Annotated in this window: 43 protein-coding genes; 18 read left to right on the top strand and 25 right to left on the bottom strand. The window is 62.3% G+C overall.

Annotated features, from left to right (window positions below; translation table 11 throughout):
• Positions 1 to 589: 589 nt before the first annotated feature.
• The 5 genes from AC1D3C_RS28500 to AC1D3C_RS28480 are packed head-to-tail and all read left to right on the top strand — an operon-like array spanning position 590 to position 5641.
• The gene (locus AC1D3C_RS28500; RefSeq protein WP_247033268.1) at positions 590 to 1246 is read left to right on the top strand and encodes a phosphoribosylanthranilate isomerase; all 657 of its coding nucleotides are present in this window, start codon (positions 590 to 592) and stop codon (positions 1244 to 1246) included.
• An 11-nt stretch (positions 1247 to 1257) separates the two neighbouring features.
• A complete protein-coding gene (trpB, locus tag AC1D3C_RS28495; protein WP_038547397.1) occupies positions 1258 to 2478 on the top strand; it encodes a tryptophan synthase subunit beta in 1221 nt (406 codons plus the stop codon).
• A 1-nt stretch (position 2479) separates the two neighbouring features.
• The gene (gene trpA / locus AC1D3C_RS28490; RefSeq protein ID WP_038547400.1) at positions 2480 to 3319 is read left to right on the top strand and encodes a tryptophan synthase subunit alpha; all 840 of its coding nucleotides are present in this window, start codon (positions 2480 to 2482) and stop codon (positions 3317 to 3319) included.
• 39 nt (positions 3320 to 3358) lie between these two features.
• Entirely contained in the window at positions 3359 to 4255 is an 897-nt protein-coding gene (gene accD / locus AC1D3C_RS28485) for an acetyl-CoA carboxylase, carboxyltransferase subunit beta (RefSeq protein WP_151045376.1), read from the top strand.
• 33 nt (positions 4256 to 4288) lie between these two features.
• Positions 4289 to 5641, top strand: coding sequence for a bifunctional folylpolyglutamate synthase/dihydrofolate synthase (locus AC1D3C_RS28480; RefSeq protein WP_038547406.1), 1353 nt, complete (start codon positions 4289 to 4291; stop codon positions 5639 to 5641).
• 81 nt (positions 5642 to 5722) lie between these two features.
• Here the strand turns inward: AC1D3C_RS28480 and trxA are convergent, their stop codons facing one another.
• The 6 genes from trxA to AC1D3C_RS28450 all read right to left on the bottom strand — a co-directional run bounded on the left by trxA (position 5723) and on the right by AC1D3C_RS28450 (position 17718).
• Complete coding sequence (trxA, locus tag AC1D3C_RS28475; protein ID WP_038547409.1) at positions 5723 to 6043, bottom strand: thioredoxin; 321 nt, start codon at positions 6041 to 6043, stop codon at positions 5723 to 5725.
• A 72-nt stretch (positions 6044 to 6115) separates the two neighbouring features.
• Positions 6116 to 9664: a double-strand break repair helicase AddA gene (gene addA, locus AC1D3C_RS28470; protein WP_477485229.1), complete on the bottom strand. Its 3549-nt coding sequence runs from the start codon at positions 9662 to 9664 to the stop codon at positions 6116 to 6118.
• Positions 9657 to 12860, bottom strand: a complete 3204-nt coding sequence (addB, locus tag AC1D3C_RS28465; RefSeq protein WP_477485228.1) for a double-strand break repair protein AddB — start codon at positions 12858 to 12860, stop codon at positions 9657 to 9659. The genes addA and addB overlap by 8 nt, the downstream gene beginning before the upstream one ends.
• Entirely contained in the window at positions 12857 to 13603 is a 747-nt protein-coding gene (locus tag AC1D3C_RS28460; protein WP_477485227.1) for a nucleotidyltransferase family protein, read from the bottom strand. The genes addB and AC1D3C_RS28460 overlap by 4 nt, the downstream gene beginning before the upstream one ends.
• A 12-nt stretch (positions 13604 to 13615) precedes the next feature.
• Positions 13616 to 15127, bottom strand: coding sequence for a tRNA (adenosine(37)-N6)-threonylcarbamoyltransferase complex ATPase subunit type 1 TsaE (tsaE, locus tag AC1D3C_RS28455; protein WP_477485226.1), 1512 nt, complete (start codon positions 15125 to 15127; stop codon positions 13616 to 13618).
• Positions 15124 to 17718, bottom strand: a complete 2595-nt coding sequence (locus AC1D3C_RS28450; protein ID WP_477485225.1) for a PAS domain-containing sensor histidine kinase — start codon at positions 17716 to 17718, stop codon at positions 15124 to 15126. Before AC1D3C_RS28450 ends, tsaE begins: the two co-directional genes overlap by 4 nt.
• A 102-nt stretch (positions 17719 to 17820) precedes the next feature.
• Between AC1D3C_RS28450 and AC1D3C_RS28445 the strand changes: the two genes are divergently transcribed.
• Positions 17821 to 17991 (top strand): hypothetical protein, encoded by a 171-nt coding sequence (locus AC1D3C_RS28445; protein ID WP_157884632.1) that lies wholly within the window; start codon positions 17821 to 17823, stop codon positions 17989 to 17991.
• Here AC1D3C_RS28445 and ahcY read toward each other — a convergent pair whose 3' ends face one another.
• From ahcY to chvI, 6 genes are all read right to left on the bottom strand, one after another.
• The gene (gene ahcY / locus AC1D3C_RS28440; RefSeq protein ID WP_477485224.1) at positions 17992 to 19392 is read right to left on the bottom strand and encodes an adenosylhomocysteinase; all 1401 of its coding nucleotides are present in this window, start codon (positions 19390 to 19392) and stop codon (positions 17992 to 17994) included.
• Between the two features lie 174 nt (positions 19393 to 19566).
• The gene (locus AC1D3C_RS28435; RefSeq protein ID WP_477485223.1) at positions 19567 to 19845 is read right to left on the bottom strand and encodes an HPr family phosphocarrier protein; all 279 of its coding nucleotides are present in this window, start codon (positions 19843 to 19845) and stop codon (positions 19567 to 19569) included.
• Between the two features lie 13 nt (positions 19846 to 19858).
• Positions 19859 to 20260, bottom strand: a complete 402-nt coding sequence (locus tag AC1D3C_RS28430; RefSeq protein WP_038547428.1) for a PTS sugar transporter subunit IIA — start codon at positions 20258 to 20260, stop codon at positions 19859 to 19861.
• Between the two features lie 102 nt (positions 20261 to 20362).
• Positions 20363 to 20851: an HPr kinase/phosphorylase gene (locus AC1D3C_RS28425; protein WP_477485222.1), complete on the bottom strand. Its 489-nt coding sequence runs from the start codon at positions 20849 to 20851 to the stop codon at positions 20363 to 20365.
• Positions 20848 to 22611 (bottom strand): stimulus-sensing domain-containing protein, encoded by a 1764-nt coding sequence (locus AC1D3C_RS28420; protein ID WP_477485221.1) that lies wholly within the window; start codon positions 22609 to 22611, stop codon positions 20848 to 20850. Before AC1D3C_RS28420 ends, AC1D3C_RS28425 begins: the two co-directional genes overlap by 4 nt.
• A 95-nt stretch (positions 22612 to 22706) precedes the next feature.
• Complete coding sequence (chvI, locus tag AC1D3C_RS28415; RefSeq protein ID WP_038547438.1) at positions 22707 to 23435, bottom strand: two-component system response regulator ChvI; 729 nt, start codon at positions 23433 to 23435, stop codon at positions 22707 to 22709.
• Between the two features lie 325 nt (positions 23436 to 23760).
• Between chvI and AC1D3C_RS28410 the strand changes: the two genes are divergently transcribed.
• From AC1D3C_RS28410 to AC1D3C_RS28400, 3 genes are all read left to right on the top strand, one after another.
• Positions 23761 to 25374 (top strand): phosphoenolpyruvate carboxykinase, encoded by a 1614-nt coding sequence (locus tag AC1D3C_RS28410; protein WP_477485220.1) that lies wholly within the window; start codon positions 23761 to 23763, stop codon positions 25372 to 25374.
• Positions 25375 to 25539: 165 nt separating this feature from the next.
• On the top strand, positions 25540 to 25974 hold the full coding sequence (arfB, locus tag AC1D3C_RS28405; protein WP_038547443.1) for an alternative ribosome rescue aminoacyl-tRNA hydrolase ArfB: 435 nt from the start codon (positions 25540 to 25542) through the stop codon (positions 25972 to 25974).
• A gap of 16 nt (positions 25975 to 25990) precedes the next feature.
• On the top strand, positions 25991 to 26602 hold the full coding sequence (locus AC1D3C_RS28400; RefSeq protein WP_477485219.1) for an alpha-ketoglutarate-dependent dioxygenase AlkB: 612 nt from the start codon (positions 25991 to 25993) through the stop codon (positions 26600 to 26602).
• Between the two features lie 31 nt (positions 26603 to 26633).
• On the opposite strand, the gene coaA is transcribed toward AC1D3C_RS28400, so the two are convergent.
• Genes coaA through hisB form a run of 7 tightly spaced genes read right to left on the bottom strand, consistent with a single transcriptional unit; the run spans position 26634 to position 31284 of the window.
• The gene (coaA, locus tag AC1D3C_RS28395; protein ID WP_038547449.1) at positions 26634 to 27629 is read right to left on the bottom strand and encodes a type I pantothenate kinase; all 996 of its coding nucleotides are present in this window, start codon (positions 27627 to 27629) and stop codon (positions 26634 to 26636) included.
• The gene (locus AC1D3C_RS28390; protein WP_038547452.1) at positions 27626 to 27949 is read right to left on the bottom strand and encodes a phosphoribosyl-ATP diphosphatase; all 324 of its coding nucleotides are present in this window, start codon (positions 27947 to 27949) and stop codon (positions 27626 to 27628) included. Before AC1D3C_RS28390 ends, coaA begins: the two co-directional genes overlap by 4 nt.
• Positions 27950 to 27966: 17 nt before the next feature.
• On the bottom strand, positions 27967 to 28743 hold the full coding sequence (hisF, locus tag AC1D3C_RS28385) for an imidazole glycerol phosphate synthase subunit HisF (RefSeq protein ID WP_477485218.1): 777 nt from the start codon (positions 28741 to 28743) through the stop codon (positions 27967 to 27969).
• Positions 28740 to 29483 carry a 1-(5-phosphoribosyl)-5-[(5-phosphoribosylamino)methylideneamino]imidazole-4-carboxamide isomerase gene (hisA, locus tag AC1D3C_RS28380; RefSeq protein ID WP_477485217.1) on the bottom strand — a complete coding sequence of 248 codons (744 nt, stop codon included), beginning with the start codon at positions 29481 to 29483 and terminating at the stop codon, positions 28740 to 28742. The genes hisF and hisA overlap by 4 nt, the downstream gene beginning before the upstream one ends.
• Positions 29484 to 29514: 31 nt before the next feature.
• Positions 29515 to 30165, bottom strand: coding sequence for an imidazole glycerol phosphate synthase subunit HisH (gene hisH / locus AC1D3C_RS28375; protein WP_477485216.1), 651 nt, complete (start codon positions 30163 to 30165; stop codon positions 29515 to 29517).
• Entirely contained in the window at positions 30165 to 30656 is a 492-nt protein-coding gene (locus AC1D3C_RS28370) for a DUF2628 domain-containing protein (RefSeq protein ID WP_477485215.1), read from the bottom strand. The genes hisH and AC1D3C_RS28370 overlap by 1 nt, the downstream gene beginning before the upstream one ends.
• A 19-nt stretch (positions 30657 to 30675) precedes the next feature.
• Entirely contained in the window at positions 30676 to 31284 is a 609-nt protein-coding gene (gene hisB / locus AC1D3C_RS28365) for an imidazoleglycerol-phosphate dehydratase HisB (protein ID WP_477485231.1), read from the bottom strand.
• Positions 31285 to 31475: 191 nt separating this feature from the next.
• Between hisB and hslV the strand changes: the two genes are divergently transcribed.
• The 8 genes from hslV (at position 31476) to AC1D3C_RS28325 (ending at position 41820) form a co-directional block, all read left to right on the top strand.
• On the top strand, positions 31476 to 32003 hold the full coding sequence (gene hslV, locus AC1D3C_RS28360) for an ATP-dependent protease subunit HslV (protein ID WP_247037038.1): 528 nt from the start codon (positions 31476 to 31478) through the stop codon (positions 32001 to 32003).
• Positions 31996 to 32514: a GNAT family N-acetyltransferase gene (locus AC1D3C_RS28355; protein ID WP_477485214.1), complete on the top strand. Its 519-nt coding sequence runs from the start codon at positions 31996 to 31998 to the stop codon at positions 32512 to 32514. The genes hslV and AC1D3C_RS28355 overlap by 8 nt, the downstream gene beginning before the upstream one ends.
• Entirely contained in the window at positions 32511 to 33818 is a 1308-nt protein-coding gene (gene hslU / locus AC1D3C_RS28350; protein ID WP_038547472.1) for an ATP-dependent protease ATPase subunit HslU, read from the top strand. Before AC1D3C_RS28355 ends, hslU begins: the two co-directional genes overlap by 4 nt.
• Positions 33819 to 34031: 213 nt before the next feature.
• A complete protein-coding gene (locus AC1D3C_RS28345) occupies positions 34032 to 34967 on the top strand; it encodes a DUF1402 family protein (protein WP_046601211.1) in 936 nt (311 codons plus the stop codon).
• Positions 34968 to 35012: 45 nt separating this feature from the next.
• Complete coding sequence (locus AC1D3C_RS28340) at positions 35013 to 36431, top strand: cytochrome P450 (protein ID WP_477485213.1); 1419 nt, start codon at positions 35013 to 35015, stop codon at positions 36429 to 36431.
• Positions 36432 to 36484: 53 nt separating this feature from the next.
• The gene (locus AC1D3C_RS28335; protein ID WP_477485212.1) at positions 36485 to 38512 is read left to right on the top strand and encodes a hydantoinase/oxoprolinase N-terminal domain-containing protein; all 2028 of its coding nucleotides are present in this window, start codon (positions 36485 to 36487) and stop codon (positions 38510 to 38512) included.
• Between the two features lie 102 nt (positions 38513 to 38614).
• The gene (locus AC1D3C_RS28330) at positions 38615 to 39535 is read left to right on the top strand and encodes a LysR family transcriptional regulator (RefSeq protein ID WP_477485230.1); all 921 of its coding nucleotides are present in this window, start codon (positions 38615 to 38617) and stop codon (positions 39533 to 39535) included.
• Between the two features lie 113 nt (positions 39536 to 39648).
• Complete coding sequence (locus tag AC1D3C_RS28325; RefSeq protein ID WP_477485211.1) at positions 39649 to 41820, top strand: malate synthase G; 2172 nt, start codon at positions 39649 to 39651, stop codon at positions 41818 to 41820.
• A gap of 83 nt (positions 41821 to 41903) precedes the next feature.
• Here AC1D3C_RS28325 and AC1D3C_RS28320 read toward each other — a convergent pair whose 3' ends face one another.
• Positions 41904 to 42575, bottom strand: a complete 672-nt coding sequence (locus tag AC1D3C_RS28320) for a L,D-transpeptidase (RefSeq protein ID WP_038591700.1) — start codon at positions 42573 to 42575, stop codon at positions 41904 to 41906.
• A gap of 179 nt (positions 42576 to 42754) precedes the next feature.
• Between AC1D3C_RS28320 and AC1D3C_RS28315 the strand changes: the two genes are divergently transcribed.
• Positions 42755 to 43243: an MmcB family DNA repair protein gene (locus tag AC1D3C_RS28315; RefSeq protein WP_477485210.1), complete on the top strand. Its 489-nt coding sequence runs from the start codon at positions 42755 to 42757 to the stop codon at positions 43241 to 43243.
• 1 nt (position 43244) lies between these two features.
• Here AC1D3C_RS28315 and AC1D3C_RS28310 read toward each other — a convergent pair whose 3' ends face one another.
• The 5 genes from AC1D3C_RS28310 to AC1D3C_RS28290 all read right to left on the bottom strand — a co-directional run.
• The gene (locus AC1D3C_RS28310; RefSeq protein ID WP_038591703.1) at positions 43245 to 43820 is read right to left on the bottom strand and encodes an ActR/PrrA/RegA family redox response regulator transcription factor; all 576 of its coding nucleotides are present in this window, start codon (positions 43818 to 43820) and stop codon (positions 43245 to 43247) included.
• 66 nt (positions 43821 to 43886) lie between these two features.
• Positions 43887 to 45203 carry an ActS/PrrB/RegB family redox-sensitive histidine kinase gene (locus AC1D3C_RS28305; RefSeq protein ID WP_477485209.1) on the bottom strand — a complete coding sequence of 439 codons (1317 nt, stop codon included), beginning with the start codon at positions 45201 to 45203 and terminating at the stop codon, positions 43887 to 43889.
• A gap of 85 nt (positions 45204 to 45288) precedes the next feature.
• The gene (hrpB, locus tag AC1D3C_RS28300) at positions 45289 to 47775 is read right to left on the bottom strand and encodes an ATP-dependent helicase HrpB (protein WP_477485208.1); all 2487 of its coding nucleotides are present in this window, start codon (positions 47773 to 47775) and stop codon (positions 45289 to 45291) included.
• Complete coding sequence (lhpI, locus tag AC1D3C_RS28295) at positions 47775 to 48728, bottom strand: bifunctional Delta(1)-pyrroline-2-carboxylate/Delta(1)-piperideine-2-carboxylate reductase (protein ID WP_477485207.1); 954 nt, start codon at positions 48726 to 48728, stop codon at positions 47775 to 47777. The genes hrpB and lhpI overlap by 1 nt, the downstream gene beginning before the upstream one ends.
• 209 nt (positions 48729 to 48937) lie before the next feature.
• Positions 48938 to 49149, bottom strand: a 212-nt coding sequence (locus tag AC1D3C_RS28290) for a hypothetical protein (protein WP_477485206.1), incomplete at its 5' end; no start/stop codon positions are given.

The raw sequence follows: 49149 nt of genomic DNA, 5'->3' as shown, positions 1-49149 counted from the left end.
CCATTTAGCGTCATATTTTTCGCGGCGGCGTTTTGGAGGCGGGGAGCGTGCCGCTTGTGATCTCCCCACCTGAGGGGGAGATGCCCGGCAGGGCAGAGGGGGGCTTGCTTAGGCAAATCAGTCACTTGAGAAACAAAATCACAAAAATCGGCACTCTTTCATCCCCGCCCGCCAAACCCATGCCTACAATCTGCGCGTCCCGTTTCGGCTACACCGGCCCGCATGACCGGCGAGGCGGGACCGGTGCCTTGATGATCTGCCGTCATGCAGGTGGGTCGCCAGGGGCTGCGCAGAAAATGGTCTCCCTCTCGCCCTGAGGCGGGGCGTGCGTGTGTCGCACACAACCCGGTATGGCATTCCGCAAGGACGCAAGACCATACCGCCGCAGAGGGACCGGAGTTGCGCGGAAAAATACACCGAACGGGGCACGTCGCGTGTCATTATTAAATTTCAATTCGAGGCACACGACGTGTCCCGGCCGATCCTCGGGGAGAACCCGAAGACGAAAATAACCAGGATCACCAAGGCCGCATTCCGTCTGCTATGATTTGCCTCGACTCCGGCGGAATTTCATGCCACTCCGCACGTCATGAAACCTGATATCAAGATTTGCGGGTTGAAGACCCCCGAGGCTGTCGATCGCGCCGTGGCGCGGGGCGCCTCGCATATCGGCTTCATCTTTTTCGCCAAGAGCCCGCGTTATGTGGAACCGGACCTGGCCGGAGACCTCGCCGATCGAGTCCGCGGGCGGGTGAAGCTCGTCGCGGTGACCGTTAATGCCGACGACGAGGAGCTCGACGACATCGTCTCGATGGTGCGGCCGGACATCCTGCAACTGCATGGCAATGAGAGCCCGGAACGGGTTCTGCAGGTAAAAGCGCTTTTCGGTCTGCCGGTCATGAAGGCATTTTCCGTGAAGGAAGCTGGCGATCTCGACCGGATCGATCCTTATATCGGCGTTGCCGATCGCTTTCTTTTCGATGCCAAAGCGCCCGCCGGATCCGAATTGCCCGGTGGCAACGGCATTTCCTTCGACTGGAGCCTGATGGCTTCCCTTGACGAGGGCGTGGATTACATGCTTTCGGGAGGATTGAACAAGGATAATGCCGTTATTGCCCTCAAATCGACGCGGGCAAGCGGTATCGACTTATCGTCCGGCGTGGAAAGCGCGCCGGGCATCAAGGACCTTGGAATGATCGATGCCTTTTTCGATGCCGTCGCAGAGGCGGGTCGAAAGGGCGCGTGAGGGAGTAGAGAGTGAACGAGACGCCACAACCCAATTCGTTCCGTGCCGGCCCCGACGAGGATGGCCGTTTCGGTATTTTCGGCGGGCGCTTTGTCGCCGAAACGCTGATGCCGCTGATCCTGGATCTCCAGGGCGAATGGGAAAAAGCGAAGAACGATCCCTCCTTCCAGAAGGAACTGGCTGATCTCGGCGCCCATTACATCGGCCGTCCGAGCCCGCTTTATTTCGCCGAGCGTCTGACCGAACATCTCGGCGGCGCCAAGATCTATTTCAAGCGCGAAGAGCTGAACCACACCGGTTCGCACAAGATCAACAACTGCATTGGCCAAATCCTGCTCGCCAAGCGCATGGGCAAGACCCGAATCATCGCCGAGACCGGCGCCGGCCAGCATGGCGTCGCGTCGGCGACCGTTGCCGCCCGCTTCGGTTTCCCTTGCGTCGTCTACATGGGTGCGACCGACGTTCAGCGCCAGGCGCCGAACGTTTTCCGCATGAAGCTCCTCGGTGCTGAAGTCCGTCCGGTGACCGCCGGTCACGGCACGTTGAAGGACGCCATGAACGAGGCGTTGCGTGACTGGGTCACCAATGTCGACGACACCTATTACCTGATCGGCACCGCCGCCGGTCCGCATCCCTATCCGGAAATGGTCCGCGACTTCCAGTCGGTGATCGGCACCGAAGCCCGCGCCCAGTTGCTGGAAGCCGAAGGCAGGCTGCCGGATGTCGTCATCGCCGCCGTTGGCGGCGGTTCGAACGCGATCGGCATCTTCCATCCGTTCCTGGACGACAAAAGTGTCCGGATCGTCGGCGTCGAAGCTGGCGGCCGTGGCCTCCAGGGCGTCGATCATTGCGCCTCGATCACTGCCGGATCGCCGGGCGTCCTGCATGGCAACCGTACCTATCTGCTGCAGGATGGCGACGGCCAGATCCTCGAAGGCCATTCGATTTCGGCCGGCCTCGATTACCCGGGCATCGGTCCGGAGCATAGCTGGCTGCATTCCATCGGCCGCGCCGAATACGTGCCGATCATGGACGACGAAGCGCTCGACGCTTTCCAGATGCTGACCCGTCTCGAAGGCATCATCCCGGCGCTGGAGCCGAGCCATGCGCTCGCCGAAGTGATCAAGCGCGCCCCGAAGATGGGCAAGGACGAAATCATCCTGATGAATCTGTCGGGCCGTGGAGACAAGGACATCTTCACCGTCGGCAAGATTCTCGGCATGGAGCTTTGATATGACCGCTCGTATGGACAAACGTTTCGCGGCCCTGAAGGCCGAGGGTCGCCCCGCGCTGATCACCTATATCATGGGCGGCGATCCGGATTTCGAGACCTCGCTCGGCATCATGAAGGCATTGCCTGATGCCGGTGCCGATCTCATCGAGCTCGGCATGCCGTTTTCCGACCCGATGGCCGATGGCCCGGCGGTCCAGATGGCCGGTCAGCGCGCCCTGAAGGGCGGCCAGACGCTTGCAAAGACGCTCAAGCTTGCGGCCAGTTTCCGCGAAACCGATACCGAGACGCCGATCGTGATGATGGGTTACTACAACCCGATATACGTTTACGGCGTCGAGAGATTCCTCGATGACGTGATTGCATCCGGCATCGACGGCCTGATCGTCGTCGACCTGCCGCCGGAAATGGATGACGAGCTTTGCATCCCGGCACTGGCCAAGGGAGTCAACTTCATCCGCCTCGCCACCCCGACTACCGACGACAAGCGTCTCCCGGCCGTTCTCAAGAACACGTCGGGTTTCGTTTATTACGTCTCGATGAACGGCATTACCGGATCGGCACTTCCGGATCCGTCGCTGATCGGCGGAGCCGTCAAGCGCATCAAGGGCCATACGGCTCTGCCGGTCTGCGTCGGTTTCGGCGTCAAGACCGCGGATCACGCCAAGGCAATCGGTGCTGCGGCGGATGGCGTCGTTGTCGGCTCGGCAATCGTCAGCCAGATCGCCGGCAGCCTCACCAAGGATGGCAAGGCTGGTCCGGATACCGTCGCTGCGGTCGCAACCCTGGTTCGCGGCCTTGCAACCGGCGTGCGCGCTGCCCGCCTTGTTGCCGCCGAATAGTTTCCCACATTAGGCTTCAGTTAATCGGGAGTACGCCAAGTGAACTGGATCACCAATTACGTCCGGCCGCGCATCAACTCCATGCTCGGTCGTCCCAACCGGGACGTTCCGGAAAATCTCTGGATCAAGTGCCCGGAAACCGGCGAGATGGTTTTTCATAAGGACCTGGAAGAGAACAAGTGGGTCATCCCCGCTTCCGGCTTCCACATGAAGATGCCGGCCAAGGCCCGTCTCGTCGATCTCTTCGACGGCGGTGTCTTCGAGGCGTTGCCGCAGCCGAAGGTCGCCCAGGATCCGCTGAAATTCCGCGATTCCAAGCGTTATGCCGATCGCCTGAAGGATAGTCGCGTCAAGACCGAGCAGGAAGACACGATTCTTTCCGGCTTGGGCGAGGTCCAGGGCCTGAAGCTGGTCGCCATCGTGCATGAATTCAACTTCATCGGCGGTTCGCTCGGCATGGCGGCTGGTGAGGCGATCGTCCGGGCCTGCGAACGGGCACTCACCGAAAAATGCCCGCTGGTGATCTTCCCGGCCTCCGGCGGCGCTCGCATGCAGGAAGGCATCCTGTCGCTGATGCAGCTTCCGCGCACCACGGTTGCGGTCGACATGCTGAAGGAAGCAGGCCTGCCTTATATCGTCGTGCTCACCAACCCGACGACCGGCGGCGTCACCGCCTCCTACGCCATGCTGGGTGATGTCCATATTGCCGAGCCCGGCGCCGAAATCGGCTTTGCCGGCAAGCGCGTCATCGAACAGACGCTGCGCGAAAAGCTGCCTGAAGGCTTCCAGACGTCGGAATACCTGCTGGAGCATGGCATGGTCGATATGGTGGTAAAGCGCCACGAGATTCCATCGACACTGGCCAAGATCCTGAAGATGCTGACGAAACAGCCTGTTCAGGAAGTGCTTCCGGCGCCCATCGCGCTCAGCGCCTGACCGAGAGAGAGCATCGAGAGCCGGAGCGGCGGGATGACCACCATGAACGAGCCCGTTGTGAGCGAGGCCGAGCGGGAAATTGAGCGACTGATGACCCTTCATCCGAAGGGTTTCGATCTTTCGCTCGACAGGATCACCCGCCTGCTCGAGATACTCGGCAATCCGCACAGGAAGCTGCCGCGCGTCATCCATGTGGCCGGCACCAATGGCAAGGGCTCCGTGACCGCCTTCTGCCGTGCCCTGCTCGAGGCAGGCGGTTACGCCACGCATGTCCACACGTCCCCGCATCTCGTCAACTGGCATGAACGTTATCGAATCGGCGTCAAGGGCGGCCGCAGCCAGATCGTCGGCGACGAGATGCTGGCGGATGCGTTACGACGCATCGCGGCGGCCAATAACGGCCAGATGATCACCGTCTTCGAGATCCTCACAGCGGCGACTTTCCTCCTGTTCTCCGAACAGCCCGGCGATGCGGTGATCCTCGAAGTCGGCCTCGGGGGTCGTTTCGATGCCACCAATGTCATTTCAGATCCTGCGGTTTCGGTCATCATGCCGATCTCGCTCGACCACCAGGCCTATCTCGGCGACCGAGTCGAACTGATTGCCGCCGAGAAGGCGGGGATCATGAAGCGCGGCCGTCCCGTCGTCATCGGCCATCAGGAATTTGAAGCGGCCCGTGATGTACTGGTTTCGACTGCAGAACGGCTCGGCTGTCCGACCGCCGTTTATGGCCAGGAATTTTCGGCCCATGAGGAATTCGGCCGGCTGATCTATCAGGATGAGTTCGGTCTTGCCGACCTGCCTTTGCCACGCCTGCCGGGGCGTCACCAATACGCCAATGCCGCCGCCGCCATCCGCGCCGTCAAGGCGGCCGGTTTTACCGTCACCGAAGCGATGATGGAAAAGGCGATGGCGACCGTCGAATGGCCGGCCCGCCTCCAGAAGCTGACCGAAGGCAAACTGCTGCAATATGCGCCCGAAGGCTCCGAAATCTGGCTGGATGGCGGGCACAATCCCGGCGCCGGCGAGGTGATCGCCGAGGCGATGGCATCCTTCGAGGAACGCCAGGCCCGGCCGCTTTATATCATTGCCGGCATGATCAACACCAAGGATCCGATCGGCTATTTCCGTGCCTTTGCCGATATCGCAGAACACGTCTTCACCGTGCGCATCCGCGGCAGCGAATCGGGTCTCGACCCGGTGGTTCTTGCCCATGCCGCCTTCGATGCCGGTCTGGTGGCCGAGCCCGCCGGCTCCACGGCCGAGGCGTTGCAGGAAATCGCCCGCCGCCAGGTGCCGGGCGCTCCGCCACCGCGTATCCTGATCGGCGGCTCGCTGTATTTCGCCGGCAATGTACTTGCCGACAACGGCACGCCACCGACCTGACCGGGAAGGGCGCGACCGACATAGAAAAAGCCCGGCTGCAGGGATCAGCCGGACTTTTTTATGCGGGCATGCGACTGGAAGTTAGGCGGCGCTGGAAATCCAGGCCGAAAGGGCGGTCTTCGGAGCGGCGCCAACCTTGATGTCGGCCACTTCGCCACCCTTGAACATGGCAAGCGTCGGGATCGAACGCACGCCGAACTGGGCAGCCAGTTCAGGATTTTCGTCGATATTCAGCTTTACGACCTTCACCTTGCCGGCGAGCTCGTTCGAAATTTCTTCGAGGCTCGGGCCGATCATTTTGCAGGGGCCGCACCATTCAGCCCAGAAATCCACGATCACCGGTTCGGCTGCATCGAGGACTTCGGCTTGAAAGTTGCTGTTATCGACTTTAACGGTAGCCATAGGGCTCTCCTTCACGATTCTCTGTTGGTGTAAATGTGAGCTTCCCGCTCAAAGTTTTCAATGGCCGCTATCTCACTTTGTTTTGAGTTCCGCAAGCGAGCGTGACAGCAGTTCCGCGGGCAGCGTAACCACTTGCGCCGACTCGGTATAGACCAGCACGCATTCGAAACTTTTCGCCGGATAAAGCGGCCGCAGGATTTCGCAATAGATGGCGAGCTGCGCCCGATGCGAAAGCGGCACGTCCTCCAACGTTTTCGGCGGCACGCGATTGGTCTTGTAGTCGAGGATGATCACCCGGTCCTCGGTTACCACGAGCCGGTCGATGCGGCCGGAAATCGCGTAATCGCGGCCTTCCAGCGCCAGCGTGCCCATGATCGAGACTTCCGACTGGCTGCGCTGCGAAAAGACCGGCCCGAGTTCGGCATGCGACAGCACCGACATGACGCTGGCGACGAGCTTTTCGCGCTCCGCTGCCGGCCAGAAACGGGCCGCACGGTCCGCATAACGACGGGCGGCAGAGGCACGTTCGGCCTCAGGGAAATCCGTCAGCATCTGCAGCATGCGGTGGACCAGCTTGCCCTTCTGCAGCGCCAGCCCGGCACTGTCCTTCTGGTCAGTGGCGAACAGCGGCGATGTGACGATCAGGTCATCCGCGTCGTCATCGATCATCGTGCCGGCGCCGGAAGGGCTGAGCGGCCGCGGCAGGATCTTTTGCGCCGGCAGGGGACGAGAGAGGGCCGTGGGAAGCGGCCTTCTGTCCGCTGCCGCGGCCTCCTTGTGCGCAGTCTTCGGTGCCCGGCCGGGAGCGGCCGGGAGGCGCCACCTGAAACCGCCCCATTGGTCGTCGGAACCCTGAAACTCCGCCGCGCTGCAATGATGTTCGTCTGCGGCAAGCGCCTTGGAGATCATCGACTGCCAGGTATCCGGATTGTCGATCTTGCCGCGATAACCGCAGACGATCAGCCGGTCCGCCGCCCGTGTCATCCCCACGTAGAGCAGCCGGCGATATTCTTCCTCGGTCGAAGTCCTGATCCGGTCGTCGTCGGCTGATGTCATCGCATTGGTCAGCATCTTGCCGGGCACCCAGGCGGGTACATTCTCGCCGGCGATCCGAAGCAGCCGGAATTTCGGCACATGCGAGGAAATGAAAGCCTTCGAGCCGCTGTCGACGAGGAACACCACCGGCGCCTCCAGGCCTTTGGAGGCGTGCACGGTCATGATCCGCACCTCGTTGCGACCGCCGTCCTGTTCGCGCTTCACCTCCGGCGATTCGATCTCGAGCGTCGAGATGAAGGCCTGAAGGCCCGGTAGTCCATTTGTCTCGTGGTCGAGCGCAAAGGTCAGGAACTCGTCGAGAATATCGCCGGCCTCGGTACCAAGCCGGCCAAGGAATTTCCGCCGCCCGCCCTGCGCGCCGAGAATCCGGGCAAACAGGTCATGCGGGCTGAGCTGCCGCGAGAGGCTGAGAAGATGCTGAAGCCGGTCGGCCGCATCGCGGAAGCGTAGTGGTTGTTCTTCGCTCAACCGGTTGAGCTGTGCCCAGGCGCTGGTGTTCTCCGCCCGCCGCGCCGCGATTTCGAAGACGTCCTCTTCCGAGAGATTGAAGAGCGGGCTTTTGAGCAGCGCCGCCAGCGAAAGGTCGTCCTGCGGCAGCAGCAGGAAACGGCCGAGCGCCAGGAGATCCTGCACGGCGATATGGCTCGTCAGCCGCAACCGATCGGCGCCGGCGACGGGAATATTGTCGCGGCGTTTCAGCGCGCGGGTCAGCGCGTTGACGAAGGCGTCGCGCTTTCGAACCAGAACGAGGATGTCACCGGCCTCGATCGCTCGCTCGACGCCTTTTTCGATGATCGTTTCCTTGCCGATCATCTCCTCGATCCGGTTGGCGATCCGGCCGGCGAGAACGGCGGAGGGCGCCTTGTCGGGCGTCGAATCGAATGGCGCCGTCCAGTCCTCCTCCTGCTCGGCGACTTCCGGCACAACGACGTCCCAGAGATCGACAGCGCCCGGGTGGCCGATCCGGTTGGAGCGGTGCTGCACCGGTTCGCCGAGCGCGCTGAGGCCCCGAAAATTCTCCTCCAGGGAAAACACCTGGTCGACGGCAGCGAGCACATCGGCCGTGGAGCGGAAGGAGAGGGGCAGCCGCACCGAGTGGAAGGCCTGGTCGCTGGCCCGCACCCGTTTTTCCGTCTCGCTGCGTTCTTCCGCAAACCGTTCCGGCCGGGCGCCTTGGAAGGAATAGATCGACTGTTTTTCGTCGCCGACGGCAAAGATGGTGCGGCGGGTCTCGCGGGCGCTGGCACCGGAATAGAAATCCTCGGCGAGCGACTTGATCACCGTCCACTGGATCGGGCTGGTATCCTGCGCCTCGTCGACGAGAATGTGGTCAATGCCCTGGTCGAGCTTGTAATGCACCCAGGCTCCGACCCCGTCGCGGGTCAGAAGATCGGCGGTGCGGGCGATCAGGTCCTCGAAATCGAGCAGGCTGCGTTGTTTCTTCAGGTCCTCGTAATCGTCGTTGAGGCGCTGCGCCAGCGTCAGCGCCGCCTTGGTGGCGAGGAACATCCGGACCAGCCGTAGCCGGTCGCGACAAGCGACGACATGGGCACGGGCAGCGGCGATCGCATCGGCAAGTTCCGGCGCCGTCGTCGTCATCGCCTTGGCGATCAGCGAACTGTCGGCCTTCGGCTTACCCTCGCGGGTCAGGAAAATCTGGTCGAGATGCTGGGCCCGCTTCAGGACATCTGGCTCCTTGGCGACCAGCCGAAGGCCGTAAGCGACCTCCGTGACCTTCTGCCCGCCCTTCTGGTCGGCAAGCGCCAGATAAAGATCGAGCGTCAGGCCGGAAAGTCCGGGCAGGGGCCAGTAACCGGCAGCGATACTGTCTTCCGTGTCGGCTGGCCCAAGCCCCAGGGCGCGCTTCAGTTCGACGCCGATGCCGCCATGGCGCTCCGCATGGGCGATGAAACGGCGGATCGCGGTGCGGTTGGCGATGATATCGCCGAGCAGCGTTTCCAGCCCGAATTCGTCGCCGAGATCCAGCACGTGCGCAAAGGCTTCGGCCAGCACCGGGTCTTCTTCCGCAGAGGTCGCCGTCAGCAGCGAGCGCCGCGCATCGGCGAGCAGGGCGGAGGCGGCGCGGTCGTCGAGCACCGAAAAATGCCCGGCGACATTGGCTTCGAGCGGAAACTGGTGCAGCAGCGCCTCGCAAAAGGCGTGGATAGTCTGGATCTTCAACCCGCCCGGCGTTTCCAGAGCCTTGGCGAACAGCCGCCGCGCTTCGGCAAGTTTCAGCGAATCCGGCTCAGCACCTTCGATGCTGGCGATCCGCTTGCGCAGCTCGTCGTCCGAAAGCACCGTCCATTCCGAAAGCCGCTGGAAGACGCGGTTCGACATTTCCGATGCGGCCGCCTTGGTATAGGTGAGGCAGAGGATCGACGAGGGCCGGCAACCGGCGAGCAGAAGCCGGATCACCCGCTGGGTCAGCACATGTGTCTTGCCGGAACCGGCATTGGCCGAAACCCAGGCGGAACTTATGGGATCGGAGGCAAGCGATTGCTGCACCGTCGTCCAGTCGATCCACTTGAGCGGATCGTCGCCCTCCGGAGCTAGGTCACTCATCGGCTTCCGCCTCCTCGTCGTCGGCCGTCGACCATTCGGCGACGCGGGCGAGATGGTCGTATTCGCCGCCGAAATCATTCTGGGCCATCGGCACGAGCCGCGATGCGAAGCCGGCTTCGCCGTTGCGCAGCGTGATCACGAAGCGGGTGAGCTGCTCGATCGATTCGTCGGCCAGATCGATCGCCGATTTCGGTTGCCGCTTGGCCGTCGCGCTCGAACCCTCGTTGTTGACTTTGTCTTCCCGGAACCGGTCGCCGGGACGCAGCCGGACATAGAGCAGCTGGTCGGGCGTCAATGGCCCCGCATCCTTGAACGCCCCGGCCCTGAGCGCCGCCGCCTCAAGCCCGAGTTGCGGATCGAGCAGCGCCCGAGCCTGGGATACCGAGGGGTTGAGACCGGTCTTGTAGTCGATGAGATCGGCGAGACCCGATCCCTTGATATCGATCCGGTCCGCGATACCAGTGACGCGGATACCGGCTGGCTCCAGCTCCCAGCCGGCCCCGACTTCCGTCATCGTTCTGCGGATATCCGGCGCGCGCTCGACTTCCCAATCCAGGAACGCGCGGGCGACTTCGACAAAACGGGGCCGCCAGACGCGGTCGATATGGGTTGGCAGCTGTTCGGCGTCGAACAATTCCTCGGTAATCCGGCGCATCGCTTCCCTTGCGGCAGGCGTACCGGGTTTATGGCCTTCACGGGTGTAGCGGTCGATGATTGCATGATAGAGCGTGCCGCGTTCGGAGGCGCCGGGATCGCGGTTGAACGGAGCGAGCGGATCGAGCTTCAGGATACGGCGGGCATAGATCGAATACGGGTCGCGGCGCAGGCGGCCAACCTCGCTGAAGGAATATTTCACCGGCTGCAGATCCGCCGGCGGCTTCGGGGCCGGGCGTTTGGAGACCGGCTGGTTTTCGCCGGCATCGATCATCGAAGCCCAGTCGCGGTATTGGTGGCCGCGTGTCCGGAGCTCGTCCGCAAACTGCCGTCCACCCAGCGCAAGCAGCCTCTGCAGCCAGCGTGAAGCGACAGTTGGCGTGGATCCTTGGCGCATCGAGCGCGAAAGGATCAGATGCCGCGTCCCACAGGCCATCTCGAAATCGTGGGCAAGCTGGCCGATCCGGCGTTCCGGCGGTTCCAGTCCCATATCGGTCTTCATGGTGCGGGACAGGAACGGGTTGTTGACCGTCTGCCCCGGCCAGGACCCTTCGTTGAGGCCGCCGAGGATCATCGTATCGACGCTCTGCAGCCGGGCTTCGAGAGTACCGAAGATGAAGATGCGCGGATGGCTCAGCGAACGGGGCTTTACCGCCACGCCTGTTGTCAGCGCCATGACGATATCGATCCATTGCGGACCGTCCGCCTCCATCTGCCCGTCGGTATCGATGACTTCGGAGAGCAATCCCGCCAGTCTTTCGCCGGCTTCTCCGGACCAGAGCGCCGCGAGGTCTCGCCGTTCATCGATGCAGATCGCCTCAAGTGCGCGGCCGGTGCGATCGGCCCATTCGGATAGCGTGAGTTTTGCCGTAAGGCCACGCCCATCCGGCCGGCGGCGGACGAGGGCGGAAGCGAGCGGCTCGACCGCTTTCGCCAGCCGCTGCGCAAGATCGCGCGCCTTGCCGGCGGCATCGGTCGGCAGCGATAGCCGCCAGTGTGGCGCGTGCCTGTCTTCGAGCTGGCTGGCCAACTGGGTTTCGAGCAGCGGCTCCAGCGCGGAAATGTCCATGTCGCCGAGACCGCCGCGCAGAGCCAGGATTTCCAGCGCTTCGACGGCCGATCGCAGCTCCGCTGCCGGCAGGCCGAGGCGCATCAGCGGATGCTTGATCAGCGCCACGATCGCCACCGGGTCGCCCGGCCGGAGCGTTGCTTCGAGCAGAAGCTGGGTCAGCGTGCCCTGTGGCGTACCGGACAGCGGCGAACCGGCGGAATCGTCGGCGAGTAGGCCGAAACGGGAAAGCTCGGCGGTCACCCGGCGGGCAAGCGCTCGATCAGGCGTGATCAGCGCGGCCTGGCTCTCGCCACCGTTTTTGCCCGGCTGTTCGAGCGCAAGCCGGAGCGCGATGGCGATCGCCACGGCCTCCTCGCGTTCGTTCGAGGCTTCGATCAGCGAGACATCGGCAAAGGCTTGGGTAAGGAGAGCGGGATCCGCGTCGTCCCGCCAGGTGCTCCAGCGGTCCGTCGCCTTGGCGGGCACCAGCGCCTGGGAGAGCGCTTCGGCGCGGAAGGCGAGATCGCCCGGAACTTCGCCGAGCATCGCCACGTCTTCCCGCGTCACGCCGAGCTTCTTGAGCAGCCGCGACAGGCCGAACTGCGAATGGCTGCGGCTGGCGGGTTCGGGTTTGCCGTCAAAGGCCTCTTCGCCGATCATCGCCCATTGATCCGGCGGCATCGAGAGGTCGAGTCCCGGCAGCACGACGGTGCCGTTCGGAAGGCGGGAGATCGCCGCGATCAGGTCGGCAGCGGCCGGCACGGAGCCGGTCGAACCAGCGACGATCACCGGTCCCTTGTGATCCCTGGACGAAATCCGCCGCGCCTCGCCGCGCAGGATCGACGCCTGATGTTTTGCCGGCGAAGACCGACGCAGTTCTTCGAGACGAAGCGGCCAGAAGGCGCTCGCGATCGACAGGAACTCCGCGGTCAGCTGCCACCAGAGCGCATGTTCGCCGGTGTCGAGTTTTTTGAGATCCGTCCAGTCGCGCTCCTCGGTTTCGACCGCGTCGATGAGTTCGGCGAGCGCCCGGGCGAGCCATATGGCATCGGCTGGGCTGGCCGGTGCGACGAGCGGCGATTCCGAATGTACGTCGAGCACGATTTTCGGAAGCTGGTTGCGCCACGCAAGAATCAGTCGGCCGAGTTCGAGGAGACGCGCGGTGCCGCCGATCGGCAGCGCCAGGTCCATCTCCTCGGGCGCCACGAGGTCGAAATAACCGCTGTCGTCGTCGGTTTCGCCGAGCGGCCGGATGACCGGCAGGATCGCCGATCGGCCGCCGAGCAGATCGACGAATTCCGAGCGTAGCACGCGGGCCGAACGGCGCGTCGGCACATAGATGGTCACGTCGGCGAGCGAAAGTGGATCGGCCGGATCATAGCGGAAGATCTCGTTGAGCCGGCCGTCACAGAGTGCCGCTGCTACGGTCTTGAGGAACGGTGCTCCGGCGGGGATCGAAAACACCCGCTTCTTGCCGGATAACGTGGTCATGCCTCCACCGGATAACAGGCGATCACCGCTTCGGCTTCCGGCAGCGCTTCCGGCGTGCCGACGGTGATCCAGTGGCCGTCGAGCATAGTTCCATAGAGCCGGCCGCGGGCGATCGCCTTGTCGAAATAGATATTGATGTTGAAAGCATCGGACGGTGCGTCATCCAGAAAGGACGGGCTCATCGCAAAAGCGCCGGCGTAAACGACCGGGTTGGCCGGGTCGTCCCGGTAGCGCCTCAACCGGCCATCCGCATCCATGCCGAAATCGTTGATGCCGTTGTGCCCGGTCGTGTTGTCGATATCGACGCAGAGCATCGCCATGTCCATGCGCTCCGGATCGAAGAACTCCGCCAGGTGCCGCAGGTTGGTCGGCTTGCCTGGTGTCTCGCCGATCCAGAAGAGGTCGGCATTCATGACGAAAACCGTGCTGCGATCGAGAAGCTTCAGTCCCTTCACGATGCCGCCGCCATTGTTCATCAGCGCGTCGCGCTCGTCGGAGATCAGGATTTCGAGGCCCTGATAAGCTTCGAGATGCGCCGCCATCTGGTCGGCGAAGTGGTGCACATTGACGACGGCGCGCTCGACGCCAGCCTCTCTCAACGAATCCAGTACATAGTCGATCATCGGCTTGCCAGCGACCGGCACCAGCGGCTTCGGCATCGCATTAGTGATCGGCCGCATACGGGTGCCGAGCCCTGCGGCAAGCACCATCGCCTGTTTGATCGGGGCTCGTTGAATGGTCATCGGCAACCGTAATTATGATTCGGGCAGTTCTATTCCAGCCCGACGGCACCAATCGCGCAAGGGGGCGAGCACATCGTGGCTCAGCGCCGTCGCGAGATGGCGGAGCGTCCGCGGCATGTGCTTCAGATAGCCCGGCTTGCCGTCCCGCTGCAAGAGCCGCACCCAAAGGCCGGCGAGTTTGCAGTTGCGCTGCGCAGCCATGATCGCCCAGGCTTTCAGGAACGTCGGCTCGTCGAAGGCTCCGAGTGCGCGGCGAAGCGTCACGTAATCCAGCATCAACTGGTCGGCAAGCGCCTTCGGGATGTCGACGCGGGCGTCCTGGACGATCGAGGCCAGGTCATAAGCGGTCGGGCCGATCATCGCATCCTGGAAGTCGATCAGGCCGACGCGCCGCACACCCGATTCACTCGGCCGCCAGATAATGTTGGGCGAATGGAAATCGCGCAGCAGCAGGTTTTTCTCGACGCCGTCAAGCTCGCGGATCAGGTTGTCCCAGATCGCGAGATATTCCTGGCGTTCCTCGTCAGTCGCCGGCGTGCCGCGTTTCCACGGCAGGTGCCAGTCAACGAGAAGCCGCGCCTCCATCTTCATCGCCGTCGGGTCGAAATCGGGAATATGGTGGATATGGCCGTCCCCGACCGGCAGGTCCTGGCGCATCTCATGGCTGTGCAGGAAGGCGAGGCACACGATGCTTTCGCGGTAGCGTTCCTCGATGGGATTGCCGTCTTCGTCGACGGCCCCCTCTTCGCCAAGATTTTCGATCAGCAGGATGCCCTGGTCGTAATCGACATGCAGCACTTCCGGCGCCGCCAGGCCCAGTTCGCGCAGATATTCGTCGATCGCCACGAAGGGATAGGGGTCTTCGGCCAGATGCGCGACCTTGGGATAGGGCTTGCCGTCAAGAACCGGCGGGCCTTGCGCCGGGCGCGGCCAGTCCATCAGGATCAGCGTTTCGCCGTTTGCGATTGTCACGCTCTCATAGGCGCGGGTCGAGGCGTCGCCGGTGAGGAAACGCCGTCGGGCGCCGGGGTAACCATGGCTGTCGAGAAATTCCCGGATCGCCAGCACGCGGCGGATGCGTTGCATCTGCGCCTCCGGTGCCGTGATCGTCGCGGTCCGGCCGCTGCCGCTCTGTTCGAGCTTGAGCTGAATGCGGGCCTGCGGCAGCAGGTCGTCGGCAACTTCCGGCCATTCCACCAAGCAGATGCCGTTTGAGAGCGCCTCGTCGAAACCAAGCTCATCCAGTTCGGAGGAATCGCCCAGCCGATAAAGATCGAAATGCGAGACCGGAATGCGCAGCTCGTAGCTCTGCACCAGCGTGAATGTCGGGCTCGGCACTTCGAGCTCGCTATCATCCGCAAGCGCGCGCAAAAAAGCCCGGGCGAAGGTCGATTTGCCGGCGCCGAGATCGCCGGAAAGGGCGATCCAGTCGCCCTTCTTCAGCGCCAGCGCCAAGTCTTCGCCGAGGCGGATCGTTTCAGCCTCGTCGGCAAGCGTCAGGGTAAGAGCTGCCTCACCACTCATTCGGCGGCGACGGACCGCGCCGTCGTGCCGCTCGGAATGCGGCACGTAACCGTGGTTCCCTGGCCAGGCTTGCTGTCGATCGCGACATCGCCGTGATGCAGCGTCACGAAGCTCTCGACGATCGAAAGGCCGAGACCCGCTCCACTGCGCTTGCCGCCCTTGGCATTGGCCGAGAACCGGTCGAACACGGTCTTCAGGATATCTTCGGGGATGCCCGGACCCTTGTCGGTCACCGAGAAGAACACGTCGCTATGGGTGCGCCAGCAGTTGAGCGTGATGGCTGAGCCGTCCGGCGCAAAGTTGGTGGCATTGGTCAGCAGCTTGATGAGGATCTGCTTCAGCCGCTGCTGGTCGGCGACGATGGTGCCGAGACCGGCCGGCGCGGTGATCGCCAAGGTTACGCCGTTTTCGTGCAGCCGGTCGGCGATCTGCATGGCCACGTCGTCGAGCAGGTCATCGATCGCCATTTCCGAATAGTTGAGCTGCATGATGCCGGCATCGACGGTCGCCAGATCGAGGATGTCGTTGACGATCGTCAGAAGAACCGACGAGGATGTCGAGATATGGTCGATATATTCCGACTGGCGCTCGTTCAGCGTACCGATGCCCGGTGTCTTCAGGAGGTCGGTGAAGCCGATGATATTGGTCAGCGGCGAGCGCAGCTCGTAGGAGACGTGCTGGACGAAATCGTTCTTGAGCTCGTCGGCCTTCTGCAGCGCCTCGTTCTTCTCCTTGAGCGCCCGTTCCGCCCTGGCACTCGCCGTCATGTCGACGAATGTCAGCATTGTCTGGGCGTTCGGCAGCGGCGTCACGGCATAATCGAGGATCAGGCCGGAATAGAGCTCGAACGTGCCCTGCAACGAGGGGCGCTCGTCATCGAAATTGGTCAGCATCTGGCCGAAGCGGCGCCAGCCGTCCGGCTTGTCGTAGGATGGCGCGCAGGCGGTCTCGATCGCCTTGATATGCGTGCCCGGCTTGGATTCTTCGGCGGTGATGCCCCAGAGCGCCCGGAAGGCCGGGTTTGACAGGCGGATGCGTCCGTCCGGCCCGAAGACGGCGACACCTTCGGACAAATGGTCGATCGTTTCGCCCTGGACCTGGACCAGCGTGTTGTAACGGGTCTCGAGATCCACCTGTTCGGTCAGGTTCTCGAACACCCAGGTGGCACCGCCCTGCGGATGCGCGGTTGCGATGACGCGAAGCGTCTGGCCGTTCGGCAGGTGCCACAGGTCGGTCTGCGTATCCGGCGACTGGTAGACGGAAAGCGCCGTTTCCTTCCAGCTCCGCCAGCTCAGCTGTTCCGGCAGCTTGCCGTCGCTTCTGAGCTTGTCGAGCAGCTCGCTATTGTCCGGCCTCTGGTCGAGGAAGGGAAGCGTGAAACCCCAAAGCTGCACGAAGGCCTGATTGTAGAACTGCAGCCGGCGGTCGCCGTCGAAGATAGCGACGGGCGTTGCCAGGTGGTCGAGCGTTTCCGCGTGGCTCTTCAGGGTGCGCTTGAGTTCCTCGCGCACCGCTTCCACTTCGGAAACGTCGATCGCAATGCCTGTGGAACCGCCCGGCACGACGACGTCGACGACGTCGAACATGGTGCGATTGCCGTGCACCACGGTGGAAATCCGGTCGTGGAAAGGCGAGGTGGAGGTCGCTGCCGCCTTGATCTTTTCGCGGGCGATCGAGCCCAGAAACTCGCGGCCGTCCTCGATCGCCTGGGCCGGGGTCGAAGCTTCCACGGCATCGCCATAGGCATGGTTGACCCAGGTCAGCTTGCCCTGTGAATCGCGACGCCAGACCGGCTGCTCGATGGCGTCGAGCAGCGAATGGAACAGCATGATCGAGTTGGTCAGCCGCTCGCGCTCGATCTTGAGCTCGGCGAGTTCGGCGCGCAGATTATTGAGTGCGATGAAACGGACGAAGGCCTTGCCACCCGAAACGCGCCCCTGCACTTCCAGGATTTCGTCGCGGTTGGTTTCCACCACCATGTCGAAGGAGCGGGCTTCGACCCGCAGGAGTTCGATCGATTTCTCAAGCTCGCTGGCGGAACTGCCGCGCATCCAGCGGCCGAAGGCGAGAAACTCGCGGTCCTGCTGCGGCGCTCCGGTTTCCACCGGCAGCTGGCCGAGGAATTCAGGCTTGGAGGAGCCGCTTTCCCACACGACGATCCGGCGGTTCTTGTCGGCAATCAGGGCCTCGAACTTGGAAATCCGCTGCTGTGCGTCGGAAAGGGCGCTGCGCATTTCCTGCGTTTCGGCTTCCATATTGCCGCGCTGGCGCACCAGCCAGATGGCCGAAAACAGGGCGGCTCCGAGGGCGCCCATCACCAGCGACGAAACGATGACCTCCGTCGAGGAAAACAGGCGGACGGCGGCGTCACCCGATTGCTGCGCAAGCGCCGCAGTCGCGAGCCCGGAAAGGGCGGTGCCCGAGAGAAAGGCGCTGCCGAACAGCGCCAGGCGGCGAAGCCTGCCGACGATTGCATTGCCGTCTGGAGATCCGAAACCGGAACGCCCCGCAAAGGGACGCAAGGCTGGAGCTTCCGCTCCGCCGCAAAGGGGATCGGCCCGTTCTGACGAGCTCATTTTTCTTACCGACATATCCGGTCTGTCTCCGTCCAATTGCCGCTCATCGACAAGACATACCACTCCGCGCCTTGCCCGTAGCCGGACGGCTCCCAATCAGATGGTGGGAGCGCGACGATGTCCGAAAACCGCTGGCGGCTTTCGGCATCACGCTCCAGGGAAGGCGCGAATCAAGTTCTAAAACAATACTTGCTTAGGGAATCGCCGGGAAGGGATGCGCCCAAAAAAGAAGCCGCAGCCTTTGTCAAGGCTGCAGCTACCATATCTTGTGGATTAACCGGCTATTGATTAATAGCGGTAGTGTTCAGCCTTGAACGGGCCGGTCTGCGGGACGCCGATATAGGCAGCCTGCTCGTCGGAGAGTTCCGTCAGCTTCACGCCGAGCTTGGCGAGATGCAGGCGGGCGACCTTCTCGTCGAGGTGCTTCGGCAGGATGTAGACGTCGTTCTTGTATTCGCCCTGCTTGGTGAAAAGCTCGATCTGGGCCAGCGTCTGGTTGGTGAACGAAGCCGACATCACGAAGGACGGATGGCCGGTAGCGTTGCCGAGGTTGAGCAGGCGGCCTTCCGACAGAAGGATGATGCGGTTGCCCTTGGGGAACTCGATCATGTCGACCTGCGGTTTGACGTTGGTCCACTTGAGGTTCTTCAGCGCCGCGACCTGGATTTCGTTGTCGAAGTGGCCGATATTGCCGACGATCGCCATGTCCTTCATCGCACGCATGTGGTCGATGCGGATGACGTCCTTGTTGCCGGTCGTGGTGATGAAGATGTCGGCGCTGTCGACGACGTCTTCGAGGACGACGACTTCGAAACCGTCCATGGCGGCCTGCAGGGCGCAGATCGGATCGACTTCGGTGACCTTGACGCGGGCGCCGGCACCGGCGAGCGAAGCGGCAGAACCCTTGCCGACGTCGCCGTAACCGCAGACCACGGCGACCTTGCCGGCCATCATCACGTCGGTGCCGCGGCGGATGCCGTCGACCAGCGATTCCTTGCAGCCGTACTTGTTGTCGAATTTCGACTTAGTGACCGAGTCGTTGACGTTGATCGCCGGGAAGGGCAGCAGCCCCTTCTTGGACAGTTCGTAAAGGCGATGCACGCCCGTCGTGGTTTCCTCGGTAACGCCCTTGATCGCGTCGCGCTGCTTGGTGAACCAGCCAGGCGAAGCCTTGAGGCGCTTCTTGATCTGCGCGATGAGGATTTCTTCTTCTTCCGAAGTCGGATTCGAAAGAACGTCTTCGCCGGCTTCGGCGCGGGCGCCGGTGAGGATGTACATGGTGGCGTCGCCGCCGTCATCGAGGATCATGTTGGAGAGGCCGCCGTCGGCCCACTGGAAGATCTTGTCGGTGTAATCCCAGTATTCCGTCAGAGATTCGCCCTTGACGGCGAAGACCGGAATGCCGGCGGCAGCGATTGCCGCAGCAGCATGGTCCTGGGTCGAGAAAATGTTGCAGGACGCCCAGCGGATTTCCGCACCGAGGTGCTGAAGGGTCTCGATCAGAACGGCCGTCTGGATGGTCATGTGGAGCGAGCCCGAGATGCGGGCACCCTTCAGCGGCTTCGTTGTGCCGAATTCTTCGCGGCACGACATCAGGCCCGGCATTTCGGTTTCTGCGATGTCGAGCTCCTTGCGGCCGTAGGCGGCAAGATTGATATCCGCGACGACGTAATCCTTCTCAGTGCTCATAAAGCTCTCCATGTTCGGTGGTGCCTTCTCCGGCGGGATACCGACGGACGTGGCAAGACCCGCCTTGGCAGACGGAAACTGGCCAGCGGTTTAGCAGGCTTCCTACAAACTGGCAACGGGATATAAAGAGGTCTTTATATGTTTATGTCATCGGAGGGTTAAATCGCGGGTGCGTCAGGCTTCTTCGCCGAACTTGTTGGCGACGAGTTGCTCGAGCGCATCCAGCGCTTCTTTGGCCTGGTTTCCTTCCGCTGAGACTTCGATCGTGCAGCCGGTGCTGGCGGCGAGCATCATCAGGCCCATGATCGACGTGCCGCCGACGGTTGTTCCGTCCTTGGAGACGGTGATCCGCGCATCGAAACTTTCCACCATCTGCACGAACTTGGCAGAGGCACGAGCATGCAGACCACGCTTGTTGACGATCAGGAATTCACGGGGAGAGGGGGATGACATCCGGTATGGGTTCTCATTTGCCGCTGAGGACGCGGCTTGCGACATTGATATATTTACGACCGGCTTCGGAGGCTTCGACGAGCGCCTTATCCATGTTGTTGTCGCTGCGCACACCGGCGAGCTTGATCAGCATCGGCAGGTTCATGCCGGCAATGACTTCGATCCGGCCGCTTTCCATGACGGAAATGGAAAGGTTGGAGGGGGTGCCGCCGAACATGTCCGTCAGGATGATGACGCCATGACCTTCATCGGCATTGGTAACGGCATCGACGATATCCTGCCGCCGCTGATCCATGTCGTCCTCGGGACCGATCGATACGGTTTCGATGAATTTCTGAGGTCCGACGACATGCTCGACCGCATGACGAAATTCCTCAGCCAGCTTGCCATGGGTGACAAGCACTAGTCCGATCATGAAAACTGCCCCCTGCTATGGAAACTCGGCGCCATTATCGCATTGCAATAAAGCGGTCCAGCGGTGGGATGCCATCTTGTCCAAGTAGATTCGAAGTTCAAGTCAAAAAATCAGGCTGYCGGATGATGAAAACGGCATCTCGCCGTGAAAATCCGGTGTAAAGGCCGCCAGAACGGCCAGCGGATCAGGTGCACCGCGCCATATCCGGACAAGCGGAAGGATACCCACACCGGGGATCTGGAAACGTTCGTTCTCCGGTGGAAGCCTTTCGCTTTCCGGCAGGGATATGACGTCCACCGCCAGATCCAGAGCCGCCACGGAGACGCTTTCCACATGGGCGATGCCGCTGCCGCGCAGTTCGATGAGACCGGCGATCGCTTCCGGCCGAGTGGCCAGCAGATGATTGTCGTGGCGCGAGACGCGCACCTGATCGTCGGCGACAAGAGCCGCGAAAGCGCCTTGGCGCCGGGCAGCTGCGATGCAGGAGAAGGCGAGCATGGACTTGCCGCTGCCGGACGGACCGGTAAAGAGCACGCCCCTGGTGCCGATGACGATCGCGGTCGCATGGATGTTGACCGGCGCCGGGCTCATTGAATTTCGCCGCCCGGCAGCGACAGCGTGAAGCGGGCGCCGGTGGTGGCACCCGTCTTGGCGTCGTACAGGTTTTCCGCCTTCAGCGAGCCGCCATGGGCCTCGGCGATCTGCCGGCTGATCGACAGGCCAAGGCCGGAATTCTGGCCGAAACTCTCGCCGTCCGGCCGGTCCGTGTAGAACCGTTCGAAGATGCGGTCGATATCCTCCGCTTGGATGCCGGGCCCGTTGTCTTCCACGGTCACGACGACACGATCCTTGGAGTGAGACAGCCGGATGGCGACACGGCCGCCCTTTTCGGGCACGAAGGATCGCGCGTTCTCGATGAGGTTGGTGATGATCTGCCCTAGGCGCAGATCATGGCCGTTGACCAGGAAGGCGGACCTGTTGCCGGCCTTGTTGTCGGTCGTCAGGCTGATTTCCACCGGCTTGCGGCCGGTGCGAATCTGCCGGGAAATATCGACGAGATTACCGAGCAGGTTTTCCATGTCGACGGGCGTCGAATCTGACCGTGCGAGTTCGGCGTCCAGCCGCGAGGCGTCGGAAATGTCGCTGATCAGGCGATCCAGACGGCGCACGTCGTGGAAAATGACTTCCGTCAGCCGCTGTTTAGACTCCTCGGTTTTGGCGAGCGGCAGGGTCTCGACGGCGCTGCGAAGCGAAGTCAGCGGGTTCTTGAGCTCGTGGCTTACATCCGCCGCGAAACTCTCGATCGCATCGATGCGGTCATAGAGCGCGTTGGTCATCTCGCGAAGCGCGATGGAAAGATTGCCGATTTCGTCCTGGCGATAGGAGAAGTCCGGGATCTCCTCGCGCTGCTTGGCGCCGCGCCGCACCCGGATCGCAGCCGCCGCCAGCCGCCGCAGCGGATTGGCGATGGTCGAGGAGAGCAGCAGCGACAGGAGGATGTTGACGAGCGTCGCGACGCCGAAGACGCGCATGATCGCCAACCGTTCCGCATGCACGATCTTGTCGATGTCGCCTGCCTGGGTCGATAGCAGAAGCACGCCGAGCACGGCACGGAAACGCTGCACAGGTACGGCGACGGAGACGATCAACTCGCCGCGCTCTGTGACCCGCACTAGCGCGCCGCGCACGCCGGTCAGCGCGTTCATGACTTCCGGATAGATCGAGCCGTCGCCACCCGGCGCTTCCTTGTAGACCGGCAGGTTGCCCGGCTGCAGCAGGCGGTTGATCAGCCCTGCGAACCAGTCGCTCCAGGTCTGCGATTCGTTTTCCACCGGCGGCAGGTCGAAACGCAGCACCTGGCCGCGTGAATAGAGGTGGCGGGAATCGAGCAGCAGGTTGGCGTCGRCATCGAAGATCCGGGCGCGGGTGCGGGTCGGCGAAATGAGGCGTCTGAGGACCGGCGCCACGCGCTCCGGGTCGATCGGGAAATCGAGGTCCTCGTCGTTCGGCACCGGCGTAATGCTCTGGCCGGCCTGCAGTTCGAGGAGTTTCTGGGGATCGATGGTGATCGAGTTGGTATCGACCGAGGCGGAGGCGGAAATCGCGCCGGCGATGATCTCACCCTGCGTCAGCAGGCTCTCGACGCGAGCATCGATCAGGCCTTCACGGAACTGGTTGAGGTAGAGAATGCCCGCCACCAGCACGACCGTCGCGGCGATGTTGAAGAACAGGATGCGGCGGGTGAGGCTCGAAAACACCGCATGGCCGAACACTCGCCGAATGAGCGTGAAAGGGCGCGACCAGAACCGCCGCGGCGCACGTCGTGTCCCAGCCTTCTCCATTCGGATCATATTGCTATCAAATGTTTGATCTGCCACTGCAGTCCTTCCACCGGGCCAGCTTAGCGCTGGTCCGGCCGTGGCCTCAAGTTAACCTTTCGCAAGGGTCAAGCGGCCTCACGGAACCGATAACCCACGCCATAAAGGGTTTCGATCATATCGAAGTCGTTGTCGACCATCTTGAACTTCTTGCGCAGCCGCTTGATGTGGCTGTCGATGGTACGGTCGTCCACATAGACCTGCTCGTCATAGGCGGCATCCATCAGCGCATCGCGGCTTTTGACGACGCCGGGCCGCTGGGCCAGAGAATGCAGGATCAGGAACTCGGTCACCGTCAGCGTCACCGGTTCACCCTTCCAGGTGCAGGTATGGCGCTCCTGGTCCATGACAAGCTGGCCGCGTTCGAGCGTGCGGGCGGCCTGCTGATCGGCTGCCGTCTTGGCCCCGGCACCGCCGGCGGCTTGCGCCTCGCGGCTGCCGGCACGTCGCAGGATCGCCTTTACCCGCTCCACCAGCAGACGCTGCGAGAACGGCTTGGTGATGAAGTCGTCGGCGCCCATCTTCAGCCCGAACAACTCGTCGATCTCTTCATCCTTGGAGGTGAGGAAGATCACCGGCAGGTCGGATTTCTGCCGCAGGCGGCGCAGCAGTTCCATGCCGTCCATGCGCGGCATCTTGATATCGAAGATCGCCAGCTGCGGAGGGCGGGCGATCAGCCCGTCGAGCGCGGAAGCGCCATCCGTATAGGTTTCGACCTTGTATCCTTCTGCCTCGAGTGCAATCGAAACCGACGTCAGGATATTGCGGTCGTCATCTACGAGCGCGATTGTTTGCATGCTCTCCATCTCCGTCATCTATGCGCATCTCCTGGAATTCACCCCAGCCAGGCGGCATCAGCCGACGCGCTTCTTGAGTATAAAGGTGGAACAAATTGTGGCAAAGATAAAGAGGCCGCTGACGATCGTGCGTTTTGGCAATGAGACTTAAGATAGCGCGGATGCGGATTGAAACGGTTATTAAACCGATTTAAAGAGGAATAAAATTTTTTAAATCGATTAAATAATTGATATTATTAAAGAATTTTCAAGCGGCCTCTTGCCCTTTTAGAAATCTGTCATTAATTTCGCGTCAGTCCCCACGGCAAGCTGAAGGAGTGCGCGCATGGAGGAGTTTGGACTTCACAACCCGTCCAAGGGTTTAGCGGCGATCGGTCTCGGCGGTGTATCGCGTGTTTATTACAATTCGTCCGAGGTTGAACTCTACGAAGAAGCAATCCGCCGCGGTGAAGCCGATCTGACGATCGACGGCGCACTCCGCGCCGTCACCGGCCAGCACACTGGTCGCTCCCCGAAGGACAAGTTCATTGTCCGCGATGCCGGCACCGAGAGCCGCGTCTGGTGGGGGGCCGACAACAAGCCCATGAAACCGGAACACTTCGAAGTCCTGAAGAAGGACATGCTCGCCCATGCCGCCGGCAAGACGCTGTTCGTCCAGGATCTGGTCGGCGGCGCCGATGCCGAATATGCCCTTCCGACCCGCGTCGTCAGCGAATTCGCCTGGCACGCTCTCTTCATCCGCAATCTTCTGATCCGCCCGGATCGCGCCACGCTCGAAAGCTTCGAAGAGAAGCTGACGATCATCAACCTGCCAAGCTTCAAGGCGGATCCCGCCCGCCACGGCTGCCGCACGGAGACGGTGATCGCCTGCGATTTCACCAATGGCCTCATCCTTGTCGGCGGCACCTCCTATGCCGGCGAAAACAAGAAGTCGGTCTTCTCCATCCTCAACTACTTCCTGCCGGAAGAAGGCGTCATGCCGATGCACTGCTCGGCCAATGTCGGCCCGAATGGCGATACCGCGCTGTTCTTCGGTCTGTCCGGCACCGGCAAGACCACGCTCTCGGCCGATCCGAAGCGGACGCTGATCGGTGACGACGAGCATGGCTGGGGCAAAAACGGCGTCTTCAATTTCGAAGGCGGCTGCTATGCCAAGGCCATCAATCTTTCGGCCGAAGCCGAGCCGGAAATCTATGCCGCGACCCGCCGTTTCGGCACGGTGATCGAAAACGTCGTGCTCGACGAGAACCGGGTTCCGGATTTCAACGACGATTCGCTGACCGAGAACACCCGTAGCGCCTATCCGCTGCATTTCATTCCGAATGCATCGAAGACCGGCGTGGCGCCGCAGCCGAAGTCGATCATCATGCTGACCGCCGATGCTTTCGGCGTCATGCCGCCGATCGCCAAGCTGACGCCCGAACAGGCGATGTACCACTTCCTCTCCGGCTACACCGCCAAGGTCGCCGGCACGGAAAAGGGTGTCACCGAGCCGGAAGCGACGTTCTCGACCTGCTTCGGTGGGCCGTTCATGCCCCGTCATCCGGCCGAATACGGCAACCTGCTCAAGGAATTGATTGCCCGTCACGGGGTCGATTGCTGGCTCGTCAACACCGGCTGGACCGGCGGCGCTTACGGCGTCGGCCGCCGTATGCCGATCAAGGCGACCCGCGCTCTCTTAAGTGCTGCGCTCGACGGCAGCCTCAAGAATGTAGAGTTCCGTACCGATCCCAACTTCGGTTTCGCGGTGCCGGTCGCCGTTGAAGGCGTCGACAATGCGATCCTCGATCCCCGCTCGACCTGGGCGGACGGCGCCGCGTTCGACGCCTATGCCAAGAAGCTCGTCTCGATGTTCATCCAAAACTTCGGGCAGTACGAAGACCACGTCGACAGCAAGGTGAGAAGCGCCGCTCCTGTCATGCTTGCCGCCGCCGAGTAATCTTTGAAGGATTCACGTGAAACCGCCGGCCCGGGATAACACCCTGGACCGGCGGTTTTCTTTTTGCCGGCTTTGTGGGAAAGATGCGGGCCTGCCGTATGTCACCCGAACATGGGTGCCGGTTCCGGACAACGGCATGCGCCCGAGAACAAAGACCAGAGACCCATGGCCAGCAATCCCCTTGTCATCAACAACCGCATCACCATCGCCGGATGGGAACTGACGGAACAATTCGTGCTGGCGGGCGGGCCGGGCGGCCAGAACGTCAACAAGGTCTCGACGGCGGTCCAACTTTTCTACGACATCGTCAACACGCCGTCCCTGCCGGAGCGGGTGAAGGAAAACGCCATCAAGCTCGCCGGAAAACGGGTGTCGAAGGATGGCGTGCTGATGATAGAAGCGAACCGGTTCCGCAGCCAGGAGCGCAACCGCGAAGACGCGCGCGAGCGGCTGAAGGAACTGATCCTCAAGGCCGCCGAACCGCCGCCGCCGCCACGCAAGAAAACCAAGCCTACCAAGGGTTCGGTGGAGCGCCGGCTGAAGGAAAAATCCGGCCGCTCGGACGTCAAGAAGATGCGCGGCCGGCCAAGCGGCGACTGAGAGCGGAGACTGATCTTTGGCGACGCTTGCGAATGGCATCAGGCATCTTCCCGGCTATCTCGATCGATTAGCGCAGGAGCATCTGGTCGAACTGATACGAGACATCGTAGCCGAGGCGCCGCTCTATACGCCCGAAATGCCCGGCACCGGCAAACCCATGTCGGTGCGCATGACCAATTGCGGCCCGCTCGGCTGGGTGACGGACAAACAGCAGGGGTATCGCTACCAGTCCTTTCATCCGGTGACGAAGAAGCCGTGGCCCGCGATGCCGCAGGAACTGCTCGATCTCTGGGAAACGTTCGGCGGCTATTCGAAGCCGCCGGAAGCTTGCCTCATCAACTTCTATTCCGACGACGCCAAGATGGGCCTGCATCAGGACCGGGACGAGAACGATTTGGCCGCCCCCGTTCTCTCCGTCTCGCTGGGCAACAGCTGCCTGTTCCGGGTCGGTGGCCGGAACCGCAAGGACCCGACCGGCTCTTTCCGGCTGGCGAGTGGAGATGTCGTCGTGCTGGGCGGAGAGGGGCGTCTCGCCTTCCACGGCGTCGATCGCATTTATCCCGGCACGTCGACGCTGTTGAAGAACGGCGGGCGCATCAACCTGACGCTCCGCCGTGTGAATAGTTGACGATTTAATTCAATAGCCGGCGATCGATCGCCTACAGTTTCCGCAGTTCGACCGTTTCGACCAGATGATTGCGGCCCTTGCGCAGGATGAGATCCGCCCGTGGCCTGGTCGGCAGAATGTTCTGCCGCAGGTTCTTCAAGTTGATGTTTTCCCACAATCCTTCGGCAACGGCGCGGGCCGCATCCGCATCGATCGCCGCGTATTTCTTGAAGAACGAGGTCGGATCGCGGAAGGCGGTCTGGCGCAGCTTCATGAAGCGCTGGACGTACCAGTTGTGGATCTGCTCTTCGTCGGCATCGATATAGATCGAGAAGTCGAAGAAGTCCGAAACGATCGGCACGATCTTGCCGTCGGCCGGCAGCGCCCGCGACTGGAGGACGTTGATGCCTTCGAAGATCAGGATGTCCGGCCGATCGACCAGCGAGTATTCGTCCGGCAAAACGTCGTAGGTGAGATGCGAGTAACGCGGCGCCTTGACGTTCGGTTCACCGGCCTTGATCGCCGACAGGAAGCGCAGGATGGAGCCGATATCGTAGCTTTCCGGAAACCCCTTGCGCTCCATCAGGTTTTCCCGGCTCAGCACGGCGTTCGGGTAGAGGAAACCGTCGGTGGTGATGAGATCCACTTTCGGGCTCGACGGCCAGCGGGCGAGCAGTTCTTTCAGGATACGTGCGGTGGTCGATTTGCCGACCGCCACCGACCCGGCAATGCCGATGATGAAGGGCGTCTTGGTGATGTCGGAAAGGCTCAGGAAACGGTTTCGCTGCTGGAAGAGGCGTTGCGTCGCCTCCACATGCGTCGACAGCAGGCGCGACAGAGAGAGATAGATGCGCCGGACTTCATCGAGATCGATCGGGTCGTCCAGCGAACGCAACCTCTGCACCTCGTCGGCGGTGAGCGTCAGAGGCGTGTCTGCGCGGAACTTCGCCCATTCCTCCGCACTGAAGCGGTGATAGGGCGAATAATATTCCGCATTCGAGCCGGTTTCGAGCTCAGGCGTCTCGGCGGGCTGGGAAACGATGTTCATGATGTCGGCCGGCTTGCCTTTTCTTGGAGGCCGGACTGGCCGGTCCTTCGCTGGAGTTCGTCGAGCACATCCTGCAACGGCACCGCCGCAATATTCAAGACGACCAAAAGATGATAGAGGAGATCTGCGCTCTCCGCAGTCAGATTTTTGGCGTCCTCTTTGATCGCGGCGATCACCGTTTCGACGGCTTCTTCCCCGAGCTTCTTTGCGGCCTTCTCCTGGCCGGCGGCGACCAGTTTTGCCGTCCAGGATTCTTCCGGCGAGGCCTTGGCCCGCTCGGCGACGATCCGCTCGAGGTCGATCAGGGAAAATTCACTCATAACGTCTCTCCGACCGCTCAATCGAGCCGCATGGCGATGCCGTGCTCTGCCATATAGTGTTTTGCCTGGCCGACCGTATAGGTCCCAAAGTGGAAAATCGATGCAGCCAGGACCGCCGTCGCGTGGCCCTGTTTGATGCCGGCGACCATGTCGTCCAGGTTCCCGACCCCGCCCGACGCGATGACCGGTGCCCGGACGCTGTCGGCGATCGCCTGCGTCAGGCCGAGGTCGTAACCGGACTTGGTGCCGTCACGGTCCATGGAGGTGACGAGCAGCTCACCGGCGCCGCGTTCCACCATGCCGATTGCAAACTCTACCGCGTCGATGCCGGTCGGGTTGCGGCCGCCATGGGTGAAAATCTCCCAGCGGTCTGGCTCGCCGGCGCCGGAGACCTTCTTGGCGTCGATCGACACAACGATGCACTGGTTGCCGAACTTGTCGGCGGCCTCAGCCACGAAGTCCGGATTGTTGACCGCCGCCGAGTTGATCGCGACCTTGTCGGCGCCGGCCAGCAGCAGCTTGCGGATATCGCCGACGGCACGCACGCCGCCGCCGACGGTGAGCGGCATGAAGCAATGGTCGGCGGTACGGGCGACGACGTCGAAGATCGTCTCGCGATTGTCGGAGGAGGCGGTGATGTCGAGGAAGCAGAGTTCGTCGGCACCGGCGGCGTCATAGGCTTTTGCAGCCTCGACGGGATCGCCGGCATCGATCAGGTCGACGAAGTTGACGCCTTTCACGACGCGGCCGTCCTTGACGTCCAGGCAGGGGATGACGCGGGCTTTGAGGGTCATGCGGCACGTCCTTGTCTGGAGCGGATCAGGGCCAGCGCTTCGTGGGGATCGATGCGGCCGTCATACAGCGCCCGGCCGGAAATTGCGCCTTCGAGCCGGGCCGCATCCGGCTCCAGCATGCGGCTGATATCGTCGAGCGAGGCAAGCCCGCCCGATGCGATTACCGGAATGGAGATGGCATCGGCGAGTTCCAGCGTCGACGCCCAATTGATGCCGGCCAGAATGCCGTCGCGGTCGATGTCGGTATAGATGATCGCCGAAACGCCGGCGCCTTCGAATTTCTTTGCCAGCTCGATGACGCCGAGTTCGGACGCTTCCGCCCAGCCCTCGACCGCGACCTTGCCGCCCTTGGCGTCGATGCCGACGGCGACCTTGCCCGGAAACTGCCTGCAGGCCTCGATGACCAGCGCCGGATCGCGCACCGCGACGGTGCCGAGGATGACGCGGGTTAGCCCGCGTGCCAGCCAGTTTTCGATATGATCGAGTGTGCGAATGCCGCCGCCGAGCTGCACGGGATTCTTCGTGGCTTTCAGGATAGCGTCAACGGCAGCGCCGTTGACGCTTGTCCCCGCGAAGGCGCCATTCAGGTCAACCACATGCAGCCACTCGAACCCCTGGTCCTCGAAAGCCCTGGCCTGGGCTGCGGGATCGGGGTTGTAGACGGTGGCCTGGTCCATGTCGCCGAGCTTGAGGCGCACGCACTGGCCGTCCTTCAGGTCGATTGCAGGAAAGAGRATCATTTCTTTTTGGTCCTTGGTGGTTCGCGCGAGCTCAGGGCTTCCAGCGCAGGAAATTGGAGATGAGGGCAAGCCCCAATGTCTGGCTTTTCTCAGGGTGAAACTGGGAACCCGCCACATTGTCGCGGCCGACGAAAGCGGTCATCGAACCGCCGTACTCGGTGGTCGCGATCACGTCGCTGCGGTGCTTGGCCGCCAGATGGTAGGAATGCACGAAATAGGCGTGCAAGCCGTCCGGTCCGGTCGGGATGCCGTCAAACAGAGGATGCGGGTGATGGATATCGAGCGTGTTCCAGCCGATCTGCGGGATCTTGAGGTTCGGATCGGAAGGCGTCATTTCGACGACGTCGCCCTCGATCCAGCCGAATCCGTTGGTGGTCGTCTTTTCAAGCCCCCGCGACGACATCAGCTGCATGCCGACGCAGATGCCGAGGAAAGGTCGGCCCTTGTGGTCAACGACGTCCAGGATCGCCTCGCGCATGCCCGGCACGGCATCGAGGCCGGCGCTGCAATCTGCATAGGCGCCGACGCCCGGCAGCACGATCCGGTCAGCGGTGGCCACCGCATCGGCCTTGTCGGTGAGGTCGATCACGGCGTTGATGCCGGCTTCCCGGGCGGCCCTTTCAAAGGCCTTGGTCGCGGAACGGAGGTTGCCGGACCCGTAGTCGATGATTGCGACGCGCATCAGCGTCCTCCATGTTCGAAAAGGCCCATGTGTGGGGCCTGCCATCCGGCGGCGGGCGGCTTTGCCTGCTTTGCCCACTCGGCCGAGACCGGCATTGGTTGTTGTTCCGGCTGCGGCAGGCCGGAGAAATAGATCTCCTCGGCCGTACGCAGATCGTGAGCGGAAATCACCGTTTCCAGTGTCCAGCCGCGACGGATCAGCGCTTCGGAACGATAATGTCGGCCCTCGAGCGCCGTGAGCAGGCTGGTGGCGAAACCAAGCAGCAAGCCGGCGGTCCAGAAGCCAGGAACCTGCATCAGGATGCCGCTGCCGATCTGGATCAGCAGAACCACGATCCCGGCAATCCACAGTCTATGCCAGAATAGCCAGATCCACGGAAACAACAACGCGAGCCACGAGAACCCGTCCCGTAATACGAGGGTCGAGTGGAAATCCCTGTCGGGTCCGCTTCGCGGGTCATTGGGCGGTGTCAGAACGAGATAGCTTCTCAAGGATCGTCTCCTCAAGCAGTCAGACCAGCATTCCCTTGGTCGAAGGAACGCGATTGGCCTGCCGCGGGTCGATTTCAATGGCGGCGCGAAGTGCCCGCGCCACGGCTTTGAAGCAGGTCTCGGCGATATGATGGTTGTTGGCGCCGTAATGGTTCAGCACATGCAGCGTGATGCCGGCATTCTGGGCAAGCGCCTGAAAAAATTCCCGCACCAGCTCCGTATCGAACGTACCGATCTTCGGCGCGCTGAACGCGACGTTCCAGACCAGGAACGGCCGACCGGACACGTCGATGGCCGCCTTGGTCATCGTTTCGTCCATGGCAAGGTCGAGCGAGGCGTAGCGGGTGATGCCGCGACGGTCGCCGAGCGCCTTGGAGATCGCCTGGCCGATCGCGATACCGGTGTCTTCCACCGTGTGGTGGTCGTCGATATGCAGATCGCCGGTGACCTCGATGTCCATGTCGATCAGCGAATGTCGCGAAAGTTGGTCCAGCATATGGTCGAAGAAGCCGACGCCCGTGGAAATCCTGGCCGCGCCGGTGCCGTCGAGATTGACGGAAACGGAAACGGAGGTTTCGTTGGTCCTGCGGACGATGTTGCCCACGCGTGCGGTTGTCGTCTCACCCATCTGGGTCTGCTCCATGCGATCGATCTTCGCTCCCTTATCAGGCACGACGCCAAATATCCAGCAAAAGCAGGGCCGTGGCGGCGGCATTGCGTCATGAGATTGCATTCGCCCTGGACCGACTTACATAAATGCCCAACGGGGCGGAAATGCTCTGAAAACCAATGCCCGCAGGACGGGCCAACAGGTGCCTTATGACAACCATTATTACTGTTCGGAAAGGCGGCAAGGTCATCATGGCCGGCGACGGCCAGGTGAGCCTTGGCCAGACCGTGATGAAGGGCAATGCCCGCAAAGTGCGGCGCATCGGCAAGGGCGAAGTGATCGCCGGTTTCGCCGGCGCGACCGCTGATGCCTTCACGCTGCTCGATCGGCTCGAGAAGAAGCTCGAACAATATCCGGGCCAGCTGATGCGTGCCGCCGTCGAGCTTGCCAAGGACTGGCGCACGGACAAGTACCTGCGCAATCTCGAAGCGATGATGCTGGTCGCCGACAAATCGACGACACTGGCGGTTACCGGCAACGGTGACGTGCTGGAACCGGAGCACGGAACGATCGCGATCGGGTCGGGCGGCAACTATGCTTATGCCGCGGCGCGCGCGATGATGGATTCGGACAAGTCGGCCGAAGAGATCGCCCGGAAAGCGCTCGATATCGCTGCCGATATCTGTGTCTACACCAACCACAACCTGGTCATCGAATCGCTGGACGCCGATGGCTGACAGCGCCCCCCGCTACGCGTTTCGTGATGTCGCAGCAGAGGATTTTCCTCTGCTGGCGACGTGGCTCGCCGAGCCGCATATCGCGAAATGGTGGGGTGCGGTCGATGAGGAACTGGCCAGCATCGAATACTCGATGACCAGCGTCGAGACCCGGCCGATGATCGTGGAACTGGACGGCAGGCCGATTGCCTATCTCCAATATTACGATCCGCATCTTGAAGAGGGTCATCCCTATCAGGATCAGCCGAAAGGCACGCTCGGCATCGATATCTCGATCGGCCCTCCGGAGTTGGTCGGCATCGGCCATGGAAGCGCGATCATCCGCCAGCTCGTGGACAAGCTTTTCGAAAACGGCGCAAAAAGGATCGTCATCGATCCCGATCCGGAAAACGCCCAGGCGATCCGCGCTTACGAGAAGGCCGGCTTCCGCTACGTCGACACCAGGACATCTATATACGGTCCGGCCCATTTCATGGCGCTGGACGCAAGCCAAGAAACGGATTTGACATGAGCAACTTTTCACCCCGGGAAATCGTCTCCGAGCTGGATCGGCATATCATCGGCCAGCACGACGCCAAGCGTGCGGTGGCGATTGCGCTGCGCAACCGCTGGCGCCGCCACCAGCTCGACGAGAGCCTGCGCGACGAAGTGATGCCGAAGAACATCCTGATGATCGGCCCGACCGGCGTCGGCAAGACGGAGATTTCGCGCCGCCTGGCGAAACTCGCCGGCGCGCCCTTCATCAAGGTCGAAGCGACCAAATTCACCGAAGTCGGTTATGTCGGCCGCGATGTCGAGCAGATCATCCGCGATCTCGTCGAGATCGGCATAGGCCTCGTGCGCGACAAGATGCGCGCCGACGTGCAGGCCAAGGCCCATATGAGCGCCGAGGAACGGGTGCTCGACGCGCTGGTCGGCGCCACGTCCTCGCCAGCCACCCGCGAAAGTTTCCGCAAGAAGCTGAGGGCCGGCGAGCTCGACGACAAGGAAATCGACATCGAGGTCACTGACACCGGCTCGGGCATGCCCGGCTTCGAAATCCCCGGCATGCCGGGCGCCAATATCGGCGTCTTGAACCTGTCGGAAATGTTCGGCAAGGCGATGGGCGGCCGCACCAAGAAGGTCCGTACCACCGTCAAGAAATCCTATGGCGAGCTGATCCGCGACGAATCCGATAAGCTGATCGACAACGAAGTCATCCAGCGCGAGGCCGTCCGCTCGGTCGAGAACGACGGCATCGTCTTCCTCGACGAGATCGACAAGATTGCCGCCCGTGACGGCGGTATGGGCGCCGGCGTGTCCCGCGAGGGCGTGCAGCGCGACTTGCTGCCGCTTGTCGAAGGCACGACGGTGTCGACCAAATACGGACCGGTGAAGACCGATCACATCCTGTTCATCGCTTCGGGCGCCTTCCACGTCTCCAAACCCTCCGACCTTCTGCCGGAGCTTCAGGGCCGCCTGCCGATCCGGGTCGAACTGAGGCCGCTCACCAAGGAGGACTTCCGCCGCATCCTGACGGAAACCGAGGCGAGCCTTATCCGCCAATACAAGGCGCTGATGGAAACAGAAGAGCTGACGCTCGATTTTACGCCCGACGCGATCGATGCGCTGGCGGATGTCGCCGTGCATCTCAATTCCTCGGTCGAGAATATCGGTGCCCGCCGCCTGCAGACCGTCATGGAACGGGTGCTCGACGAAATCTCGTTCAACGCGCCCGATCAGGGCGGAACCGCGGTGACGATCGATGCGGAATACGTCAAGAAGCATGTTGGCGATCTCGCCGCCGACACCGATCTGTCGCGCTACATTCTCTGAGCGGCAATCGTGGCAGCCGGGCAACGTCCGGCTGCTCATTTGCGGGTGCTGACGGGATTTTGAACGCCCGTGTCTCGACACGGTCCTTGCGCCTCGCGTAAGGGAAGCGCGTTTTCATGGAAAATATCCGACGCTTGAGTGAGTCGGTCTGGAATGGCTTTAAGCATTCGGTGCCGGAGATCGGCATGGTCGAAGTCCTGGGACACGCAAATCTTGAAACGCATCCTTCTGGCCCTGATCCTTGTCGTCGCGACATCCGTGGCTTCTTCCGCGCTTGCAGGCGGCCTCACGATGGTTCCCGAAGGAAATCGTCACGCGGAACAGCCGAAGGTTCCGGGTGCCTCGGTACGCCGGACCCGCGCCGGCCGCACCACCTTCGATGACAAATACGAGAAGATCCGCGACCTGCTTGCTTCCGACAAGAAGCTGATCGCCAAGATCAAGTCGACGGCCGCCGATTATGGCATCGATCCGATCCATATGATCGGCGCGATCGTCGGCGAACATACCTATAATGTCGATGCCTACGACCGGCTGCAGACCTATTATGTCAAGGCGGCCGCTTATGCCGGCAACAGTTTCCGTTTCGGTTATGGCGACGAGAGCATCCAGCAGTTCCTCGACCGGCCGGAATTCGGCAAATGCGACGATTTTGCCGATTCCTACAAGCTCTGGACCTGCCGTGAAGGCGTCTGGGAAAAGAGTTTTCGCGGCCGCTCGGTCGGCGGCACCTCGTTTCCGGACAATCGCTTCAGTGCGGTCTTCTTCCAGCCCTTTTATGCCGGCCAGACCTTTGGCCTCGGCCAGGTCAATCCGCTGACGGCGCTGATGCTGTCGGACATGGTGGCCAGGAATTCCGGCTACCCGAAGCTCGACGAGAACAAGGCGGCTGCGGTTTATGACGCGATCATGGACCCGGATAAGTCGCTCGCCTATATGGCGGCCAATATCCGTCGCTCGATCGACGACTACAAGTCGATTGCAGGCATGGATATCTCCCGCAATCCCGGCATCACGGCGACGCTCTACAATACCGGCGGTTCGGCGCAGCGCGCCGCAGCACTTGCCGCCCGCGGTGGCCTGCCGGAGGAGAATTATTACGGCTGGCTGGTCAACGACAAGCTCGCCGAGTTGAAATCTCTCCTCTGACGGCGGATATTCCCTCCATAGGAAACCCCTGAGGAGGGCTCGTCCATGGACATTCGCCCCGAACCCTTTGTTCCGCCCGCACCTCCGCATCGGGAACGACTGCTGAGCCCGATCGAGGTGATCTGGACTGCGCTCCGCAATCCGCTGGAGCTCTGGGGCAAGGTTTCCTACACCCTGCCCTGGCTCGAGACGAAGTTCTTCAAGGAACGGACGCTGATCGTCAATCATCCAGGCCTCATCCGGCACATTCTGGTGGACAATGTCAGCAATTACGTCATGTCGGAAATCCGCCAGCTCGTGCTTCGCCCGATCTTGCGGGACGGCCTGCTGACAGCGGAAGGCGAGGTCTGGAGGCGCAGCCGCAAGGCGATGGCGCCGGTTTTCACGCCAAAGCATTCTCGCGGTTTTGCCGGCCAGATGCTGAGTCAGACCGAGGAGTTTTCAGAGAAATATGCCGCGGCCGGCGCCGGGGGCGCGGTCCGTGATATTTCCGTCGACATGACAGAACTGACCTATGCCATCCTCGCCGAGACCCTGTTTTCCGGCGAGATCGCCGGGAACAAGGAAACAGTTGCCGACGATGTCGACCAGCTTCTGCACCGCATGGGCCGGATCGACCCGATGGACATGCTGCGCGCCCCGCCCTGGGTGCCGCGCGTCACCCGCATCGGCGGCAGGCGGATACTCGACAAGTTCCGGCGCGTAGTTGCCGAAACCATGCTTATGCGGCAGGAGCGGATGCGCAAACATCCGGGCGACGTGCCGCAGGATTTCCTGACGCTGCTGCTTCAGCTGACCGGTCCCGACGGGCTGACGATGGACGAGATCGAGGACAATATTCTCACCTTCATCGGCGCCGGCCATGAGACGACGGCCCGGGCGCTCGCCTGGACGCTCTATTGCGTGGCGGAGTCGCCGTCGGTGCGACAGGCCATGGAAGAGGAGATCGACCGCGTTCTGGCGTCCGGCGCCGATCCGGTCGAATGGCTGGAGCTGATGCCCTGGGTGCGGGCGGCGTTCGAAGAGGCATTGCGGCTCTATCCGCCGGCGCCGTCGATCAACCGGGAGGCGATCAGCGACGACAGCTGGACGAGCCCGGAAGGCAAGACGATCAGGATCGATGCCGGGGTAACCGTGCTGGTCATGCCCTGGACGCTGCATCGCCACGAGCTTTATTGGGACAAGCCGCGCGCCTTCATGCCCGAGCGTTTCCTGCCCGAGAACCGCGGCAAGCTGAACCGGTTTCAGTATCTGCCTTTCGGCGCAGGCCCCCGCACCTGTATCGGCGCGACCTTCGCCCTTCAGGAGGCAGTGATCGCGCTTGCGGTGCTGATGGGTCGCTATCGTTTCGATGTCACGCCGGAAACCAAGGTCTGGCCGGTCCAGAAGTTGACCACCCAGCCGCGCGATGGTCTGCTCATGCGGGTCAGTCCGCGACATCAGAGGTCTTCGCTGGTGAATTGATCTTGGCGGCCTATGCGCTATTGATCCCTAGACCCGATCTTCAGGATTTTCGCGTGGCCTCTTCCTTTCCTCCCGGCCCTCTCCTTCTCGGAATTGATACCGGCGGCACCTATACAGATGCGGTGCTGTTCCGCGAGGGCGAAGGCGTTATCGCCAAGGCGAAATCGCTGACGACCAGGCATGATCTGGCGGTCGGCATTGCCGGCGCCGTTGATGCGGTGCTGGAAAAAAGCGCAGTCTCCGCTTCGGCTATAGGCTTGGTCTCGCTGTCGACGACGCTTGCCACGAACGCGCTGGTCGAAGGGCAGGGTGGTCGTGCCGCCCTGATCATGATCGGCTTTACTGCGGAGGATCTGGCCCGCGGCGGACTTGCGGAGGCACTGGGAAATGATCCGGTGATCTTCCTGCCTGGGGGCCACGACGTGCACGGCAACGAGACGCTGCTCGACATGGTGGCTCTGGAGGCGGCTGTGCCGACGCTTTGCGAAACAGTGTCTTCCTTTGCGGTCGCCGGTTATTTCGCTGTTCGGAATCCGGCTCATGAAGTCCGGGTGAGGGACCGTATTCGCGCGCTTTCGCATCTGCCCGTCACCTGCAGCCACGAGCTTTCGTCGAAACTCGGCGGTCCTCGCCGCGCGTTGACCACGCTGCTGAACGCCCGGCTGGTGTCGATCATCGACCGGTTGGTCGACTCCTGCGAGGGCTTTCTGGCCGCGCGCGGCATCACGGCGCCGATGATGGTGGTGCGCGGCGATGGCGCGCTGATCTCCGCTGCCGAGGCCCGGTTGCGGCCGATCGAGACCATCCTTTCCGGGCCTGCTGCAAGCCTTGTCGGGGCGCATTTCCTGACCGGTTTCGATCAAGCGGTCGTCTCCGACATCGGCGGTACCACAACGGATGTCGCGGTTCTCGACGGAGGGCGGCCGAAGCTGGCGGAGGAAGGCGCCGTGGTCGGCGGTCATCGCACGATGGTGGAGGCGGTGGCGCTGCGCACCTACGGGCTCGGCGGCGATTCCGAAGTCCATATCGACGATCGCGGCCTCGAAGCCCGGCTCACCCTCGGTCCGCGCCGGCTTCTGCCGCTCAGCCTTGCCGCGATGGCGCATGGCGAGATCATCCTGTCGATGCTGGAAAAGCAGCTGCGCTCCAGCCATGCCGGGCGGCACGACGGCCGCTTTGCGGTGCGAACCGGTGTGCCGGATGTCCTGGCCCAGGGCCTGCAACCGCCGGAACAGGCACTTTTTGCCCGCATCGGCGTGGTACCGGTTTCGCTCAACGATCTGCTGACGATGAATTCGCAGAAGGCAATTCTCGACCGGCTGGTTGCGAGAGGGCTGGTGCATCTCTGCGGCATCACCCCTTCCGATGCATTGCATGTGCTCGACCGCCAGAGCCAATGGCGCGGAGAGGCTGCAAGGCTGGGGCTGGAGCTTGCCGCCCGGCGCAAGGACGGCGCGGGGCGCGGGATCGCCGCTTCCCCGGAAGATCTGGCTGAGAAGATCGTGAGCCGGCTGACGCGCCAGTCGTCCGAAGCCGTGCTCGCCGCCTGCCTCGCCGAAGATGGCGCCGAAGCCATCGATCCCGCGGTTTCGCTTGCCGTCGATCGAGCGCTGAAACGCATTCCCGGCATTGCCCGGTTCTCCGTCTCGCTGGATCGGCCGCTGATCGGGCTCGGGGCTTCCGCACCCGTCTATTATCCGGCGGTCGCGAACATGCTCGGCGCGCAATCGATCATTCCGGGCGATGCCGATGTCGCGAACGCCATCGGAGCGGTGGTCGGCCAGGTCCGTGCCAGCGTTACCGTTGTTGTCACCTCGCCGGAGGAAGGGCGCTTTATTCTCTCCGGATCAGGCGCGCGGCTCGTCGTCATCGGTGAAACGGAAGCGCTGACCGCCGCCCGGGAGCATGCAACCGCCGCCGCGCAGACGCAGGCGAATGCGGATGGCGCCAAGGACACGGTGGTGACCATTTCGGAAGAAATGGATGCGCCGGAAATCGAGGGCTCGCGAAAATTCGTCGAGGCGCGGATCACCGCAGTTGCTGTCGGCAGGCCGAGAATAGCCGTTTTCCAAGCGGTTTAGCCCGCTCACGGTGCTCGACGCCCGGAATGGATCGCCCTTTGAGCTCTGTTCAAAAGGGCGTAAGTTGGCCGGCATTTATTCCAGCCGGGAAAAACTGCAGTGATCACCAATCTCGCCGATCTGGAAATCTTCGTCAAAGTGGCGACCACCGGAAACATGTCGGCGGCTGCAAAGAGCCTTGGCATTTCCCCGGCAGTGGTTTCAAAGCGTATCAAGCGGCTTGAGGAACAGCTCGGCACACGTCTGCTGCAGCGGACCACCCGCCAGGTCGGGATGACCGACGCCGGCAAGGGTTTTTACGACAGGATCGCCAACGTCCTGACCGGGATCGAGGATGCCGAGCAGTTTGTCTCCGGCCGGTCGACCGAGATTGCCGGCAATCTGCGCATCTCCGCGCCGACCTCGTTCGGACGCATGCACATTGCGCCGCATCTCCCGACCTTCATGCAGGCGAACCCATATCTGTCGATCGACCTGATGCTGTCGGATGAGTTCACGGATATCATCGCCCAAGGTTTTGATGTGGCGATCCGCATATCCGAGCTGAAGGATTCGAGTCTCGTTGCCCGCAAGCTTGTGCAGGTCCGGCGCATTCTCTGCGCCTCTCCCTTCTACATCGAGCGGCACGGCGCTCCGACAAGCATTGAGGAGCTGGCAAACCATCACTGTCTCACGGCCCATAATGGCGAGCCCTGGAGGCTGGAAGGTCCCAAAGGTCCGCTGGTCTACCGGCCGGCCGGGATGCTGAACACCAATTCCAGCGAAGTTATCCGCGAAGCGGTAATCGCCGGTCTCGGCATCGCGCTAAGATCCACCTGGGATATCGGCAACGAGCTCAAGGACGGGCGGCTGGTGATGGTGATGCCCGGATATGAGGGCTCCAAGAACATCTCGGTCTCGGCGGTCTATCCGAGCCGGCAGCATCTCCCTTCCAAGGTCCGTGCCTTCATCGAATATCTTGCCGACCTTTATGGGCCGATCCCGTATTGGGAACGGCATTCCCCGGATGCGGGCCGGAAATAGCTGCTAACGGCGCAGATTATTTCCGATATGGCATAAGTCATTCAATATTCGTGCAATTGCAATTTCGCTCGCGAACAAAGACAGTCAGCGGCATGAAAAATTCGGAGGAACCGATGGCCCGTATCGAAAAAAATGGTCTCGCAATCGACGAGAAGCTTCACGACTTCCTGGTGAAGGAAGCGCTGCCGGGCACCRGTGTCGACGCCGACCGCTTCTTTTCCGAGTTTTCGAAGATCGTCCACGACCTGGCGCCGAAGAACCGCGAGCTTCTCGCCAAGCGCGACGCCTTCCAGGCCAAGCTCGACGAATGGTATCGCAAGAACGGCGCGCCCAGCGATCTTGCGGTTTACGAAGCCTTCCTGCGCGACATCGGTTACCTGCTGCCGGAAGGGCCGGATTTCGCGATCTCGACCGACAAGGTCGATCCGGAAATCGCCGAGGTCGCCGGGCCGCAGCTCGTCGTCCCGGTCATGAATGCCCGGTATGCGCTGAATGCCGCCAATGCCCGCTGGGGCTCGCTCTACGATGCGCTCTATGGCACCGATGCCATCCCCGAGACCGAGGGAGCCGAAAAGGGCAAGGGTTACAACCCGGTCCGTGGCGCCAAGGTCATTGCCTGGGCGCGTGATTTCCTCGACCAGTCGGTACCGCTTTCCGGGGCAAGCTGGACCGACGTCACCTCGTTTGTCGTGACTGGCGGCAAGCTCACGGCTGCAGCCCAGGAGGGCAAGACGGTTAATCTTGCCGATCCGGCTCAGTTTGCCGGCTATCTCGGTGAGCCGGCCCAGCCGACCCATCTGCTGCTGACGAAGAACGGCCTGCATATCGAAATCCTGATCGATGCTACGACGGCGATCGGCAAGGACGATCCGGCCTGGATTTCGGATGTCTGGCTGGAATCGGCGATCACCGCGATCATGGACTGCGAGGATTCGATTGCCGCGGTCGACGCCGAGGACAAGGTCGTCGTCTACCGCAACTGGCTCGGCCTGATGAACGGCGACCTTCAGGAAGAGGTGAGTAAGGGCGGCAAGTCCTTCATCCGCAAGCTCAACCCCGACACGACGTTCAAGGCGCCTGCCGGCGGCGATGTCACGGTCAAGCGCCGCTCGCTGATGCTGATCCGCAATGTCGGTCACCTGATGACCAATCCGGCGGTTCTGGACAGCGAGGGCAAGGAAGTTCCGGAAGGCATCACGGATGCGATGGTCACGGCGCTGATCGCCATCCGCGATATCGGCCCGAACGGACGTCGCCAGAATTCGCGGGCCGGCTCCATGTATGTGGTGAAGCCGAAGATGCACGGGCCGGAAGAGGTCGCTTTCGCCTGCGAGATTTTTGCCCGCGTCGAACAGGCGCTCGGCCTTCCGACCAATTCCATGAAAATGGGCATCATGGATGAGGAGCGCCGTACCACGATCAACCTCAAGGCCTGCATCCGCGAGGCGCGCGAGCGTGTCGTCTTCATCAATACCGGCTTCCTCGACCGTACCGGCGACGAGATCCACACCTCGATGGAAGCAGGCCCGATGATCCGCAAGGGCGACATGAAACAGGCCGCCTGGATCGCTGCCTACGAGAACTGGAACGTCGATATCGGCCTCGAATGCGGCCTGTCGGGCCACGCGCAGATCGGCAAGGGCATGTGGGCCATGCCGGACTTGATGGCCGCGATGCTGGAACAGAAGATTGCTCATCCGAAGGCCGGCGCCAACACCGCCTGGGTTCCGTCGCCGACGGCGGCCACGTTGCACGCCACCCACTATCACAAGGTCGACGTTGCCGCCGTCCAGGCCGGTCTGAAGAGCCGCACCCGCGCCAAACTGTCGGATATCCTCTCCGTGCCGGTCGCGGTGCGGCCGAACTGGACCCCGGAGGAAATCCAGCGCGAACTCGACAACAATGCGCAGGGCATTCTCGGCTACGTCGTCCGCTGGATCGACCAGGGCGTCGGCTGTTCGAAGGTGCCGGACATCAACAATGTCGGATTGATGGAAGACCGTGCGACGCTGCGCATTTCCGCCCAGCACATGGCGAACTGGCTCTATCACAAGCTCACCAGCGAAGAGCAGATCGTCGAGACAATGAAACGCATGGCGGGGGTCGTCGATGGCCAGAATGCGGGCGATCCGCTCTACACGCCGATGGCCAGGGATTTCGACGGTTCCGTCGCCTTCCAGGCCGCGCTCGAACTGGTGCTCAGGGGTCGCGAGCAGCCGAACGGTTATACAGAGCCGGTCCTGCATCGCCGCCGTCTGGAACTGAAAGCCAAGCTCGCCAGCTGACCGGCGAGCAAAGATCAGGCAAAGAAAAAGGCCGCCAGAGACATTTCTCGGCGGCCTTTTCGTATTCTCGTCGAATTTCGCGATTACTGGATCACGACGACCTTGGTTTCGCGGCCCGGACGGACGCGGCTGTAAAGGTCGATGACGTCCTGGTTGATCAGGCGGATGCAGCCCGACGAAGCGGCGGTGCCGATGGAGGCCCATTCCGGCGTACCGTGCAGACGGAAGAGCGTATCCTGGCCCTTTTCGTTGAAGAGGTACATGGCGCGCGCACCGAGTGGGTTGCTGAGGCCGGGGCCCATGCCGTCTTCGACGTATTTGGCAACGTCCGGACGACGGCCGGCCATTTCCTTCGGCGGGTGCCAGGTCGGCCATTCCTGTTTCCAGGCGACGTAAGCCGTCCCGGACCAGGCAAAGCCCTGCTTGCCGACGCCGATGCCGTAGCGCATCGCCTTGCCGTTCGGCAGGATGTAGTAGAGATGGCGCTCACGCGTGTTGACGACGATCGTGCCCGGCTTTTCGCTGGTCTGATAGCTGACGATCTGGCGGACGAACTGCTTGTCCACCTTGTTGATCGGGATCGCCGGAAGGGTATAGCCGGCGTCTCTCACCGAACCGTAGGAGTCGCTGAAGATCTGTTCGGTATAGGAGGCCGTGGCCACCTGGGTGCCGCCGCCGGGAATCGTGGAGGCGCAACCGGCCAAGGCAGCAGTTGCCAACAGGCCGAGTGCGAGCATGCTAGTGCGAAAGCGCATGGAAATCTCTTGGGTAAAACGAATCGATTGAGACGGACGCATGCCCATCTTTGATCAGGGGTTATTTTAGATTAGATTACGCTTGGCAAGCGCTGCAGCGCATCAAAACAGAGCCGGCGCATGATTGAAAAAAGCCATGGCGTTTTTGCAACATCATGGAAGCGGTTTTTCGGGATTCTATGACTATACTCAACCTTGCCAGTAATAATCCGTTAATAGATGGGCGGCAGTCAGCCCGCGCCATGCTGGTCCGCAAGGGCGTCCAGATCCTGCTGCACGAGATGCGGCACGCGATGTTGCCCGAACTCGTGCTGTCGAGCGGAAGGCGCGCCGACCTGGTGACCATTTCGGAAAAGGGCGAGATCTGGATCATTGAGATCAAGACGTCGATCGAGGATTTTCGCGTCGACCGCAAATGGCCGGAATACCGAGCCTTCTGCGACCGCCTGTTTTTCGCGACGCACAAGGACGTGCCGCTCGACATCTTCCCGGAGGATTGCGGCCTCTTCCTCTCGGACGGTTATGGCGGGCACCTGCTGCGCGACGCACCGGAACACAGACTGCCGCCTGCGACACGCAAGGCGATGACACTGAACTTCTCCCGCGCCGCCGCCCAACGCCTGATGCTGGCGGAATGGGCGACCGGCAAGAATTTCGACGAGATGTGACTTATTTCGGCGCGCGCTTGGCAAGGATGCGCTGCAGCGTGCGGCGATGCATGTTGAGCCGCCGTGCCGTCTCCGAGACATTACGTTCGCACATCTCGTAGACCCGCTGGATATGTTCCCAGCGCACGCGATCCGCCGACATCGGGTTTTCCGGCACATCAGCCCGCTCGCCCGGCCTCTGGGTCAGCGCGCCAAAAATGTCGTCGGCGTCGGCGGGCTTGGCGAGATAGTCGAGCGCCCCGAGTTTCACGGCCGTCACGGCGGTAGCAATATTGCCGTAGCCGGTCAGCACGATCACCTTGGTATCCTCGCGGCTCTGGCGGATCGCCTCGATCACGTCCAGCCCGTTGCCGTCGCCGAGGCGTAGGTCGACCACCGCATATTTGGGCGGCCGCGCCTTCGTCTTGGCGATACCTTCCGCGACGGACTCCGCCGTATCGACCAGGAAGCCGCGGGTCTCCATGGCTCGAGCGAGCCGGCGCAGGAACGGTCCATCGTCATCGACGATCAGCAGCGAAGGGTCGGGCCCGAGCTCGGGGTCGGCATGAACCTTGGTCGGTTCCGGGTGTGTTTCCATCTCTTTTTTCTCCGCGGGTTTCAAAGGCCCGCTTGCCTTTTCGGAATGATCGGCCGACCGGCCGGATTATTTCAAGTCCTGCGCGTCCATCACCGAACGCGGCCATTCGATATCAATGCGGGCGCCCGGTTCGCCGCTGTCGCGGTTGCCGAAGCGGATCGCGGCGCCGGACCGTTCGAGCAGCGTCTTGGCGATGAAGAGGCCAAGGCCAAGCCCGCCCGCCCGTTCGTCTTCCTTGGGTCTCTTCGTCATATAGGGTTCGCCGATCCGCGAAAGAATATCCGGCGCATAACCCTGGCCGTCATCCTCGATGGTGATCGCCACTCGCTCGACATTATGCTCCACCGTAACGATCACTTTGCTCTTGGCATAATCGACCGCGTTTTCGATCAGGTTGCCGAGCCCATATATAATGCCGGCATTGCGGTTGCCGACCGGCTCGTTGGTCCGGTCGTTTTTCTCGACGAGTTCGATCTCGATGCCGAATTGCCGATGCGGCGCCACGACCTCCTCGACCAGGGAGGAAAGCGGCAGCCGGCGCATATGTTCCTCGCTCTCGGCAGAAAGCGAGGTAAGCCGGCGAAGAATATCGCGACAGCGTTCGCTCTGGCTTCGCAGCAGCAGCACGTCCTCACGGAACCGGTCGTCGGGACCAAGCTCGCGCTCCATCTCCTTGGCGACGACGCTGATCGTTGCGAGCGGCGTGCCGAGCTCATGGGCCGCAGCCGCCGCCAGCCCGTCGAGCTGCGAAAGGTGCTTTTCCCGCTCCAGGACCAGTTCGGTCGCCGCAAGCGCATCGGCGAGCAGCGTCGCTTCGTGGCTGACGCGATAGGCATAAAAGGCCGCGAACATCATCATCGAGGCGATCGAACACCAGACGCCGAGCTGCATGACCGGCTGGATCCGAAGCGGCTCGCCCTCATACCAGGGCACCGCGTAGGGCGAAAAGGCGAGCACCGTGGTGCAGACCAGCGCAAAAACGATCAGGACAAGCGAATGGCGCAGCGGCTGAGACGCGAAGGCGATGATCACCGGAACGCAGATCAGCGGCGCAAACGGATTGGCAAGCCCGCCGGTGATGAACAGCAGCGCCGCCATCTGCAGCAGATCGAAACCGAGCAGCGCCAGCGCCGACTTCGGGCCAAGCCGATGGGTCGGCGGGAACCAGGCCGACAGGGTGAGGTTGGCGACCGCAAGCGCACCAACCAGAATGCCTGCCTCCTGCAGAGGCAGAGGAAACTGCAGCAGCAGCCCGACGATGACGACGGTAATCGTCTGACCGGCGACCGCCAGCCAGCGGAGCCGCACCAGTGTCTGAAGCCGAATTCGTCGGCTCGAGGGGCCGAATTGCGCAAAACGCACTGAAGGACTGTCTACGCTCACCGTCTGCTCTTTACCTTGCCTTATACAAGTGACTTGCGGCCGCCTTCATAAACCGGCTCGACTTCAGGTCGCAGGCGGCATTCTGTCACGTCCCGCGCGGTTTGGCACGTGTCGTCGGCGCGGCCTCGGCCGGGTCCTCCGGCCAGGGATGTTTGGGATAACGGCCGCGCATTTCGGCCCGCACATCCTTCCAGGAACCGGCCCAGAAGCCGGGCAGGTCCCGTGTCGTCTGGATCGGCCGATGCGCCGGGGAGTTGAGTTCGAGCAGCAGCGGCAGTTTTCCTCCGGCAATCGCCGGATGTTTCTTCAGCCCGAACAGTTCCTGCACCCGGATCGCCAGGACCGGCTCCTCGCCATCATAGCGGATCGGATGCCGCTCGCCCGTAGGCGCCTCGAAATGCGTCGGCGCCAGCTTGTTGAGATCCTGGGAAACCTCGTGCGGAATGAGCGAGCGCAGCCCATCCGAAAGACTGCCGGGATTGATGGTATCGATGCCCGACGCACCGCCCTGGAACGGAACGAACCAGTCGTCGAGCCGGGCAAGCAGCGCCTCGTCGCTCACATCAGGCCAAGGCTCGCCGATCGACCGGTTCAGGAAGCCGATCCGGTCGCGCAGCTGCGCGCCCTCCTTGGAGAATGGCAGGACCTGAAGCCCCAGTTCCTGCACGCCGTCCGCAAGCGCCTGTGCGGCCCGTTCGCCACTCGGCCGTGGCAGCGGCCTTTCCTCGAAGATGATGGCGCCGAGCCGCGTCACCTTGCGGGCGCGCACCTGCCGGCTCGCCCGGTCGAAGAAACATTCCTCGCTCTCGCGGATTGCGCCGGCAAGCTCCACTTCCACATCCGCCCGGCTGATCTCCGCAGCTGCGAGAATACGCGCCTGGGCGGCCCGGCCGGTCAGGTCGGCGATGACCAGCATTTGCGATGCCGCCAGCCGCTCGGTCTCCTGCAGTTCCGCGCCACGCCCGTTCGCCATCACGAAACGCCCGCGCCCGCCGCGCTGCAGCGCGATCCGGTCCGGATAGGCATGCAGGAGAAGCCGCCCCGCCAGAACCGGTTCCGTCGATTGCGATCGCTTCGGCAGGTTCGAAAAGATCCGATCCGCGAGCTTGCGGGCCGCGTCGGCTCTCTCGCCACGTTCGTTGCGGAACCGCCGCAGCCGTTCGTCGAGATCGATGTCGCTCCCGCCAAGCCCCTGTTCGGTCAGCAGCACGGCAAGCAGGCTTGCTTGCCTGCCGAAACCCTCTTCCGCCGCTGAGATCGCCATGGCCGCAAGCCGCGGCGGAAGCGCCAGTTCCCGCATCAACCGGCCCTTTTCCGTCAGCCCGCCCTGGGGGTCGAGTGCGCCGAGCTGGGTCAGCAGCACCTTTGCCTCGTTGAAGGCCGGCCCGGGAGGCGGATCGAGAAACGCAAGTCCCTTCGGATCCTGGACGCCCCAATGGGCAAGATCGAGAACCAGACCGGAAAGGTCGCTCGCGAGAATCTGCGGCGGCGTGAACGCCTGCAGCGCTGCCGTCTGTCCCGGATGCCAGAGGCGCATCGCGATGCCCGGTTCGGTACGGCCGGCACGACCCGCCCGCTGATCGGCCGAGGCGCGAGAAACACGCACCGTCTCCAGCCGGGTGATGCCGGTCGAGGGCTCGAATACCGGCAGGCGCTGCAGCCCGCTGTCGATAACGATCCGGACTCCGTCTATAGTAATGGAGGTTTCGGCGATCGATGTGGCCAGCACGATCTTGCGCAGTCCGGCGGGTGCCGGTCTGATCGCCAGATCCTGTTCCCTCTGGGAGAGATTGCCATAAAGCGGCACCACCACGGTCTCCGGCCCGAACCGCCCCGCAAGCCGCTCGGCCGTGCGCAGGATTTCCGCCTGGCCCGGCAGGAAAGCGAGGATGGAACCCGTGTCATTCGCGTGCGCCTCGACGACCGCCCGCGTCATCGCGTCCTCGATCCTTTCGTTCGGTGCGCGGTCGCGATGCTGGATGTCGATCGGAAAAATCCGGCCTTCGCTCTTGATGACTGGTGGCTCGCCAAGCAGTCCCGCCACCCGCTCCACATCCAATGTCGCCGACATGACGAGGAGCCGGAGATCGTCGCGCAGCGCCGATTGCACATCGAGCGCCAGCGCCAGACCAAAATCCGCGTCGAGCGATCGCTCGTGGAATTCGTCGAAGATCACCGCGGAAACGCCACTCAGCTCCGGATCGTCAAGAATCATCCGGGCGAAAACGCCCTCGGTCACCACTTCGATCCGGGTCTTCGGCGAGACTTTATTGTCGAGCCGCATCCGGTAGCCGACCCGATCGCCCACCTGCTCACCAAGCAGCGACGCCATCCGGGATGCAGCTGCGCGCGCTGCCAGCCGTCGCGGTTCGAGCAGGATGATTTTTCCCGTGCACCAGGCCTGGTCGAGCAATGCCAGCGGCACGAGCGTCGTCTTGCCGGCACCCGGCGGTGCTGAGAGTACGGCACGTGTGCCTTGGGCCAGCGCTTCCATTATAATGCCCAGCACTTCGGTAACGGGAAGTCTCGGCAGGCTCCTTGTGATCGGGCCCGCACCTTGCGCTGCGGTCATCAGCGCGAAACCTGTCCGCTGGCCCGGTTATAGGCAAGGATCGCTCCGGCAAGATCCTCGAGCGCTGCGCCCACCGACTTGAAGAGCGTGATCTCGTCCGCGCTTGTGCGGCCGGGATGTTTTCCATGCGCGAGTTCGGCCAGTTCCGCCTTGATCCCCTCCTTCGACAGCGCCCCGCTTGCGAGCGGCAGAACGATGTCGCCACCTTCCTTCATGGCGCCGGCGCGTGTATCGACGAAGACGGACGCGCGCCGCACCGCCTCGTCGTCGCTCTCGCGCATGTCCGGCTTGAAGGCGCCGACGAGATCCAGATGCGCGCCCGGCTTCAGCCATTCGCCGCGGATCAGTGGCTCGTTGGATAGTGTCGCGCAGGAAATGATGTCCGCCTGTCCGGCCGCGACGGCAAGATCCTCGACGGCCGCCGCGTCGAGCCCGAGCATCCGTGCCTCGTGCGCAGTCTCTTCGGCCTTCTCTATATGACGTCCCCAGATGCGGAAATGTTTGAGCGGCCGTGTGATCGCATGGGCCTGCATCAAGTTGAGCGAAAGCCGGCCGGTTCCGACCATCAGCATGACCTCGGCATCTTCCCGCGCGAGATAGCGGGCGGCGAGCGCCGAGGTTGCGGCGGTGCGGCGCGCGGTCAGTTCGCCGCCCTCGACGATCGCCAGCATCTCCCCGGTCTTGCCCGACGAAAGAAGGTAGCTGCCGAAGATGGTCGACAGGGACCGGAGATGATTGTCCGGAAACAGATTGAGGATCTTGACGCCGATATGGTCGCCCGGCACCCAGGCGGGCATCAGCAGCATGACCGCATTTGCTTCACCCGGCACCTCCATTTCATGATGGTGGCGCACCGGCATGACGCAGTCGCTTTTGAACATCGTTTCGATTGCCGCGATGAGTTCCGCAAAGGGGAGTGCATCCCGGGTCTGCACTTCATTCAATACCAGCATGTCATACTCCAGCCGCCAGAAATCGGTTTTACCCTAACAACGCGAAATCGCCGCGTAAAATGGGTTTTTCGGCGCTCGAGAGCTGCCCTTTCGTTAAGCGCTGCTCATTTTATGGCCGGAAATCGCGCGTTTTGGGCAGGTCCCGAGAAAAATGACAGTTTTTTGAAAATCCCTGTTGACTTCAAACTGGGGTCGGCACTATAACCCGCTCACTGAACGAGGGCGGCGGCGCTGCTGGCGACGACGACTTTCGTTCTACAGAAATCACTGATTGATTGGCGCATGCTGGTTGGGACCGAGTTTCGGTTTGGTCTCTTGGGGTGTTGCTGTTTCGAGAAGTTTTGACGGTTTGGCCCTTGGGTTTGGAAGCGTCGGTTATTTGACAATTGAAGATGAGAAGAAAGAGAAACGTGGTCGGCGG

This window comes from Neorhizobium sp. P1_A6 (assembly GCF_056406795.1).
The sequence above is the reverse complement of the archived record's forward strand: the minus strand, read 5'-3'. Positions and strand labels throughout refer to the sequence as shown.

Excerpts from the sequence above, each read along its gene's own strand:
- AC1D3C_RS28500 (WP_247033268.1), top strand. The coding sequence starts at position 590 with ATGAAACCTGATATCAAGATTTGCGGGTTGAAGACCCCCGAGGCTGTC.
- trpA (WP_038547400.1), top strand. The coding sequence starts at position 2,480 with ATGACCGCTCGTATGGACAAACGTTTCGCGGCCCTGAAGGCCGAGGGT.
- AC1D3C_RS28480 (WP_038547406.1), top strand. The coding sequence starts at position 4,289 with ATGACCACCATGAACGAGCCCGTTGTGAGCGAGGCCGAGCGGGAAATT.
- trxA (WP_038547409.1), bottom strand. The coding sequence starts at position 6,043 with ATGGCTACCGTTAAAGTCGATAACAGCAACTTTCAAGCCGAAGTCCTC.
- addA (WP_477485229.1), bottom strand. The coding sequence starts at position 9,664 with ATGAGTGACCTAGCTCCGGAGGGCGACGATCCGCTCAAGTGGATCGAC.
- addB (WP_477485228.1), bottom strand. The coding sequence starts at position 12,860 with ATGACCACGTTATCCGGCAAGAAGCGGGTGTTTTCGATCCCCGCCGGA.
- AC1D3C_RS28460 (WP_477485227.1), bottom strand. The coding sequence starts at position 13,603 with ATGACCATTCAACGAGCCCCGATCAAACAGGCGATGGTGCTTGCCGCA.
- tsaE (WP_477485226.1), bottom strand. The coding sequence starts at position 15,127 with ATGAGTGGTGAGGCAGCTCTTACCCTGACGCTTGCCGACGAGGCTGAA.
- AC1D3C_RS28450 (WP_477485225.1), bottom strand. The coding sequence starts at position 17,718 with ATGTCGGTAAGAAAAATGAGCTCGTCAGAACGGGCCGATCCCCTTTGC.
- AC1D3C_RS28445 (WP_157884632.1), top strand. The coding sequence starts at position 17,821 with ATGTCCGAAAACCGCTGGCGGCTTTCGGCATCACGCTCCAGGGAAGGC.
- ahcY (WP_477485224.1), bottom strand. The coding sequence starts at position 19,392 with ATGAGCACTGAGAAGGATTACGTCGTCGCGGATATCAATCTTGCCGCC.
- AC1D3C_RS28435 (WP_477485223.1), bottom strand. The coding sequence starts at position 19,845 with ATGTCATCCCCCTCTCCCCGTGAATTCCTGATCGTCAACAAGCGTGGT.
- AC1D3C_RS28430 (WP_038547428.1), bottom strand. The coding sequence starts at position 20,260 with ATGATCGGACTAGTGCTTGTCACCCATGGCAAGCTGGCTGAGGAATTT.
- chvI (WP_038547438.1), bottom strand. The coding sequence starts at position 23,435 with ATGCAAACAATCGCGCTCGTAGATGACGACCGCAATATCCTGACGTCG.
- AC1D3C_RS28410 (WP_477485220.1), top strand. The coding sequence starts at position 23,761 with ATGGAGGAGTTTGGACTTCACAACCCGTCCAAGGGTTTAGCGGCGATC.
- arfB (WP_038547443.1), top strand. The coding sequence starts at position 25,540 with ATGGCCAGCAATCCCCTTGTCATCAACAACCGCATCACCATCGCCGGA.
- coaA (WP_038547449.1), bottom strand. The coding sequence starts at position 27,629 with ATGAACATCGTTTCCCAGCCCGCCGAGACGCCTGAGCTCGAAACCGGC.
- AC1D3C_RS28390 (WP_038547452.1), bottom strand. The coding sequence starts at position 27,949 with ATGAGTGAATTTTCCCTGATCGACCTCGAGCGGATCGTCGCCGAGCGG.
- hisF (WP_477485218.1), bottom strand. The coding sequence starts at position 28,743 with ATGACCCTCAAAGCCCGCGTCATCCCCTGCCTGGACGTCAAGGACGGC.
- hisH (WP_477485216.1), bottom strand. The coding sequence starts at position 30,165 with ATGCGCGTCGCAATCATCGACTACGGGTCCGGCAACCTCCGTTCCGCG.
- hisB (WP_477485231.1), bottom strand. The coding sequence starts at position 31,284 with ATGGGTGAGACGACAACCGCACGCGTGGGCAACATCGTCCGCAGGACC.
- hslV (WP_247037038.1), top strand. The coding sequence starts at position 31,476 with ATGACAACCATTATTACTGTTCGGAAAGGCGGCAAGGTCATCATGGCC.
- AC1D3C_RS28355 (WP_477485214.1), top strand. The coding sequence starts at position 31,996 with ATGGCTGACAGCGCCCCCCGCTACGCGTTTCGTGATGTCGCAGCAGAG.
- hslU (WP_038547472.1), top strand. The coding sequence starts at position 32,511 with ATGAGCAACTTTTCACCCCGGGAAATCGTCTCCGAGCTGGATCGGCAT.
- AC1D3C_RS28340 (WP_477485213.1), top strand. The coding sequence starts at position 35,013 with ATGGACATTCGCCCCGAACCCTTTGTTCCGCCCGCACCTCCGCATCGG.
- AC1D3C_RS28320 (WP_038591700.1), bottom strand. The coding sequence starts at position 42,575 with ATGCGCTTTCGCACTAGCATGCTCGCACTCGGCCTGTTGGCAACTGCT.
- AC1D3C_RS28315 (WP_477485210.1), top strand. The coding sequence starts at position 42,755 with ATGACTATACTCAACCTTGCCAGTAATAATCCGTTAATAGATGGGCGG.
- AC1D3C_RS28310 (WP_038591703.1), bottom strand. The coding sequence starts at position 43,820 with ATGGAAACACACCCGGAACCGACCAAGGTTCATGCCGACCCCGAGCTC.
- hrpB (WP_477485208.1), bottom strand. The coding sequence starts at position 47,775 with ATGACCGCAGCGCAAGGTGCGGGCCCGATCACAAGGAGCCTGCCGAGA.
- lhpI (WP_477485207.1), bottom strand. The coding sequence starts at position 48,728 with ATGCTGGTATTGAATGAAGTGCAGACCCGGGATGCACTCCCCTTTGCG.